Genomic DNA, 57,671 nt, shown 5'->3' on the forward strand with positions numbered 1-57,671 from the left:
TTGCCCGCTTTAGTGGCCTTTGATGCCCTCCAGCCCTAAAAAAGCCTGAAAGACACGCCACTTTTAAAATCTGTAAATTTACAATCACGGTCAACGATTAGTCCAGATGGTGTCTCGTTGGAGGATCGCTGTGCTCAGCAAATTTCCTCCAATGGCATCTGGACAGTGTTGGTCGAGGTTGTTTTCCCCTTTTCTACCGATACTGTGTGTGTTATTTATTTAAGGAAAACAACCTGAATGGTTGGGTTATTTTCTCCTCTTATATTCCATTATCAAGTGGCGCTTTAGCCGGCGGCAATACAGTTAATAGTGAAGTATTAGCAATGTTGCCAGAGGCGTCAGGCTCGGGGCTGGCCACAGTCCATAGAAAGACTAACTTATCACTGGCCTTTCTATCACCGCAAGCAGCAGAAAAAGAGCCAATCAGCCGAAGCTAGCCCCTTGACTTTGTCAATTCCCAACGCTAACTTCGCCCCACCAAAGTCTTGCCTGGACGCCCCCGTCCGAAAGCGCTGGCTTTCTTCCGGCATCGCCGAGCAAGACTTCGGGTCAGAAACACCATTTCTTACTTTGGCTCTTTTTCTGCAGCTTGCTCGCTTTAGTGGCCTTTGATGCCCTCCAGCCATAAAAAGCCTGAAAGACACGCCACTTTAAAATCAGAAAATAATCCCAATCACGGCCAACTAGAGTATAGTAGGAGTACCTACTCCTACTATCTGCACTATGTGTGGAGTACTGCTGATACCTTTTTTATTGGTTTCAAACCTCAGGCAGCTTTTCAGATCCACTACTTCCATAGCGCAACACTAATATAGTTCTTTTCTACAGATTGTCAAGTGGGCTCACGATTTTATCCAGCGCGTAGGTGGTCACGTGCGCGTACACTTCCGTGGTCTTGCTGCTTCTGTGCCCGAGCAAGGTCTGGATGTAGCGGAGATCCGTGCCCTGCTCCAGCAAATGCGTGGCAAAGGAGTGCCTGAGTGTATGCGGGGTGGCGCTCGTCTTTACACCGGCCTTTTTGCGGCAGGCCTGAAACACGTTGCGCAGGCTGTCTGCCGTGTACTGACCGCCAAACTGGCCCTCAAACAGCCATTCTTTCGGTTTGTATTCCTTATAGTATTGCCTTAGGCTTTCCAGCAGCTTCTGTGAGAGCACGGTGGTGCGGTCTTTTTTACCCTTGCCACCCCGAATCAACACAAGATTGCGGTCAGACTTCACGTCGGTGAGCTTCAAGTTTATTACCTCGCCGATACGCAGGCCTCCCGCGTAGAGCAACTGAAGCATGCAGCGGTGCTTGAGGTTGTCGGTGGCCGAGAGTATCTTCTTCACCTCTTCCTTGCTGAGCACAGTGGGCAGCCTGTCGGGCTTCTCCGGGCGCTCCACATTGCGCAGCAGCACCTCGTGCCGGCCCAGCACCCGCTGGAAGTAGAACTTGACGGCGTTGATCGACTGGTTGATGAAAGAGCAGGAGTAGGCTCCGGCCTGCACCATCTGCCGGTGGTAGTGGTTGATTTCCTCCTCGGTGAAGGCGTTAATCTGTTCCATCTTCCTGTCTTTGTGGCTGTTAAGAAATCGCAGCAAAAGCGAGTGGTAGGTGCGAATCGTGTTCATGGAGTAGTTGAGCAGGAAGAGCTTCTCCAGGTAGTCGATCGAGCAGGTGATATAGTCCGGGCCTTTGCTGTAGGTCTGCTCCCAGAGCCGGCGCAGCAGCACCACGTCGCGCACCACGAGCTCCTGGCTCAGCCACAGCCAGCCCACGCCCTCCAGCTCCTCGGCCAGTTGCTGAATGTGCTGCCCGCCCTCAGGTATGACGAAGCATTGCTGCTCCCGCTGCCAGGTGGCCAGACTGCTGTATCTAAGTGTCTCGTACACCTGCTGGCTGTAGCGGAAAGTGACGCTTATCACCGTCTTGTTGTCATCCACCAGCATCGGCTGGAGTTTTACCACCGGCATGTCAGGCAGCTTCTCAAGCGGCTCTCCCTGCTGCCCTCCGGCCAGTACAGGTACCAGCTTGCCGGGTTTCAGCCTTTTGGGCCGGTACAGGTACTGTGTGCTCACTTTCGCCAGTCCCTGAAAGTGCGTGAAGGTCATTTCCAGGCTCTGTGGCCGGTGGTGCATCACAAAGCACTTGTAGGTCTTGCTGTACTTGATCCAGCCGGCTTCCTTTAGCCGCTTGACAATAAAAGGATTGGGCTTGTGCCACAAACGGATGTATTTGACGCCTTCATGCTCCAGGGAGTTGAGGTAAATAACAGGCTGATTAGATGAATAGTGCATGATGGATAGAATTTACAACCGCAAATAAGCACCTAAATCAAAGACAGACGTAAAATACCCGGGTAAGTCCGGCTATACTCGGGTATGCCGCACTTACCCGGGTATAGCCGGACTAAGAACGATGAGATATGCTGGAGAGAACATGTGAAAACTGCCAGGTGAAGCTCACAGGCAGAATAGACAAGCGGTACTGCAGCGACCAGTGCAGGTCGATAGCCAAAAACAGCCGAAAGACCCAGAACGCGGGCGAACGCCTGATGAAGGAGATCAACACCAAACTTCGCCACAACCGATTTGTGCTGCAACGCCACAGTCCTGAGGGCAAAACCACCCTCAGGCGGGAGGTGCTCCAAGCGGCCGGTTTCGAATTTCGGCACTTCACCCACCTCTATCGCACCCAGCAGGGTAACACCTATTATTTCTGCTACGACTACGGGTATTTACTACTCGAAGACGAAAAGGTGCTCATCGTAAACTGGCAGCCTTACATGGAGAAGGGGCAGGGCAAAATTCAATAAAAAAAGCCGCTCCATAACGGAGCGGCTTTGCTGATTTCATACCTGTAAGCTACACCTTACGGAATCCACTTAATGTCCTTGAAGTCCGGCTTGCGCTTCTCCAGGAAAGCATTACGGCCTTCTTTGGCTTCGTCGGTCATGTAGGCGAGGCGGGTGGCTTCGCCGGCGAACACCTGCTGGCCCACCATACCATCGTCGGTGAGGTTGAAGGCGAACTTAAGCATTTTGATGGAGGTTGGGGACTTGGCCAAAATTTCCTGCGCCCATTCGTATGCTGTGTCTTCTAACTCATCATGCGGAATCACGGCGTTCACCATACCCATGTCGTAAGCATCCTGTGCAGAGTAGTTGCGGCCCAGGAAGAAGATCTCGCGGGCCCGTTTCTGACCCACCATTTTGGCCAGGTAAGCAGAACCGTAGCCACCGTCAAAGCTGGTCACGTCGGCATCCGTTTGCTTGAAGATCGCGTGTTCTTTGCTTGCCAATGTGAGGTCGCACACCACGTGCAGCGAGTGACCGCCACCCACGGCCCAGCCCGGCACTACGGCTATCACTACTTTCGGCATGAAGCGGATCAGGCGCTGCACCTCCAGGATGTTCAGGCGCGGCATACCGGCATCGTCCACATAACCCTGGTGGCCGCGGGCGTTCTGATCGCCGCCGCTGCAGAAGGAGTAAACCCCGTCTTTGGTCGAAGGTCCCTCTGCAGAGAATAGCACTACCCCAATGGAAGTGTCTTCGCGAGCATCCAGGAAAGCCTCAAAAAGTTCGCCCACTGTTTTCGGGCGGAAGGCGTTGCGCACGTTTGGCCGGTTAAAGGCGATGCGGGCCACGCCGTTGCATTTCTTGTAGGTGATGTCTTCGTATTCCTTTACGGTCACCCAATTCGCTTTGCTCATATCGAATGTTTTTAGAAGCTGAGTATCTAATCGTACGGGCAAAGATAGCAAAAGACGACATGTTTTGGCAGAAGCTTGCAGATGCCAGGAGACAGGTATATACCTGCCCTACGAAGAACCGACAATTTGTCGGCTGCTATACCTTTGGCTTTTTGTTTGCAGATGCCCTAGCTTTAGCAAGTGCTTTTAAAGGTATAACCGTATACCTTCACATAAACCAAAACACAGCAATGGCAAAAATAAGATCGACTACAGTAGTAGGTATATACCACAACGGTGAAGTATGCGTGGGCGCTGACGGACAGGCCACCATGGACAAGCACATCGCCAAGAGCAACGTCAAAAAGATCCGCAAGCTGCTCGACGGCAAGATCGTGACGGGCTTTGCCGGCTCCACGGCCGATGCCTTCACGTTGCTCGAACGCTTCGAGGAGAAACTGAACGCCTACCAGAGCAACATGAAGCGCGCCGCCATCGAGCTGGCCAAAGACTGGCGCAAAGACCAGTACCTGCGCAAGCTCGAGGCCATGATGGTGGTGGCCAACAAAGAGGAGCTGCTGATCATCTCCGGAACCGGCGATGTGCTGGAGCCAGACAACCAGATTGCCGCTATTGGGTCGGGCAGCATGTTTGCCCATGCGGCGGCACTTGCACTCAAAAAGCACGCCCCGCACCTCACGGCAGAAGAAATGGTACGCGAAGCCCTTACCATTGCTGCCGACATCTGCATCTACACCAACCACAACCTGGTGCTGGAGAAACCAGCGAAATAACCACAGGGCAGCAACCACATGGTGCAGACCATCGAACAGGCCATCCGGCAACTATACCCTATTTCAGATAGAACCTTTGGACAGCTCACGGCGCTCATGCAGCGCCAGGAGTTGCCCAAAGGCCATATCCTTTTCCGGGAGGGGGAGGTGAGCAACAAAGTGTTCTTTATTGAACGGGGCATCGCGCGTGCCTTCTGCTATCGTAACGATCAGGAGGTGACCTTCTGGTTCGGTGCTGAGAACGATCTCATCTTCTCCTACTACAGCTATGTGGCTAACAAGCCAGGATACGAAACTGTGGAGCTGCTCGAAAACTCGATTGTGTATGCCATCGATCTGGCTCGTCTGCAGGACCTATACCTGACTAACATTGAGCTGGCTAACTGGGGTCGCAAGCTGGCTGAATACGAGCTCATCAAGACAGAGGAGCGGTTCATGGTCTTTCAGTTTCAGTCGGCCACCGAGCGCTACCAGGCTCTGCTCCAGCAGAACCCCGGCCTGATCCAGCGTGTGCCCCTTAATCAAATTGCCTCCTACCTGGGCGTGACGCAAGTTACCCTCAGCCGCATCCGGGCAGAGGTCCGGTGATTTTTTAACATTTGTTAAATTTCTTCTGCTCCCGAGTCCCGACCTTTGTAAAAAAAGGAAAAAAATGGGCTGGCTATACTTAATCATTGCGGGTATGTTTGAGATCGGGTTTACCACCTGCCTCAAGCTCTCAAACAACTTTAGTGTGCTAAAGTGGTCAATCGGCTTCTTTCTGTGCATCTCCCTGAGCTTTTTCCTGCTCAACAAAGCCATCCAAACCATTCCTATGGGCACCGCCTACGCCGTCTGGACAGGTATAGGCGCGGTAGGTACGGTGATCGTCGGCATGATCCTCTACAAGGAGCCGGCTGATTTCTGGCGCCTGTTCTTCATTTTCCTGCTCATTGGCTCCATCATCGGCCTGAAGCTGGTGTCGAAGTAGGCGGGCAGGGATGTCATTTTAAAGCTTATCTTTGCCGGAGTAGATCTTTTATTAACTCATACTGAGTTACAGGAGTATAAACACGAATCAGTAAAAAGCATAAACACAAGGAAATGGAAGTATCTAATTTTTTAAAGAAGCACTACAAGCACTTCAACGCTGCTTCGCTTATCGACGCTGCCGAAGGATATAAGACGCACCTCAACAACGGGGGCAAAATGATGATCACGCTGGCAGGCGCTATGTCTACTGCTGAGCTGGGCATTATCCTGGCCGAGATGATCCGTCAGGACAAGGTGCACGCGATCTCTTGTACCGGTGCTAACCTCGAAGAGGATATCTTCAACCTGGTGGCGCACGATTTCTATGAGCGCGTGCCGCATTACCGCGAGCTTTCAGCTGCCGACGAGGAAGAACTGCTGAGCCGCCACATGAACCGCGTGACAGATACCTGTATACCTGAAGAAGAGGCGATGCGCCGTATCGAGCATACCGTGCTGAAGTTCTGGGAAAAAGCAGACCAGGAAGGTAAGTCATACTTTCCGCACGAGTTCTTCTACCAGATCCTGTTGTCAGGCGAACTGGAGCAGTACTACCAGATCGACCCGAAAAACAGCTGGATGCTGGAGGCTGCCAAGAAGAACCTGCCGATCATCTGCCCGGGCTGGGAAGACTCTACATTGGGTAACATCTATGCCGGCCACGTGATCAGCGGCGACATTAAAAATGTGCATACGATGCGCACAGGTATACAGTACATGATGTTCCTGGCTGACTGGTATACCCAGAATGCACAGGAAGAATCGACAGTAGGTTTCTTCCAGATTGGCGGCGGTATAGCCGGCGACTTCCCGATCTGTGTGGTACCGATGCTGCACCAGGATCTGCAGCGCACAGGTGTTCCGCTTTGGGGCTACTTCGCACAGATCTCCGACTCTACAACCAGCTACGGTTCTTACTCGGGCGCTGTACCGAACGAGAAGATCACCTGGGGTAAGCTCGGCAAAGACACACCAAAGTACATGATCGAGTCTGACGCCACCATCGTGGCACCGCTCATCTTCGCGATTGTGCTGGATATGTAATTTTTAGAATCAAGGAATTTTTGACAAAAGACCTTTGAAATAATGAAGAAGCCCGCTGCGTGAGCAGTGGGCTTCCTTTTTTTGTCTGAATCAGGATTTACAGGATTTTATAATTTTCAGGATTTCCACATAGAGGATTTTATCTAAGTCATTTGATGACAAATTCCGAATCCTGTAAATCCTTTAATTCTGTAAATCCTGATTCAGACAATTTATTCCTGTGCACGATCCGGACAAGTCGCGACCGGTCCCTACAGTGGAAGGATAATGCTACGTAGCACCACGACGTTACACTGTAAAGCCGCTACGAGCTAACTCCCAAACTCTTAACTTTTCAACTCCTAAACTCCTAAACTTTCCAACCTTATTTCACCAGTTTCTCCGCCCTAAACACATGGTCCGCAGCCTGCAGGATCTTGCCTTTCAACTTTGGGTTGTAGTCTGGGTGCTCAGCCAGGAACGTGCGGACGGTGGCAGCTGCGGTAGGAGTCTGGTAGTAGCCGAAGGTGGATTGCAGCCAGTTGGTCGGGAAGAAGATGTCACCGGTTAGCTGGATTTCCTCTACCAGTTCCAGGCTCTCGCGCAGGTATTTTTCTGACGAGGCGGCACGCAACGGATGATGAAGATAGGAGAGGGCGGAGCCTACCCAAGCCTCCTTGTCGCGGTTGCTGCGGTCTTTAAGCGAGACGAAGAAAGCGTCACGCACCTGTTCATCGCCCGACAGGGCCGGCATCAGAAACTGCAGTCGCTTTTGCCGATCCGGATTTTTGATACGAGCTAGTTGCTGCTGCAATATACCTGTGGCATTCGGGTAGTCACGCACGGCCAGCGATTGGGCCAGCGAGGTATAGTCCTCCTCATTGAGATTAACGCCCGCCGGGGCCTTCTGGGTTTCCCATACCTGGTGTAGCCGATCCTGTGCCTCTTTGGTCATGGCAATGTTTTGGTAAGCTTTGAAGAAGAGTTTTTTATTGTTGCCAGACTTTTGCTTCTCCATCGCGTCCCACAGATTTTTTTCGAAGGCCGGTGCTATTTTAGTTCTTTGCTCCGGACTGGTAAATTTCCAAAAGGTGTCACTTAAGTAGCCCGTCAGTAGCTTCAGGTTAAGCTCTTCCTGCTCGTTAGCCGATTGCAGGAGTGCAACGTAGCGCATCATGTCGGGGGTAATATCTACTCCGTTGAGCATGTTTTCATACAGATTAATGTAGGTCGAGGCCCGCATCACAGGGTTCTGCAGTTTGTTGAGGTAGCTAATGCCGCGTGCATCAACAGGGAAAGTTCCATAGCCCTGCCCGGAGGAATTAAACAGAACATAGAGCGGCCACTGCTTACCAATCACCTCCTGAAATTCAATGGAAGGCTGGTTCATGTTCACGGTGTACTCTTCCACACGGTCGTCATAAACCAGGGCTACTTCAAAAAGCTGAGGCCACAAACGGTCGGATCCGTCTTCGCCTTTCTGCGAGATAGAAAAAACGCTGATTTTCCCATCTTCTACATCCAGCTTACAATCGAACACCGGACGGCCCGGCTCGTTCACCCATACCTGGTTCCAGGCCTGCAGGTCGGCAGGTGTTCGGGCGTCCAGAATTTCGATCAGCTGCGGCCAGGTGGCGTTGCCGTTGGCATAGGTTTTCAGGTATACCTGCAGGCCTTCTTGAAAAGCTTTTTCACCCATCAGGCGCTCGAGCTGCCGCATCATGACAGGGGCCTTGTGGTAGATGATGTGCCCGTAGAGCGATCCTGCATCCTGCAAATTGGCCAGGTCCTGACGGATCGGGTTGGCACCAGCGGTACGGTCCACGCTGTATGCGGTCGGGAAGTGGTCGATCAGAAACTTGAGGTCGTAATTGCTGTTCTTTACCGTCGTTTTGGAAATCTTGTCGGCCATGAAGTTGGCAAACACCTCTTTCATCCACACGTCATTAAACCAGCGCATTGTCACCAGGTCACCAAACCACATGTGTGCCGTTTCATGGGCGATCAGGTTGGACCGTGCCACCAACTGGTCTTTGGTTGCGCCCTCGTCCAGAAATAGCGTAGATGCCTTGTAATCGATGGCTCCCACGTGCTCCATGCCGCCGTACTGGAAGTCAGGTATAGCCACGAAGTCGAATTTCTGGAAGGGGTAGGGGATCTGGGTATAGTCTTCCATAAAGGCCAGCGCGTCGCGGTGTATGCTGAAGATCGGGGCGATGCTCTTGAGCTTGTCCTGATCTGTTTCGCGGTGGTAGAAATGCATGGTGCGGCCCCGGTCGCTGTTGCTCACTTTGCTGAAGTCGCCGGCTACAAAAGAAAAGAGATAGGTCGGGATGGTATCAGAAGGCAGGTAGGTATAGGTCTTGGTAGCGCCCGTTATAACCGAGTCCTGCAGGGGGGCATTGGCCAGGGCTTTCCAATCCTGCGGGATGGTGAGCGTGAGCTTAAACACCGCCTTCATGTCCGGCTGGTCGAAGCAGGGGAACACGGTGCGGGCGCGATCCGGCACGAGTAAGGTATACAGGTAATCTTCGTTGCGGTTGAGCGAGAGGTTGCCGGCCGTGAAGTCGATCTGCACCTGGTTATGGCCTGTCTTCAGATGCTTGGGAGAGATTACAATGTGCTCGTTCTCAAAGACCAGTGGAACCTCCCTGCCGTTCACCTTTACAAGCTGCACATGCTCCTGTTTTTCCTTGAAGTCGATCTGCAGTGCCTGGCTGAGGTCTTGTATGTCGAACGTGATCATTTCAGAGGCAGGTATAGGAGCGTTTTTGCCTTTCGGAATCTGCAGCCTGATGTCATATTGCACGTTGCGCAGCGTCTGGTTGCGGTGTTCCGCCAGTTCGCGCGACACGCCGGTATCAACGGGTAAGGTATAGGCGCTGGTCGCAGGTCCTTTGCTGCAACCGCTCAGTAAAGCCAGAGACAAAGCCAGGGAGGCGGCTTTAAAGGTATAGCTGTGTTTTGACATGATTGGTGTTGAGGGTGTTTGTAAAGATAATGGATTTTGGGAATTGGTGTAGTGAAGGAGGGGTGTTGAACCTGATGGCGCGAGCGTCCTCGCTCGTGTCTACTATCGTGAGGCCTCTGGCCTAGGTATAGCTTGCTTTGTAGCGACTGCTGTTGCAGGTATAGTAACCACGTTGCTTTGTAGATTCGCCTGTGCGGCGGGCACCTACTTTTTTTCTTGACAAAAAAAGTAGGCAAAAAAGTCAAGACTATCCAAATCGAGGGCCCCTACCCCCACTCGCTGAACGCTCAAACAGTGGATAGTCGCAAAGTTGCACCTTGCCAAAGCGATCTGTTCCATAGCTTCCGGGGCAAGTTAGCCTTGCTATACCTGCCAGCGGTGTGTGCTACAAAGCTTATAACTTCGAACTGGTAGTAGCAGAAGCTCCCCGCCTGGGGGTAGGGGCCCTCTTAAAGGACAAGGAGGGGCAGGGGTGGTTCGACACGGTGTTGTAAAGCAACTGCTACAGCTACGAAACTTATACCTCCAATTGGTAGCGGCAGAAATTCCCCTCCGGGGGTAGGGGCCCTCTATTTCTACCAAGATCCTTCCAGGATGACAGTCAGGAAATCAGTAGCTCAAAGTCCCCCTTTGAAGGGGGCAGGGGGATGACAATCGTGCACCAGAATCCTGCTTCAGACAAACCTTACCACCCCATAAAAAGCAAAAGCCGCGAAACTCGCGGCTTTTGCCCAAACAAACAATCAATAACAAACATTTAAACTCTTAAGCTGGTGTCATGGACTTTTCGCGGTCCCAGTGGCGGTGCTTCTTAATGGCCTCTATAAACTTATCGGCAAAATCACCCGCGTCCGCGTCGGCGCCTGCCGTTACCACACCGGAATGGGACAACACCTTGCCCGATTCCTTGTCAGCGAAGTTTACGCCTACTACAAAGGCTTTCTCCAGCAAGTTAATGCCGAAGCCTGAGGTCGCGATCGCTTTGCAGTGCTTGAACGCCTCGCTCACAAAGTGAAGCGCATCACCCATCCCCATCATCTTGCGCACACTCTTCTCGCCGTCCGGAATGTAAACGGCATCATACATAATGGAAGCAGTCGTTACATGGCTTTTGTCCACTTCAATCTCCTGACCGGTGCTGGACAGGCGCTTACCCTGAAACTTAGATACAATCTCGATTGTAACGCCGGCTGCCTCCAGTGCCTCTTTCACCTGCATCACTTCGTTGTAATCATAACCTTCCTCCAGCAGAATCGCGACTCTTCTGGACTTGGATACTTCCTTCTTGTTTCTGTCAATACTTACAGCCGGAGAGTCTTTCACAGATTGACCGTTCGCCATCTTTTTAGAAGCAGCATCTTCTACATAGTTTCCGGTTGAAATGGAGTCCTCGCCAATTGGCACCTCAACCCCAATACCTGCGGCTACCATGGCGGCAAACTGTGGGTCTACTCTATGGAAGTTGGCCAGCTGTCTTGCACGTACGGCTTTGGTTTTCACCTTGCCTAGTTCAAATCGGGCAGCATCAACCAAATGGGTTTTCTCATCTTCGGTGAGTGAGTTCCAGAACAAGGTTGACTGCGAATAATGATCATCAAAACTCTTGCTACGTGCTCTGATTTTATGACCGTCTACTTTCTCGGCGTAATGCACATAGCCACCCATGTTTTCCGGAGCCATCATAGGGCAGCCACTGGCCAGGGAATTAGGCCAATAGTTTACCTTGCCTTTGTTGATGGTCTGACGCATAAAGCCGTCCTGCTGGAAATTATGCACCGGGCAAACCGGTCGGTTAATCGGAATCTCAGAGAAGTTGGTGCTGTTGAAACGGTTCAGTTGAGTGTCGAGGTAAGAGAACAGACGCGCCTGCAAAAGCGGGTCGTTGGTCACATCGATGCCTGGTACTAAGTTGCCGGGGTGGAAGGCTACCTGTTCGGTTTCTGCAAAGAAATTATCCGGGTTGCGGTTCAGCACCATCTTGCCGATAGGCTTTAAAGGAACCAGTTCTTCCGGAATAATTTTGGTAGCATCAAGCAGATCGAAATCAAACTTGAACTCATCCGCTTCGTCTACCATTTGCACGCATAGCTCAAACTCCGGATAGTTGCCCTGCTCAATGGCGTCCCAAAGGTCGCGACGCAGCCAGTCCGGATCCTTGCCGGCTAATTTCTGCGCTTCGTCCCACACAAGTGAGTGCGTACCAAGCACCGGTCGCCAATGGAATTTGACAAAGCGGGCCTTGCCAGCCTCGTTTATAAAGCGGAAGGTGTGCACACCAAAGCCTTCCATCATTCTAAAGCTTCGGGGAATAGCTCTGTCCGACAGCAGCCACATGATCATGTGTGTGGACTCAGGCATCAGGGAAATGAAGTCCCAGAAACTGTCCTGGGCGGCTGATGCCTGCGGTATTTCATTGTCCGGGTCTGGCTTCACGGCGTGTACCAGGTCCGGGAATTTGATGCCGTCGTGGATAAAGAACACAGGTATATTATTGCCAACCAGGTCGTAATTTCCTTCCTGGGTATAGAATTTAGTGGCAAAACCTCTTGCATCGCGCACCGTGTCAGCCGATCCGCGAGAACCAGCCACCGTGGAGAAACGCACAAAAACCGGCGTTTTTATACTCGGGTCGCTCAGGAACTTTGCTTTGGTATAGGCTGCCATCGACTCGTAAGGCTGGAAGTAGCCGTGGGCGCCTGCTCCGCGAGCGTGCACAGCGCGTTCCGGCATACGCTCATGGTCGAAGTGGGTCATCTTCTCCCGGAAGTGAAAGTCTTCCATTAACGTTGGTCCTCGTTGACCAGCTTTCAGAGAGTCATCCGTATGGTTCACCCTTACCCCCTGATCAGTTGTCATATATTGGTCTTTGCCGTCTTCCCGGAACTGTTCTAACTGTTTGTTTTTGCTGTTTTCGTCGACGTGGTTTGTTTGAGGTTTATTCTGATCTTTCTCTTCCATGGTTTTGTTTGTTTTGTTGGATGTAGGTGAGGTATAACTTTTAAAAATCGTGTGCGGAATTCTCTCCAACAATACGGTTTAGTATTTTAAGTGGTTAAGAAAAAGTGAAACAATACAAGATTAAAATGGAGTTAAAATAAGACTTTAGGTATAGCGCGAACAGGTATAACCATGCTGCTGGGAAACAGCACAGGTATAGCGCAGGGGTAAGTAGGAAAATTCGAAGAAGTGGAATAGTTGCCTGAGATTGGGCTTTTACAAACTCAGCTCTTTACGCCCAAAGCTGTACTCGTCTTCCTTCAGGTAGTAGTCGCCGCATTTTTGCAGAATCGTCAGGTTGTCGATCGTGATCTCCCAGTTAAAGTTGTAATTGAAAAGGAAAGTGAGCACCGGGCCCAGCAAGTCAGGGGAGGTATCGCCGAGTGCCAGCGAAATGTGAGGGAGCCACATGTTGGGGTTGTAGTAAATGCCCATTTCGCTGCTCATCTCTGAAATGTCGCGGTGCAGGCGGGCATGCAACTGGTTGAGAGGGGCTGTGCGCAAGACGGGTATGTAGATGACCGGCTTCTCGCCCGGGAACACACCCAGGCCCGTAGTGCGGATCGTAAAGGGCTCGGTCTCACGGCTGGTTTCCAGCAGGTATTGCTGCAGCTCTTCCATATCCGGGATTTCGGCCGTCAGCAGGGTCAGGTGCGGGTAGGGCGTCATCTTCACCTCATTTAGTCCAAATTGCGAGTCGAGTAACTCGGTCAGTTCAGACACACGTGCAGAATGGGAAGGGTCGAGCAGGGATGTAACTGCGATCATAAAAGGTTATTTTTTATTGCTGTTCTCAACGTCTCGCGCACACATTTTTCAAAAGCATAAAGCTATAGAACGAGGCACATGTGATAATGTTTACCAGTATAGGGCTTTTTGCAGTAGGCAACGTTTTATTCTACGTACGAGGCGACTTTTGGTCTGTGGGCCTTTACGCTGGGGATGTTTCCCAAAATAAGTACCTTTGTAGCTCAGCTTTCCGAATCTATGATCTCAATTAATAACCTTAGCTTTCATTTTGGCAGCCGCCCCATGTACGAGGATGCCAACCTGCACATCAAACCCAAAGACAAGATAGCCCTGATCGGATTGAACGGTACGGGCAAGTCCACGCTGCTGCGCATCATCGTAGGTGAATATAAGCCCGACGGCGGAAGCATCCAAATGAGCCGGGACACCACCATCGGTTTCCTGAACCAGGACCTGCTCAGCTACGAAACGCACGAGAGCATCCTGTCGGTGGCCATGCAGGCCTTTGACGAGGCCATCTCACTGCAGAAGGAGATCGACCAGGTGCTGGTAGAGTTTGAGCATAACTTCCACGACAAGCTGGTGGACAAGCTGGCATCGCTGCAGGAGCGTTTTGAGGCGCTTGGCGGCTATACCATGCAGGCCGAAGCCGAGTCGATCCTGGAGGGCCTTGGCTTCACAACCGAGGAACTGAAACAGCCGCTGGCCTCTTTCTCGGGTGGCTGGCGCATGCGCGTGATGCTGGCCAAGATCCTTTTGCAGAAACCCTCGCTACTGCTGCTCGACGAACCAACCAACCACCTGGACCTGCCTTCTATTAAATGGCTCGAGTCTTACCTGGATCGCTTTGAGGGAGCCGTGGTGATTGTGTCGCACGACAGGGAGTTCCTGGACAAGACGACCAATATCACGGTGGAAGTGTCGGGCGCAAAACTGAACTTATACCCGGGCAACTACAGCTTCTATGTAGAAGAAAAAGCCCTGCGTAACGAGATACAGAAAGGCGCTTACGAAAACCAGCAGGCCCAGATCCGGCAGACAGAGCGCTTTATTGAGCGCTTTAAAGCCAAGGCGACGAAAGCCAAGCAGGCCCAAAGCCGCATGAAGCAGCTCGAGCGCATGGAGCGCATCGAGGAGGTGGCAGGGGAAGCGGCGAAGGTGAACTTCAGCTTCCGCTTCAATGTGCAGCCGGGCCGTCACATCTTCCGGCTGGAGCACATGAGCAAAAGCTTCGGCAGCAAGCTGATTTTCCGCGACACCAACGTGCACATCGAGCGGGGCGACAAAATTGCGCTCATCGGTGCCAACGGCAAAGGTAAGTCCACGCTGCTGCGCATCATTGCCGGCACTGAGCCCATACAGGGCAAGCGCGAAATGGGGCATAACGTGATCATGTCTTTTTATGCGCAGCACCAGCTCGAAGCCCTGAACGTGGAAAATGAAATTCTGCAGGAGTTGCAGCAGGCCGGCTCCGGTAAAACAGAGGTAGAGCTGCGCACACTGCTGGGCTCTTTCCTGTTCACCGGCGATGATGTGTTTAAAAAGATCAAGGTGCTGTCGGGAGGGGAGAAGAGCCGGGTGGCGCTGGCCAAAACGCTGATCTCGGAGGCCAACTTCCTCATGCTCGACGAACCGACCAACCACCTGGACATGCAGTCGGTTAATATCCTGATTCAGGCGCTGGAGCAGTACGAGGGTACGTTCATCATCATCTCGCACGACCGCTATTTTGTGGAGAATGTGGCCACCAAGATCTGGTACATCGAAGACTACCAGCTCAAGGAGTACCCCGGCACTTACCACGAATTTGAGACGTTTCAGGAGAAGCGCGAGAAGGAGTCAAAACGTGAAGCCGCTGCTGCGCCAGCCCCAAAGAAGGACGAACCAAAGCCGAAGCGTGACAACAGCGAATTCAACGTGCTGAACAACCAGCTGAAGCAGGTTAACCGCCAGATAAGCGAACTCGAAAAGCAGGTGCAACAAATGGAACAAGAGCTCGCCAAATACGAAACCGAGCTGGCGGACCCGAAGGTATACGGCAACCCTAGCCTCTTGCAGGAAACCTCCCAGAAGTTTGAATCTGTGCAAAAAGAACTGGACACCGTTAACCAGAAATGGGAGAACCTGATGCTGGAGGCCGAGGAGTTAGAGGGACAGCTGGGAAGTTAGAAAGGAAAGTACGTGGGTAGTATTAGATTAAAATACAAAGGAGAGTTGTCATTCTGGAAGAAACCTGGCAGAAGGGAGGTTACGCCGATGCGGCTTGCCCACAAGATCCTTCCAGGATGACAAAACAGGGTGAGCTAACACTGCTCTTCTGCTTATAAGTGTTACCATTCAAATTAGGGAAGTCTGGTTAGGGCCAGATGATGTGATTTATAATTGAAGCAGCAAGCCATGGGTTTGCTGCTTTTTTTTGTGCTACATGGGGTTTATTCAGCTGATTGCCAATGTGGAACCTGTGGAATTACCCTATACTTTAATGCAATAATATGCGTATATAAAAATTGTACTTTGAGATAAAGTGCTTTTTTGCTATTTTGTTCCTCATACGCACCTTATACCTATGAAAGCTTCCTTACTCCTGTTGCTGCTTGGTTTGAGCAGTGTACTGAATGTCTCCTTTGCGCAGCACGGCGGCGAAATTATTGTACAGAAAAAAGGCCTTGGTTTTGCCTACTACCAGCAAGGCAGTCAAATCAGCAAAAAGCAGTTATTGCACATCCTGGATCAACATCCGGAAGCGCGCAAAGAGCTTCAGAAGGGCCATCGCAATACGCTTCCGGCTTCTGTGCTCACCTATGCGGGGGGCCTCCTGATCAGCTACCCGATGAGCAAACAGCTGGTAGGCACCCAACCCAACTGGCTGGTCTCAGGAGCAGGGGCAAGCATGCTGACCTTCAGCATCCCATTCGCCGGCGCCAAAATGAAACGGGAGCACCAGGCCATTCAGGTATACAACCAAGGACTGCAGTCAGCCAAACGCCAGCATACGGATCTTCGCGTTGGCTACGCCTATAACCGTGCTTCGTTCGTCTTTACCTTCTGATCAGTTAATCTCCCTGTACTTCAGGGCTGCACTTCCCGCCGCCAGTCCAGGGTATGAAACAACCACACAACCAGGGTATGGTTGCTTGTAAATCGGCCAGGCGTCGCCGTCTGTACATAGCGGTTCATATAACCTGTCTGCAGCATCAGTCCCCGGTAGCGGGCGGCAGCCATCAGCGAAATGCGGTTCTGGTCAAAAGGGGTCGCGGCTCGCTCTCCCAAGTTCATCAACAGTTCGTTGCCCAAGGCCAGACTGGGTAGTATACCTTTAAAGGTCAGGGTCGGGAAGTTGCGTCGCAGCACCGTTTGCAGGCGGGCCCGGTGGTTAAAGGTATAGTCCTCCGACAGCTCGCCGGCCACTATGCGCTGGCGGTAGCGCAGGTCCCAGCGCAGGCGATGCTGTAGCTTAAAGTTTCCACCAATCGGGGTCGGTATAACGACTTGTGCCCAGGGTCTGTGCTCCCGGCGCCGAAGTTGGCCGCCTACCGGCAGACGCGCATGCGCATAACCTGCTGTTAGGTCAATGCGGTGTGGAAGGTGCGTCGTAAGGCCGGTGCGTGCTATGCCAAAGCCCCCCGGAATGTAGTGGATATCATTCCAGATAGAAAATCCCTCCGAAATCCGAGCCGCTGTCATGTAACCGAACCAGAGCTGTTCATCGTGCTCTACCTCTTTCTGCTGAGCGGCTGTGTTTAGGGGCAAGAGCAACAACAGCATGAAGCTGCAGACCAGGCAGGGTGCTCCCCGCATCAGGTTGTTAGATAAATTTTTACGTCCTGGCATAGCATACACGAAGATAGTGGAAAATACATAAGCACAGCGGGCTCTTAACATCCCGCCCGCTGCCCCGTATTTACGAAGATGCTAACGCCCCCAATTTATGAACAAACTAGACATACTTCACCAGATAGGAGAACAGAGCTCAAAAGTCTTATTTCAATATAATCTCAGGCAACATAAATTCGACTATCTATCGCCAGCTGTGTACGACATCTGGGAGATAGCGGAATCGCAGTTGCAGGAGCTGCCCCAGCTACTGCTTGACTCCGTTATCGAAGAGGACCGCTCGGCCATTGAGCGCTGCTGGCACAAACTATTGAAGGGAGATCATGTGGACGAGATCGTACGTATCGAGCGGCACGGACGCAAACGTTATATACGCTACATCGCACACCCGATTCAGGATAGTGCCCGGCATGTGATCGCTTTGGCAGGTATGGCCGAGAACGTGACCCGGCAGCAGGATTTTATCAATTACCTGACGGAGTTCGGACAACGAAAGAACAGCGCACTCGAAATGGTAGTGCACGACCTGCGTGGCCCTTTAGCCGTCGTTAAAAGTGTGGCCTCCCTGCTTCGTAGGGAGCATAATGATAAAAATCAGGAGATAATGCAGTTTACAGACATTATCGAAACTGCTTGCACCCAGTGCACGGACCTGATCCAAGATCTGCTGAGCGAAGAGCACCTGCAGTCGCCGGAGGTATATGTGCACAAAACCCGCGTGGACATGAGCGAGCAGATCCGGAATGTGGTGGAATTTTACAAAAAAGGCCAGATGGTGCAGCAGCAGTTTGTGTTGCAGCTGCCGGAAGAGCCCCTGATGGTGTCACTGGATCAGATCAAGTTCTCACAGATACTGAATAACCTGATCTCCAATTCCATCAAGTTCACGCCTCAGGATGGCACCATCACCATTCGTGCTTTCCAGGATGGGGGAGAGGCTGTTGTAGAGCACAGCGACACCGGTATCGGTATACCGGAGCACTTGCTCCCTGCCTTATTTGAGCGGCGGAGCAGCGCCTCCAGAACGGGCCTGAACGGAGAGGAATCGCGCGGGCTCGGGTTGTCCATCGTGTATGAACTGGTGAGGCTGCAGGGGGGTAGCATCAGCGTGCAGAGTAGGGAGCAGGCAGGAACACGCTTCACGGTCAGGTTGCCCATGTATGATGCCTAGGAGCGCCCCTTGCGTGAGCGTTTGATGTAATCCAGGCTTTCTTCGTTGAACGGTTTGTGCAGGAATCCGCGCACAAGCGGATAATCACGGGACTGATCCTTGTCGCTGGTAGCAATGGAGGAGGTCAGGATGAACACATCCAGCTTTCCCTGAAGCGCGCCTTCATAAGGGCGCAGGATGTCCAGAAAATCCCATCCGCTTTTAACCGGCATGTTCAGATCAATTAGGATGACGTCCGGCAGGGGGGCAGAAACAGGTAAACCTAAATCGGCCAGTGCATCATCTGCCGAGGTATACGTGCAGATCTCCCTGGCAAAGCCCGCTTGCTCCAGTACCAGAGAGGTTAGGTAAATACTGATGTCATCATCATCAATTATGTATACCTTGCTGACCATAGGCGGCGTGCTTAAAATGTAAAGTGAAGGTAGTTCCCAATTCCGGCTCACTGTCTACCTCGATTTCTCCCCCGATGGCGTTCATTTGCATTTTCACCAGGTAAAGCCCGATGCCTTTGCCCTCAGGCCCTGTGTGAAAGCGCTTATAAAGCTGAAACAGATGCGGCCTTACCAGTGCCAGGTCCATTCCTCTGCCATTATCCTTTACATGTAGTTGCAGACTGTCTTCTTCCCTTACGCTATTTAACGCAATAAGTAAGTCGCGTTGCGAAGATTTATACTTGATCGCGTTGGATATGAGGTTGTGCAGGATGCTGTACACGTAGGCGCGGTTGGCCCAGAGCAGGTCATCTGCCTGCAGGTTGAGCACAATACGTCCTTCGGTCTGGCTGAGCAAATGCTGCAGGCTCTGCACCACTTCGCCCGCCACTTCGCTCAGGCTGACCATTTCGTGGGCCGCCTGCAGGTTAGAGGAGCGCACGGCCAGTATCTTGTTCAGGTCGCTGATCACATCGTCGAGTCGGCGGGCGGATGTCTCCAGGTTCTGCAGGCCCTGCATAAAGCGGTTGCTGTTGCGGTCGAGCTTTTGCAGCACCGTTGAGAGGCCGACCAGGTTAGCAACTGGCGCGCGCAGGTTGTGCGACACAATGTAGTTGAACTGCTGCAGATCCTGATTCTGATGGTACAGGTGCTCCGTGGTTTTGAGTAGCCGCTCCTGATCGAGCTTGCGCTCGGTGATATCGGTGTGGATGTAAACGTGCTTTTCGATCTGGCCCTGCTCATTTGCGATCGGCGAAATGGTGACGTCGGCCCAGATCATCTCTCCGTTTTTCTTGTAGCTGCGCATTTCCTTCCGCATGGGCACACCCAGAGCCAACTGCTCCCTTACCCAGGCAATCTCACGCGGGTCTGCGTCAGTGGAGGTGAGGATGGTGCTGGGGCGCTTGCCGGCAACCTCCTCCAGCGTATAGCCGGTGACGTTGCAGAAAGCCTCGTTCACCCACTCTATTTCGAGGTTGCTGTTGGTGATGATGACGCCATTGGTGGTCTTGCTGGCCACCAACGAAAGTTTACGCCGCTCTTCCTGCGCAGCAACCTGCTCTGTTATGTCTACAAACGAGACCAGAATGCCGTCTGCAAACGGACTCAGCGTAAAGCGCAGCACGGCACTTATACTACTGAAATGCTCTTCGAACTGAACGGGTTTTCTGTTCTTGGCCACCTCTAAGCATTTCAGCTGAAACTGAGAACCCACCAGGAAAGGATATTCTTCCCAGATGTGGCGGTTCATCAGATCGTCGAGGGAGCGACCCAGAAAATTGGCGAAAACCGTATTACCAAAGCTGTAGCGCCATGCCGTATCCAGTGCAAAAAAGCCTTCTACCATCCCCTCCAGTATGTTGTGCAGTTTCTGTGCCTGCGCTTTTACAAGTAGGTTTGCTTCTTTTTCGTTTGTGCTGTCTTTGGCGATGCACTGTATGGCAAGCACACGACCCTCCAGCACTACCGGTAACAGGTTAGCAGACAGGTAACGTTTTGTACCATTGCGGTGCCTGATGCAGGTTTCGAAATTGAGGGACTGCCCGGCAAGCGCTTTGTAAAAAGCCTCAAATGCTTCCTGGCGGTATGCTGGCAATAGAAAGTCAGCAAAGTTACTTTCCGGGAAATCCTCACGGGTATAGCCGGTCAGGTTGACCACAGCATCGTTGCAGGCTTCCACACGACCGTTTGTGGCAATCGTGAACACCAGATCGGGGTTGTTGAAGAAGAGCGCTTTGTAGTAGGCCTGGCTTTCTTTTTTCTGCCGCAGCGCCTCCATTTTAGTTGTAATATCACGGGAGTTGGTGACAAGGCCCCGCACATGCGGGTTGTCCAGCATGTTGGTGGACACGCAGCTGAGCCAGCGCCAGTCCCCGTTTTTAGCCATGAAGCGGAAAGGAGAAAGCGCCACCTGTTTGACGCCACCGTACGTCAGATTGTAAAGCTCTTTACGGATGTCGTCGGCATCGTCGGGGTGGATGAGGTTGAGCACATTGGTGCCCAGTAGATCTTTAGAGGTATAGCCCAACTCAGTATGAATAGAGTCCGATACGTACTGGTAGTCACCTTCCCAGTTAAGCACCGTGATGAGCTCGGATCCGTGGCGTACAATAGAACTATAGAAATCTGGGGTTAGTACCAGTTCTTCAGGTGGCGTAAAATTTACCTTCATAGAGGTGCATTAGCTAAAAACTTCCTGAATGTAATTGTAATTAGGCAATATGGGTTCAAATGTTCGTCAATATTTATCAGATTATTCTAAATGTAGAAAACTGGCTGTTTTATATCCTATATCTGGTATAAAAGCATGAAACCCGATACAGAACTGACTCTTGCTTAAGGTATAGGATTTAGGTTTGTATTTGGATAATTAGGTTAATGGGTTGTGACCATGGTTTACTGCCGCAGCGCCTGTATAAAAAACAACGGCCGGACAGTATTTCTACAGTCCGGCCGTTGTTATGAGCGTGTGTCTACTTATTCTGTTACGGCACGGTGCGCATTCAGACGACCATAACCATAATAAGGATCGCGGCCTGGTTTGCCCAGATCGTCGGCAGTGGCGCGCATTTTGGCCAGCACACGGGCCGGGTCCATATCCCCACCGTTCTGACCAATGATGAGCGCCGCTACGCCTGCCGCATGCGGAGCCGCCATACTGGTGCCTACGGACCAGTAGTAAGAAGCAATTGACGGGTCCAGGTTGCTGCCTGAGCTAAATACATAGTCAAAAACATAGGCAGGCCGGGTTAGTGTTCCTATAGTAGCGGACTGTAGTCCCAACTGTTCATAATAAAATATAAAGTCACCACCTGGCGCTGCAAAATGGATGTCGTTTGTTCCGTAGTTAGAGTACGAAGCCAGGTTATCCATAAAGGTAGTGGAAGGGGCCAATGCCCATCCACGCGGCGCTGTGGCCGAAATGGAGATCACATTGGATGAAGCAGACGGTATGTGCATGAGCGACTTGTCCGCATTGCCATTGTTAGCGGCGTTGCCAGCCGAAGCGATGACGGTTACACCATTCCTGGTTGCATAGCGTGTTACCCGGTCTATGGCCAGCAGCAACTCCTGTACTGCCCTGGTGTCGTTCTCATAGAAATCGTCAGAAGGGTCATCCGGCGTGCCGTTGTCGTTGAGGAAGCGACCATTGCGAGGAAGAGAAGCCCCCAGGCTCATGTTGATCACATCAGCGCCCTGCTGCGTAGCATGCACAATGCCTTCCATCATCCAGCCAAAAGTACCGGATCCACCATCGCGCAGCACTTTTACTAGGATGAGTTCCACCTCTGGCGCCACACCTATGATGCCGAAGTCATTGTCTGCTGCGCCAATTGTGCCTGCTGTGTGAGTACCGTGGCTACCTACGCCCGGCAGGGCATAAGACAATTGTTCACCCACTACAAAATTTCTACTTGCGCTTAAATCTATGTTTGGGGCAAGATCGGGATGGTCCAGGTCAAAGCCACTGTCCAGAACAGCTACACGCACACCCTGGCCGCGGGCTCCGGCATTCCAGGCGGCGGGTGCGTGGATAGCCGCATGGCCCCATTGCAGATCAAAGTAGAGGTCCTTATCACCACTGGAAGGCGGGTTCCCATACGCTTCGAGTTCAATGACCTTCATGTCGTCCGGATTGTACCATTGTATATGGAGGTCGCGCACCACGGAGCGCACACCGCTTATCCGGGACGCCTTTCTGATAAAATCAGGGTCTTCGGAATAGACGGCAGCTACACCAGCTCCACCCAACAGAGAAGTTACCCGGCCATTAGCAGCTGCCACATTACCCTCCAGGCCTGCAGGCAACTGGTCGGTTGTCGAGAGCACAAGATAGTGGTTGGTGCGAACGGACACCTTGTTGGGGTTGTCGGTGGACTGAGCCAGCATATCGCTCTGTGAGTTTAGCTCATTTGCCGGTCCCATGTCTTCTTCTGGGTTACAGCCCGTTAAGCCTATAAAGGCAAAAGCCGCTGAGACGAGCAAGTTGTTGCGGGTAAAAAGTCTGTTAGTCATGTTAAAGGTTTTATAGTTAGTAATAGTTAAAAACACAATCTGATGACCTGTACAGACAGACCCGCTCTGCATGGCAGTAAATTCCCCTTCTCAGAACCGTGCCGAGCCCAGATAAGCAGTTGCGCGGTACGGAAGTAGCAATATGCCAATGATTTGTTAACTGTTATTGTAAACGAGATTTTAACAATACGCAGGCTGCTATACTATTGTTATATTAATTTTAAATTTAATTATATTAATAATGATCTATATAGAATAATTGTATTTTACTGTAAGTCAGTATCCTTTTACGGTGGATATGAAATTAACACATGGGCAAGAGCAGATTGGTGGCGAACAGGTTGTACGAGAGTGCATTTAAGTGGCTGTTTGAGTTTGTGATATGCTCGGCGAAGCAGGCAATTACCTTGGCTTCGATGTTGTGATCGGCAATCCGCCGTACGACCAGTAGAAAATGCTCTGCGACTTTAAGCTATATCTGAAAAAACTTTGCAACGTATACCTGGACCGCCGACTTGCGTGTATACTTTGTAAATTGCTTAATAGAGATGCTGGTAGAAGGCGGTCAGTTCAGTTGCATTGGGGGCATTAAATGGATTGGGTATAGACGGGAACTCTGTGTCTATACCTGTTCTTTTGAAGAAGGTGGATCATTCAGACAAATGCGATTTAGGAAGACACTGTCAGTAATGGCCGGATCTGGAAGCACTCCCGAAAAATAATTTAAAAAAGATTACAACTTTTTAATATAGACGAGCGTATATATAGAAAGCTTAGCGAAAGCTCATTTTGTGAAAGTATAAGCGGCTCCGGGGGTGAACGACCGGGGCCGCTTTTTTTTGTGCCTGTATTATTCTTTTAACCAGTCGAGGGCCGCGGCAGGTGTCGTGAACGTTGCCACTTCGTAGGATAATGCGCCAGCCTTGCGTGCCGCTTCGATGTTGCGCTGGGCACGCGCCTCATGTTCCGGGTCAAACGGCTGCACGCGGGCTACCTTCACCAACCTCGTCTGCGACAGCATGGCTGCCAGGTCCAGGGTCAGCTGCCGGTTCTCTTCATCATCAATCTCTATGGAAGTCGTGCGGGCATCGAGCAACAACTTGCGCACATCGTAGTTTCGGATCGTCTGCACCATAACCTGCAGACTGTGTTTGATCTCTGACAGATGATAGCGCTGCAGGTCGGGGTAGCGCACCTGCAGGATATCGGTAGCAGGTTCGTACTCTAATCGCAGTATGCTGTTTTGCAAAAGAATCATGGGCTGAGACGCGTTCTGGAGAGTTTCGGAAATGAAACGGTGTAAGATACAAAGCAGCAGCTAAGCGGTCAAGCCAAAGTGCGACCTAGTCATTAATTTATGCTAAAATTACAAAGAGGTTTTGATTTTAAAACGGGAAACCCTTAATTGCAAACCCTTGTCGAAATAGCTAGGTGGAGCACGCTGGCGATAAATTTGTGGAAACGATACTGTCGCTATGCAACAAGCTATACCTGCCCTACAGACCGTATTGCAATGATAATATACAAAAAGGACTATATAAGCATTGCCTACTACAAGCCGGAGCAACTGCTCGAGATCACCTGGCTGGCCTATGCTTCCAGCGCGGCGTACCGCGAGGCAATGCTACATTACATTGAAGCGCTGCAAAAGTACGAAGTAAAACGCTGGTTGGGAGATTACCGGCAGGCCCGGGTGGTGCGCCTGTCAGACCAGCAGTGGACAATAGAAGAGTGGGCTCCCTTGTTCTTCGAGCAAGCGAATCAACTGGAGAAAATGGCCCGCGTCAGGTCAACTGACATCTCAGCCCGGATCAGTTCAGAAAACATGTACAAGTCCCTCGATTACACACAGCTCCCATACCCTTACATGGAGTTCGAGCTGTATGGCAATGCCCGCAACTGGCTGCTCGCCTAGGTACCAAACAGTTGCACAGTACTTTCAAAAACGCACCACACCCTGTAAACCCAGATGATCATTCCCAACAAATTCCTGAAGCTTGATTACAATCCCACCCACGATATCCTGTTTGTGGAATGGCCCAATATGCATGATTATACCATGCCAGAGGTAGCCTATATCATAGATGAGGTGGTAGGAGCTGTGCGCAGCTATGACATCAAGCGCATCCTGACCGATACGACGCAGTCGAAGATTACGGTGCCGATGGAGGAGTACGCCAAAATTATAAACCAACTGGCGCTACAACTGGCTACCACACGGCTGAGCAAATTTGCCAAGTTAAACACTGCTGATGCTGACCGGGAAGCGATTTCCTCTAATGCAGCCGCCCTGGTGGTTGGATCCATCGCTTACCGCAGTTTTGCCAATACAGAAGAGGCCATCGCCTGGCTTGTTGAAAGTTAGAGAGTTTAGAAGTTTAGGAGTTTGAGGCTCAGGACTAATTTTAAAAAGTGAAGATATCTGGGATAAACAGATATTCACTATAAACTAACTCAACTACTTCGTATACGGTAGCCTTCCTAACTTCACTCGTTCCCAAATTCTATCTCACAAACTTTTTAAATCACTAACTCTTAAACTCCCAAACTTAAATTATGCGTCCCTACATCCTTGCCGAATCGAACTGGAAAGCCATTAAAGAACAGCAGGTTGAGGTGGCTATACTGCCCTGGGGCGCCACCGAAGCCCACAACTACCACTTGCCCTACGGCACCGACAACTACGAAGCCGAAGCGGTGGCCGCAGAAGCAGCGCGACTGGCCTGGGAGGCAGGCGCAAAGGTAACCGTGCTTCCGGTTATCCCTTTTGGCGTGAACACCGGCCAGGCCGACATCACCCTCGACATCAACCTGAACCCCAGCACGCAGCTGGCCATTCTGCGCGACATCGTAGAAGTGCTCGACCGGCAGGGCATCCGTAAGCTGCTGGTGCTCAACAGCCACGGCGGCAACGATTTTAAACCGATGCTGCGCGAACTGGGCCTGAAGTTTCCGGAGATGTTCCTGCTCACCTGCAACTGGTTCCTGGCTGCCGACCGCAAAGCCTTTTTCGACAGCCCCGGCGACCATGCCGATGAGATGGAAACCAGCATCATGCAGCACCTGCGCCCCGACCTGGTGCTACCACTCAGCGAAGCAGGAGAGGGCAAAGAGCACAAGTCCAGGCTGACAGGTATACGCGAAGGCTGGGCCTGGTCGGAGCGCCTGTGGTCGCAAGTTAGCGACGACACCGGCATTGGCAGCCCCGCCGCCGCCACACCTGCCAAAGGCAAAGCCTTTTTTGAAGCCACCACCCGAAACATAGCGCAGCTCCTGCAGGAACTGGCTGCGGTTGAACCGAAAGACAGGTATAAGAGAGTTTAGGAGTTTGAGAGGTTAGGAGTTAGAGAATTTGATTGTAGCGACGTTACAATGTAACGTCGTTCGTGTGCAGAGATGTTGCACTGTTCCTCTTTCGCCTTCACTCACGTCCCGCGAGTTTGGGTCATCAGGCAGACTCCGGCCGCTTTTTCAAATGCTCTTTTAGACACCAAATGCTCTTTCGGACATGGATGTCTGAAAGAGCGCTAAAACCTATACATGGGGATTAGGAAATCCCCGACAGTTGGGGGTAGGGGCTCTCTATAAAGCATCGGGATTGGTAAGTCCCGAAGAGCATTATAGTAGTACATTTTCAGAACGTGACCGACTGTAGGGACAGGTCGCGACCTGTCCGAATCATGCACCAACCATTCAACCATTCAACAAAAAACCATGCTATACTCAGGCAGATCCGCCCTCGTACAGCATGGTTTTTTTATGTAAAAGAGTAAAGTTATTTCGAAGCGATGGTTCGCAGGGCGTCGCGCATTTCTGTGAGGAGCACTTCTTCTTTGGTCGGAGCTGGCGGCACGGCAGGGGCAGCGGCTTTTTTGCGCATCATGCGGTTCATGGCTTTTACGATCATGAAAATGATGAAGGCCAGGATCAGGAAGTTAAGCAAGATCGTGATAAAGTTACCCCAGGCAAATACGGCGCCCAGTTTGCGTGCTTCTTCCAAAGCCAGACCTTCTGGTACGGCCTCAGAGAGCGGTACATAGAGATTCGAGAAGTCCATGTCGCCCAGGGCTGCACCCACCAACGGCATGATCAAGTCGTTTACGACGGAGTTTACTAATCCGCTGAACGCCGCACCAATGATGATACCGATGGCCAGGTCCATTACGTTGCCACGCATGGCAAATTCTTTAAATTCTTTCATCATGCTCATAAGCGCTGATTTTTAATAAGTGAGTGGGTTAAATAGTTTTAGATATGTAAATATATTCATTTGAAAGTATAAAGCAAGTAGCTTATACCTAAATATTTGTTGAGCAAGCCTGCTCGGAAAAGCTATAAAGTAGACAGTGACAGCCTGAGTGATCAAACTCTCTTAGAAATTCAGGTACTTACAAAGAGATCAGGAGTGTTTGGCCGTAACTGGAGACGAAAAAAATGAGGCCATTGGCTGCGGTATGTGGTATACCAGCAGCCAATGGCCCTGCCAAATTAGGTGACTTGGGTTTTAATTAAGTTCAATGGCTCACGCCTTCACTTTGTAGCCGCAGTTTTGATCTGTGCTATACTCTATTTTTTCATCCGACATAAGTCCTTCGATCAGCTCGTCAGTATACTCCTTGCTGAAGCCAAGGCTTTCGCCCAGGGCCCTTTCATCCAGCTTACCCTTATTCTGGCGCAGTGCTTCGAGGTATTTTTTTTTATCTTCTTCCATAGTCATCCGTTTTAACTTAGCGGCGGTTTAGCATCACTGTTTTATTAACTTACATTCAGCTTGCGTTGTTGTCCCTGTGCTGTTTGTTGCTTGCTTTTCTTCTCGGCCCGGATCAGGTCCACCAGTTCCGCGAGGTCTACTTTCAGGTTCTCATGCTGCCCTTGCATCGCATCTTTCACCAGGCTGTCGCTCTTACAGATAATGTAGCTGTAGTCCATCCCCATTTTAGTGGCGATGTCATAAAAGGGCTCAATCACAAAACCCTCGTGAAACAGCTCGATTACTTGTGTACCCGGCTTGCAGAACATCATGCTCACCAAACCGGCGCCCGTGGCTGATACCACCGAGCTGGCCCTGGAGAATAACTTGATACGCTCGAGCACAGACAGTTGGCTAAGTACCACCGATCGGTAACCGTAGGGCTTGAGTGCCTCCACCAGTTCCGCCTCGTTCTCTACCTGCCGCAGCTTCGAGTCGCTTCGGCTGACGTATAGTTTCACGTTTTCCTGCTGGCCGTTTGAGTCCGGCCCGGCAAGTGGCACAAAGGATTGTTGGATGTAGTCGCAGAGCCAGTGCGGCACCAGGGTGTGGTTCCCGCGCGGTGCCGTAGAGGCGATAATGCAGTCGGCAGTCAGGTGCGGACACTTGTCGCTGGCGATTAGCCTTTCTTCAGGTATATTCAGCAGACGCAATGTTTCGCGCTGGTAGTCATAACGCAGGCTCGGTACCAGAAACCAGTCCACTTTGTCGTACAACCCGCTTGCTTTGAGAAGATGAAGGCGCGGTAGCACATCCACAAACCAATGGCTGATGTTATTGAGCCCAGCGCCGCCAGTGAGGAGCGAAAACACAGTGCCATTAAACTTAGTGGGAGTTGTAAAGTAGCGCTGCTCAAATACAGTGCTATACCCCGCCTCGGTCACTTTCCCGTCCTTTAAACTCAACGACACATGCTCGATGAGATGGTTGTATTTGCTGATGATGGCCACGCAACTCTCATTGTCGGTATAGATTCTGCCATGCGGGGCTTCTACCACCACATAGTCAGTAGTGACTTCCCGCTGCGGCTTCCAGTAAGACGAACAGGCTTCAAACAGCTCTTCTGAAATATCCAAAGTGGTTCTGAGAGCCGGGTAAATTGGGTATAGAATTACCTCGTTCTGGCTCGTGGCCTTTGCAAGGTTATCGTTAAGCTTGTAGATACTCTGCGGCCTATACCTGATTTTATGTGTTATAAATCTGCCTGCAATTTTCCCCAGGCGCTTTTTGATCTTTTGGTATATAAGCTTCATACGGGTCTTAATTTGGGTGAGCAATAGGCAGCTGGTATAGCCATTAGGTATAGCTACTTCTCGAAGCGGCTTATTGCCTGTATACAATAGAGTAGGTAGTGAGTAAGCAGGGTGGCTTTCGCTCCAATGTTGCAGCCGGCCGATATGGAGATTGTAACAGGGATCATAAAAAAAACTCCTACTCCCCCCTAACAGGTTATGCTGCCTGTTAGGGGGGAGTAGGAGTTGAAGGTATACAGGAGAAATCCATTTATCAGCACTTAAATCAATCTGATTCTATATACTGATTATTTTATAGGATTGTTCTCAAATAAATGGGTTAAAATCAGGCTACTTTACGCTGTGCATAAAACTTGTCGAGCCCAAGTTGCTCTATCTGAATGTTCTTGTAAGCCGCTGTCGCCTTAAATTCTTCTAAAATCTCCAGCACATCGTCGTCAATATTCACCGAGCGGCTGGCATCAATCACCACCGTGGAGTTAGGGGCCACGTGGTCAAGCGTGAGCATAATGCTGGCCTTGTTGAGGAACGTAACCTCTTCTGACAGTACCAATTCAACGCGCTCACCTTCGTGGTGTGCTTGTTTGTCGATAAAGAATGGTGTGCGGTAGTTGTCACGCAGAATCATGAACACAGATACACCACCACCGATCATGATACCTGTGATCAGGTCGGTGAGCATCACAGCCACAATGGTCACGAAGAAAGGCACGAACTGGCGCTTGCCAGACTTCCACATGCGGCGGAAAAGCGAGATGGACGTCAGCTTATAACCTACCACAAACAGCACCGCAGAGAGAGAAGCCAGCGGGATCATGTTCAGGGTAAGCGGTATAGCCATTACGCAGATGAGCATTACCGTACCATGCGTAATGGTAGACAGCGGCGTGCGGCCACCTGATGTTACGTTGGCCGATGTACGCACGATGACAGCCGTCACCGGCAGACCGCCAATAAAACCTGACACGATGTTGCCTATACCTTGCGCCTTGAGCTCACGGTTGGTGGACGACTTGCGTTTGTAGGGGTCCAGTTTGTCACCGGCCTCTGTACTAAGCAAAGATTCCAGGGAGGCAATAAAGGCAATGCTCAGGGCGATGGTATACAATTCCGGATTGGTGATATGGGAGAAATCCGGGAAGGTAAAGAAAGAGAAGAACTTACCCAGGTCATCGGCCACCGGCAACTGCACCAAGCGGTTTCCACTGAGGGCCAGATTCGGGAAATAGGCCACGAAAATCTGATTCAGAATTACGCTGACGATAACCGCAATCAGGGCAGAGGGCACAAACCTAAAAAAAGTATAGCGTTTGAGCGCAGGCTGGTCCCACGAGAATATGATGACGAGCGAAACCAGGGTAATAATAGTCGCACCCAGGCTGATCTGATCCAGTATACCAACAAAAAGGTTGGTGCTAAACCCATCTTCCATGCTACCGAACAACTCCTTGCCAGCATAGCCAAAAGCGTGCGGAATCTGGTTGATGATGAGGATGAGACCGATGGAGGCCAGAATCCCTTTGATCATGGAGTTGGGAAAGAAGTAAGCGATGGTGCCCGCACGCAGGTAGCCCAGTATAATTTGGAATACACCCGCTATAATGGTGGCGGCCAGTACTGCCTGAAAGGAGCCCAGCGTCTGAATTGCCGTAAATACGATGAGTGCCACAGAGGCGGCCGGTCCGCTTACGTTAATTTTGGAGCCACTTAAAAAGCCCACCACGATACCGCCTACTATACCGGCGATGATGCCTGAGAAGAGCGGGGCACCGGAGGCAAGTGAAATACCCAGACAAAGCGGGAGCGCAATCAGGAATACCACCAGACCGGCAGGTAAGTCGGTCTTTACATGAGAGATAAACCCGTCGTTGATTCTTTTCTGATCGGGTAATGTACTTTGGTTCATAATTGTTTTTTAGTGTTGTAAAAAAAGCTAAGCTGTATAAGGTTGTATTCTGTTTTTTTTAAATCAATTTTTCATCTGGCAGAGGCTACGCTGTTTTACTTGTCTTTTCTTATAATGACTACTCTTTTGTTGTCTGTATACATGAGCTCAAAACCGCAATGCTGCGCAATCCAGTGGAAGGTACGGCTATGGTAAAAGACTACATGCGTTGGATCTTTGGCATAATACCACGTCGGGATCTTGTCAGTTTCCTGCCACTGCTCCGTCATAATGGTTAGCAGACCACCTGGTTTAAGCAGCTTATAAAGTAAGTGCAACTCCCTAGCCGGGTAGAAAAAGTGCTCAAAACACTCCGTGGCAAAGACAAAATCATATACCTGCTCCGTCTTTAGTTCCGGGAAAAAGTAAGGGTCATAGTTGTCCATCCTGTAGCCTTCTCTTTCAAGGAGGAGCGAAAGGGTAGGAGTTGGGCCGCAACCGTAGTCCAGACCATGCATACCCCTTCCCAGCAAAGGCAGGGTAGGCTGTATCGCCCTGTTGAGAAAGTTGACGTAGCCCGCGTGCTCTATGCCGTTTTCGTGGGTCAGATAGTGTTTTTCCTCTACCTCTGGTAATGGTAGAAAACGCTGCTCCGTAAATACCAGCTGGCAGTTTTCGCAGTGTAGAAAAAGGCGACTGTCTGGTCCTTTTATTTCCTTAAAATCACCAGCATACAGGCAAAGCGGACACGTCATACGATTTGCGTTTAGGCACACTTGGTGCATTTGGTGCTATGCGGCATCAGCAGGATTCTTCCCCTAGGTATAGGCATGCGATTATGTTTGTTGCCATAAGCTAATCGTTTTAAGGTATAGCATTCTGTTTATTAAACCTGCCTGGCTGCTTCGAACTTAAAGTCGGAGGTAAAGTGGAACTTGATGGCCGGGTAATGTTCCTGCACCGAGCGCAGGACCCAGGTCGTGTCTGCAAAAAACACGGGGTTTTCGTCTTTGTCGTAGGCAATGTGGCTGCCTTTGATCGAGATGAACCGTGCCAGCTCCGTCTTGTTATCCGATGTGATCCAGCAGGCTTTGTAGTAGTTCATGGGGTAAAGGTCGCAAGTGGCGCCGTACTCTTGTTTCAGGCGAAACTTGATCACATCGAACTGCAGCTCGCCCACCGTGCCGATGATCTTTCGGCTGCCCGGTTGTTGCACGAACAACTGCGCCACACCCTCATCGGTGAGCTGCCGTATACCTTTCTCCAGTTGTTTTGTCTTGAACGGATCCTTGTTCACCACCTCTTTAAAGATCTCCGGAGAGAAGCTCGGTATACCTTTGTACTGCAGCAATTCGCCCTCTGTCAGCGTGTCGCCGATCTTAAAGGAACCCGTATCGTACAGGCCCACCACATCGCCGGGCCATGCCTCCTCGAGCAGGCTCTTTTCGTTGGCCATAAAGCTGGTGGGGCTTGAGAAGCGGATGCGCTTGTCGAGGCGGGTGTGGTAGTAGAGCTTGTTACGCTCAAACTTGCCCGAGCACACACGGCAAAAGGCAATGCGGTCGCGGTGGTTCGGGTCGAGGTTGGCGTGTATCTTAAAGATGAAACCGGTGAAGGCGTTCTCTTCGGGGCGCACTTCCCGCTGCGTAGCCTCCACAACCTGCGGCGAGGGGGCGATCTTAACGAACGTGTCGAGCAGTTCGCCTACCCCGAAATTGTAAATGGCACTGCCGAAAAACACAGGAGCCAGGTAGCCTTCCTTGTAGAGGTCAAGGTCGAAATTTTCGTAAAACTCGTTCAGGAAATCGGTATCGGAGCGGAGTGTGTCAGCAGATTGCTTTCCGATGATCTCGTCCAGTTCCGTGCTCTTGATGTCCTCGATGGCGATAACGTCTTTGGTAAGCTGTTGTTTGTTGGCCGTGAAAAGGCGGAGGTCCTTGTCATACAAATTGTACACGCCTTTAAAGGTGGAGCCCATGCCAATTGGCCAGCTAAGTGGGCGCACGTGAATGTTCAGCTCCCGCTCCAGCTCGTCGAGCAGTTCATAAGGGTCGCGTCCCTCGCGGTCCATCTTGTTGATGAAAACGATCACGGGTGTGTTGCGCATGCGGCATACCTGCATCAGGTTGCGGGTCTGTTCCTCCACACCTTTCACGCAGTCCACCACCAGGATCACACTGTCCACGGCAGAAAGCGTACGGTAGGTGTCTTCGGCAAAATCCTTGTGACCGGGCGTATCCAGGATGTTGATCTTGTGTCCGGCATAGTCAAAGCCCATCACCGAGGTGGCCACAGAGATACCACGCTGTTTCTCGATCTCGAGAAAGTCGGAGGTGGCGGATTTGGTGATTTTGTTGCTCTTGACAGCACCTGCCGTGTTGATCGCACCACCGAACAAAAGTAATTTCTCGGTAAGCGTTGTCTTACCGGCATCGGGGTGGCTGATAATTGCGAAGGTGCGCCTGCGCAGGATTTCTTCTGAAACCATGAAGCTGAAAGTATGAGCGGTCCCTGCGGACCATTATTGAAAAAATGATATAGTATACCTGTTTACCCGGATTGGATAAACAACAATTCAGGGGGGAGTAGGGACGCTATGTAAGTTCGGGGCGTACATTTAAGGGTGCAAAAGTACAAATATTACGTTGAAATGCAAAAATTGACGCATAAATAGTGATTGTTAAAAGGATTTGTGCAGGGTAGGGTCTAAAAAGCAATTAAGGCGGCTTTAACGAAAAAACGCGGTATTGTCATTGATGACACTTACCATTGTAGACGAGCTGACGGACACACGTGGTTGTGGTAATCAGGAATGTGTGGCGCAGGGAGCGGCCAATATGGTGAATGGATTCTTTGGAGGCATGGGCGGCTGCCGTAATGCTCCTGGTGTTCATTCTATCTCCAATATTTACCGTTTACATTTTTTAGTGCACTACCCCAGGGGTTTTGGAGTATACTTATAGTATGACTGCCAAGCTAATCCGAGAAAATAAATCATGTACCATACTCAATCATTAATTTAAAAACTATGGCAAAGATAAAAGTTGCAATCAATGGCTTTGGCCGAATTGGCAGGCTCACTTTCAGAGCCCTCCTCCGGAAGGAAAATGTAGAGGTTGTGGCCATTAATGACCTGACCGATACCAAAACACTGGCCCACCTGCTGAAGTACGATTCCGTGCACGGCCGCTTTAATGGCATTGTGGAACCTACGGATACCGGTTTAATCGTAGATGGCCAGGAGATCGGTGTAACGGCTGAGCGCGAGCCCAAAAACCTGCCCTGGGAAAAACTAGGTATAGACGTTGTGCTTGAATCCACCGGACGCTTTGTGGACGAAGCGGGAGCCTCCGGACATTTAGAGGCCGGTGCCAGAAAGGTAGTGATCTCAGCCCCCGCCAAAGGCAATATACCAACGGTCGTATTGGGAGTGAACGAGGACATATTGACGGGTGACGAAAGAATCATTTCCAATGCTTCCTGTACCTCAAACTGTCTGGCGCCCATGGCGAAAGTGCTCGACGACGCCTTTGGCATTGAGAAAGGCTACATGACCACCGTGCATGCCTACACTGCTGACCAGAACCTGCAGGACGCGCCACACAAGGATCTGCGAAGGGCCCGCGCTGCCGCCTACTCCATCATCCCCACCACAACAGGCGCAGCCAAAGCGATCGGTTTGGTCATGCCCCACCTGAAAGGCAAACTGGACGGCGTGGCCATACGGGTGCCTATACCTGCCGGCTCGCTCACGGATCTGACCTGCATTCTGAAAAAGCCCGCTACCAAAGAGGAAGTGAACGCCGCTATGAAAAACGCAGCCGACAGCTCTTTAAAGGGCATCTTAGAGTACACCGAAGACCCGATCGTGTCCATCGATATAGTGGGCAACAAACACTCCTGCATTCTCGACGGTGAGATGACCTCGGCAAACGGAACGCTTGTGAAAGTGGTCGGCTGGTACGACAACGAGGTAGGCTACTCCAACAGGTCTGCCGACCTGATCTCTAAAATCGGTTGACCTTCTCCGGTGCAGGAAGCCTTTAGCTACCTGCACCGGTTTATTTGCCTTCCATGGCTTTTCTATGAAAAGGCCTGGTAAATTGTCAAGGTATAGCGAGATGTATTTTGGAAAACAAACTACTACCTATACCTCATATAAGAAGAAAGGCTTTTCGTATTCGGACTTCTGCAGCACGGGTTTCGATACGTTGAATACCTTAACCCCCGTACTCGTCTCGCCTGCCAGTGTGCCTACGTGCGCGTGACCGTGAAAGGCAGCCTCCACGTTGCGTCGGTTCAGCGGCTCCTCGAGGCGGGAGCAGCCCAGAAAGGGGTGAATGGCATCCGGCTCGCCTTCTATCGTGGCTTGGATAGGAGAGTAATGCAGGATCGCGATTTTCTTCAGGTCACTTTGTTCGCTGTCGATCTGCGCAAGGGCCGCGTCCAGCTTCAGGGCTTCGGTTACAGCTTCCTGCACAAAGTCTTTGTTGAGTTGCTCGCCGAACATGCCCAGCATATACCTGTCGAAACCACCACCAAAACCTTTTACGCCGGCAAAGCCCACATGCCCGATCACCGTAAAGTCGCCGTCGAGAAGTTTGAGGTTTGTCGGGGCAAAGATTTTGCGCAGCTTTTTCACCTGGTCATGGTCGTAGTCGTGATTGCCCAGCACAGCCAGCACAGGTATAGAGCAAGCCTTAAGTTCCTCGGCCAGCACCTCCGCTTCGCTTTCGCGGCCTGTGTCTGTCAGATCACCGCAAAGCAGCAGCACATCAGCCTCTTCCGACACCTGCTTGAAAAAGTCAACCCATTTGCCTGCATCCTGCTCACTCACATGTATGTCTCCTACGGCTGCTATGCGTAGTTTCTTAGGTTCAGTATTCGCTTCTTGCATCGTGTTTCGTTTTATTGAATGTAATACTACGTGCCAAGTGCGCATCAGGATAGGGGAGGGCGGCTATACCTGTTTTAAAATAAACAGCCCCCACACGTTGAGTGCGGGGGCTGAGTAAGCTAACAAGTGTTACTATTCTAGTTTCCGGTTCTGTTGATCTCGTCGAGGTTGATGTTACGCTTCTTCGCTTCAAAGTCTTTGCCCTTGGCGAAGTTGTAGCGCAGGTTGATGCGGATACTCTGGCTGCCCTGGTACTGGTCGATGGCGTTGAGGTTGCCATCCAGCATGGTTTTCACTTTCAGCAAGCGCGTTTGGAAAATGTCGGTCGCGTTAAGAGCCAGTGTCAGGCGGTCGTCCATAAACGTGCGCTTCAGGCCGGCATCGAGCCACCACTGGCTTTTAATCTCGTACAGGCCATACACGGCTGGTCCCTGGAAACCGGCGTTCAGCTCCATCCGGATGTCCTTTGGCAACTGGATGCTCTGGTTAGACTGCAGATAGAACAGCACCTGGTCATTGATAACATCCTCAGCGTTCACTTCTTTGGTATAGCGCTGGTAGGCCAGGGTGGCTGTGTTGTTCATCTCCCATTTGCCTGAGATCTGCACGGGGGCTACCAGCGTGGAATACAGGTTCTTGTAGCTCTCGATGTTGCGCTGGCCGAACACGGTGGTATTGTCCTCGCTGTTGTAGGTTGGTATCTCACCTATAAAGTCTGTGGTGATAGAATAACCGGCCATCAGGTTGTAGCGCTCTTTCAGGGTCTGTGTGATCTCAAACGAGTTGGTATACTGTGGCTTCAGGTTCGGGTAACCCTGTGACCAGGTATAAGGATCGAGGTAAAAGATGAACGGATTCAGCTGGCCGTAGTAAGGACGGTTGATGCGGCGGCTGTACTTGTAGCTCACCTGGTAGTCGTCACTCACTTTCTGCTGCAGGAACAGGCTGGGGAACAGGTCCAGGTAGTTGCGCTTGGTGATATCCTGCAGGGTGATGGAGTTGCCCTCGGAAGAGGTATGCTCGGCACGAAGACCAGCCATGATCTTCCAGGTATCGCTTAGTTTAGTAGAGTAGTTTGCATACCCTGCAAAAATGTTCTCGGTGTACACAAAGTGGCTGGTGCGGCGTGGGTCCAGTACCTGTCGGCCGTCGGTTATTTCATAGAAAAGAAGTTCGTTGTCTGATACCACATGGCTGGCCTTCGCGCCCAGTTCCAGTTTGCCATCCTTGCCCAGTTTCTTTCCGAAGTCCACTTTGCCAGCCAGAATGTCGTAGCCGGTTGGGTTAAAGCTGGTGAGGTGCTCCTGGCTGACCAGTTCGTCCGTGCCGAGCACATACTGTCTGTTTTTGAACACAAAGTTTGTCTCATCCGAAATGCGGGCATAGTCCACGTCAGCTGACAGGGTGGTGCCGACTGTGTCGAGCTTGCCGTTGTAGTGCAGGTTAAAAGTGCCGTTGCGGTAAGTGCTCTCATGCTCGTTGGTGGCAGATATCTGGCGGCTATTAGCGGCCACAGGCCGTTGCAGGTCAGACTCCGTGTTGAAGATGCCTTCGTTGCTGTTGTAGAACAGGTTGCTCATAAAGCCCACGCTGTGGCGATCGTTGATCTCGTAATCAGTGCCCAGGCGAAGGGTAGGGCTGATGCGCTCACGCTCTTCTATACCTACCTGGTCGAAAAAGCTGCGACCCGCCGGGTCATTGAAAATGCGCTCCATCTCCATGTCGCGGAAGTTTCTGCGGCGTGCAAAATCCAAACCCGCTGTGGTGTTCCACTTCCCGCTCTTGTGGTTCAGGTCGAAGCCAGTGTTGTACGAGCTCATGCGGTTGTACTGGTAGCCTGCATACACATTGCCGTTCATACCAAAGGCTTCGTTCTTTTTCAGGTTGATGTTGATGATGCCGGAAGCACCCTCGGCATCGTAACGGGCGGATGGGTTGGTGATAATCTCGAGGTCTTTCAGGTTTTCAGCCGACATGCCCTGCAGCAGGTTCTGCAACTGCTTACCCGAGAGGTAAGACTGCTTGCCATTGATCATGACCTGCACGCCGGGCTTGCCGTTAAGGGTGATGTTGCCATCCTGGTCAATCCACACGCCCGGTGATTTCTCCAGCACCTCGTAGGCCGTGCTGCCTTGTGCCAGTCCGGTTCCTTCCACGCTCACTACCATCTTCTCCGCATCATTCGTGATGGTAGGTCGCATGGTCTGAATGGTCACCTCCTTCAGGGTTTTCACATCCGGTTTCACCTGCAGTTTGCCGAAATCGCGGCTAAAGTCAGGGCCCGTTACCTCGAACAGCTCTGTTACCAGAGGCAGGTAGCCCAGGCCGCTTAACTTCAATTTATAGCTTCCCTTTGCCGGCGATTTAATGCGGAAGGTACCATCCATCTCTGCAATGGCACCTGTCACTACTGCTTCAGTGGTAGAGGAAATTACGGCGACATTCACAAATCCCAGGTCTTCCCCTTTTTCATCCAGTACTTTACCTGTCAGCCAGCCTTCGTTTTGGGCTAAACCCTTGTGTGACAGAATAGTTAGTGAGATAAGCGCAATTAAACAGAAGAGCTTTTTCATAGTATTATTTTGTTAGCGTGTATTGTAATGTGATGATGCAAAGCTAGTCTATAGTACTTTGTAATGCAAGGTACTGTTTACTTTATTATATGAATCGCCTCAAATTATCCGTTAACTGCACCAGAATTCCGACGAACGGACATTTGAATTCAGATCATTCGATGAAAGCGGGGTGGGGTCTAACTGCTTCCGAATCCGTATTGGCTGAAAGATGAGTAGCAGTAAGCAAAGGTTGCTTGATCTCTTATTTATTTTAGCAATAACACAAAAAAAGCCTCGGATTTACCTGATAGGCAAATCCGAGGCTTGTGCATTAAGCAGGCGTGAGTCTGTTTCCTGCTATACCTTAGCCGGGTAGCGGACAAAGATGTTTATACTGTTTGGGGTGCTTGCTTTTAAGAAGACGGAGCATGTATCGGAAAACAAAATAGCGTTCGCGCTTACGTTCTTCCTGGTCCAGGGAGCTTCGGTAATCCAGGGTTTCAAACAGGCTGGCAGTATCCTGGTAAAGGAGGTAGCTGTATACCTTCCAGAAACATTTCCTGACAGTTCTCTTTTCTACTTTTTTTCCAGTCTCCTCGACAAAGGCACGTCTCAGATTTTTCATTCTCTCCCGCCTTTAAAGTGTGATAATGCTATTTTTTACTGCATATTTTTATGAAGGAAGCATAAAAGTAATACGGGGAAGCATTATATAAAATGATCTATATCACTTTGTACGCCAACGTATTATAAAAATTCGTGAGCATCTGCTATGTAAGATAAAATATTTATTTCAAGTTCCGTTTGCATTCAAATCAGGTAGCTTGGGACATGAAAATCATGGATTTCACATAAAAGACACAACAGCCGTATAGTTTGAACGTTATGTGATTATAACAGTAAATAATTGACTGTTATTAGGATATGAAATCACTACCTTACTTTCAGGTAAGCTATAACGCACAACAGGGACTCATTTCGAGTCAGTGGTTGCGGGTAGTAAACAGTTATGAGTACCGGCAGGCGCTCGTAAACGTATGTAAGCAGTTGCAAAACAGCAATGCCATGTGCTGGCTGGTGGACTTCAGCCGCGTAAGTACTCCCAACATGAGCGATCAAAGCTGGACAATAGAACTGCTGGGCCATAGTTTGCCGCATACCAAGCTTCGCAAATTAGCACTCGTACTGCCCGACGACCTATTCCTGGAGGTTGTTGTAGAGAAAGTGAGTGACAGTTTACTCAGCATGACCAATAATAAAGTCCAGATTGCTCATTTTGCCGATTCGGGTGCTGCGCAACAGTGGCTCGTATCCTGCAGCGATCCTGATGAGGGTTTGTTCCGAAACGCCTCCTAAAAACTATCTCAGTGTCTTCTCGCCAAAGCCAAAAATCTGTTTCCTGGTTATACAGCCACTTATGAGGCCTCCAAGACTTACTTCCTGCTTGATTTTCGTATTAAATTGAAAAAAATCACGATAAACCTGAAATATTCATGAACTTTTTGTGAATAGTTCATGTAATTAACTTGCTATTAAGTTATAATCTTTTGCACAAACACATGACTATGAAAGAGCTAGAGAGAATCCAGAAAGCGCTCCGGCACAGCAACACCCTTCTATTGAAAGACCGAGAGAAGAAGGTGGAATGTTCTTTTATAAAAGAAGGACTTGTTTACGATAACTTTCCGATTGAAAACAACGTGCTGGCAACTGCACTGCAGGAGGCAAGCGTGAATGGTATTGTAGAAGGACTGCACTTTGAGCGACTTAAAAATACATATGAATGGTTTGCGCTGCGCGTTAAATCGAGGATGCTCCTGGACACATTGAAATAGTCTATTCCCATAGCTATAGAAAAAGCCCTCCGCTAAACAAAGCGAAGGGCTTTTTTATGTTCGGGGAGCCAGCAACCTATACCTTGCTGATGCAGTATCCTGCTTATGACTTTATCTTTTGCGATCCATATCATACTGCACATGGCAGTGCCCGTACTGGTAGCGGCGCTGTTTTACAGAGATCAACTGCGCTATGCTTCGCTTATGATGTTGGCAGGCTGGCTGATTGATTTAGACCATTTGCTGGTAACCCCCATCATCGATCAAGACCGATGCAGCGTCGGTTTTCACTTATTACACCGCTACTGGATCGTGCCACTTTATACCGTACTCGCGCTTATCCCTAAAACCCGACTAATTGGTCTGGGCCTGCTCATACACATCGTACTGGATTGGACAGATTGTTATTTTTGATTTAGTGAGTTGGTGATGGAGTGAAAGAGTGAGTCAGTGATTGAGTGGATGTAAATGAAAATGGGTAATGAACTTCGCCCAAATCAATAATAAAAAAGAGCTGATCGAGGAATTGATCAGCTCTTTTTTATTAGAGTATTGCAAAATCACTCAATCACTCATTCGCTAAATCACTTACTAATTAAACACCTCTTCATTGCTGCCGCACTTCAGCATGCTGCTTCCAAAGTAAGGGTTACGGATTTCAGAGTTGGTGCTTACCCAGTAGGCGCCCTGGTTGTTGTTCACCATCGGGCAGTGCTGGTAATATACTTTCTGGTCGGTGGCGCCAAAAGCTTTTGTCAACGAAAACACGGCCTCTGACAGGTCTTCCAACTGGTTGCGCTGCTCGCCCAGGTCGTTGGTGGCGGCAATGGCAGCGGCTGATTTACGTACTTTTTCTACCTGCTCTTCGGCGAATGTCTTTTGCTCTGGTACCTGCAGGGTAGCTACCGGCATTGCGTTAGCCGAGTTGAGTACCGTACTGGCGGCCTCTTTTGCGGTTTCAGCGTCAGACTCCACCATGGCGTCTTTCAGGGCGATGTATTCGTCCAGTAGCTGCGACAGGTTTCGTTTCATGGGCTCTGCCACCGAATCAAAAGTTGGTGTTTCTACTACCACGGTGCCGGCAGCGGGCACGTTATCACCGTGCGCCATGCCATCGTGGTGCTCGTGGTCGTGCTCTTCTGTGGCATCAGCCTGCTGCTGGTTGCTATCTGATGAACAGGACGTGAAAGCAAACATCGCTACCAGGGCTGCAAAAAATGTTGTCTTTTTCATAATGGTTTATTAGGAAATAGAGGGTTTGTTACGATTTTTTTCTAAAAACAGATTCCCTTCCGGGCAATCACTTTTGCAAAGTTAAGCTTTTTAACGAAATGGGCGGTATAGCGACAGCCATAGCCTATCGGCTGATTTTACGTATCTTTGGGTAAATCAAGTTTTAGCAATGGTTACGATCTATCATAACAACAGATGCAGTAAAAGTCGGCAGACGCTGGAGTTGCTGCGTGAAAAAGGAGAGGAGCTACAGGTGGTGGAATACCTGAAAGACACGCCCTCTGCCGAAGAGCTAAAAGACGTGCTACACAAACTGGGCCTGAAACCGGAACAGGTGCTGCGAAAAGGCGAGCAGGTATACAAAGACACCTATGCAGACAAAGGCTACACCGACGAGGAGTGGCTGCAGATCATGGCCGAAAACCCTATCCTGATCGAGCGCCCCATTGTGGTAAAGGGCGACAAAGCCGTCATCGGAAGGCCACCAGAGAGGGTGCTCGATATCTTGTAACCAGGTATAGATGGGTATAAGGTATAGCCGTGTTATGCTAAAGGCTGTACCTTATACCTGTTTTAGAAGTAGGGCCGTTTCATTCTACTTTTTTTGTCATCCTGAAAGGATCTTGGTAAAGAGGGCCCCTACCCCCGCAAGTAGGATCGGCTTAACCTCCCGGGGGTAGGGGCCCTCTATTTCAACCAAGTTTCTTAACAGAATGACAATAAATTTGAGCGTGTTTTCTTAGAAAGAAACGACCTGGTATTAAAAGGGGTAGCCGATGGCTATGTTCAGCACCATGCCGTGTTCCCCAGGTTTGGGGTTAAAGCCGAAGCGGAAATCATTAAGGACGAAGCGGTCGCCTTCGGGCAGGTAGGGTACACGCACAGGTATACCCAGATCGAATCGGATCACGAAGAATTCAATGTCCACCCGCAGGCCAAAACCTGTGCCCACTGCCAGTTCCTGAAACAGATTGCCGGCTTTGAACTTGGGCTTCTCCAGGTTTCCGTTGCGGTCGTAGGTCTCGTTTATCAGCCAGATGTTACCGGCATCCACGAAAACAGCTCCCCTGAAAAATCCGAAAATCGGGAAACGGTACTCGGCGTTCGCCTCTAGCTTAATATCGCCTACCTGGTCAAAAAAGGAGAAGGCCAGGGTGTCCGGCACATTGTAGGTACCCGGCCCGATGCTGCGCGCCCGAAAGGCCCTGATGCTGTTTGGACCCCCAATCGAGAACTGCTTCACATAAGGCATGGTCATAGAGTTGCCATAAGGATATCCCACCCCCGCGATCAGGCGTGTTGCCAGCTGACTTGTTTTAGAAAAATTGAAATAATAGCGGAAGTCGTTTTCGAGGCGGGTGTACTGCGAGTAAGGCTGGTTAAAGATAGTGCGCGGCGGTACCGGCGGCTCCGAGGCATCATCGCGTTTGTCATTGCCCATCAGCGACTGCACCGCACTCACCAGGTTACCCGACACGTCAAGCGTGGTGGCGTTGAAAAATTGGTGTGTTTTGTTCTCCAAACCCAGGGTGCTGAGAGTATGCTGGTAAATGGAACCGATAATGAACTGCTCTTCAAAACTGCTTCTCAAAAACGGGTTTGCAGCGAGCAGATTGCTAAACTCATCTGTCTGTTTTCCCAGGCGCACGTACTGCAGGTTGATCGGGGTGAAATCGTGCGTGATCGTTTGCTTCGGTCGCCAGTTATACCCGTAGGAGGCATTAAAGGAGTTCATCTGAAAGAACTGTACCCGGTTCAGGAAGTTGTAGCCCAGCGAAATGCGCGTCGTTGGCACAAAGGCGGACCGCAGATTGGGCAGGTTAAAGGGCGCCACCAGTCTCGGGAAGGTGAGACTAGTCTGCACGCCAAGCTCATAGGAGCTAAGCCCGACCGGGTTTTCAGATGCCGACTCTCCGCTGCTGACGACCCGCTGGCCGCCTACCTGGTTTTCAAAGCGCCCCGTAAAGTTCACCGTGAGCATCTCAGAACCCTTAAAAGCATTGCGGTTTCGGAACGATACCGAGATGCCGGGCCCCGCCAGGTTATTGGACTTGCTCACCATCTGCGTTTCCGCCCGCAGCGATTTCTTTAAGTCGGGTGTCATATAAATGAAGGCATCCAAACGATCTTCTTTCAGGGTATCGCGCTCGTACTGCAGGTTCACGAACTTATAGGCACTCAGCCCCGACAGCCTGCTGACTGTGAGGAGATGGTTGCGGCGGCTGTACACGCTGTCCTTTGCTACAAAAAGGCCGGGCACTATATGCTTTGCCCGTACATAGTTTTCGTTCGGAATGTAGTTGTAACCTTCAAAGCGCAACGTATCGCTTACAGACAGGCTATCGTTCAGAACAAAGTTTGCGTTGATGAAGATGTCGTCAATTTTATAGGAGCGCAGAGCGTGCGCTGGCATGTCTCTTTTCAGGCGCAGCAGCACATCTACTTCCTTGTTGCCCACGGTGGTGTCGGCACTGAAAATGAGCATAGCGGGCGCAAAGAAAAAATAGCCCCTGTTTTTGAGGGCCTGGTCTATGCGGGCTCTTTCCAGGATCATGTTGTCCAGATCGTATGGTTCTCCTTGCTTCAGAAGCGAGTTGGCCTCCAACTGCCTGATCTCGGCATGAATGGGCAGTGAGTCACTGAGAGTGTAGGAAATGTTGCGTATACGGTAAGGTTCATGCACCGTAGCGGTCCAGGCGATGGTGGCCATCTTTTTTTTGATAGTAGTATCGCTCTGCACGCTGTTGTAAAAGTACCCCCGGTTGTGCAGGCGGGCGTGCATCACTTCATTAATGCTGGAGGTATCCACTTCGGACAATAGCACAGGGGGCTCACCCAGTTTATTCTGGATCCAGTTCTTCAGGCCCTTTTCCTTCTCCGTATAAAAAGTGTTGTAGATCCATAACTTGGGGCGCATACCAAGTATAGAGGCGTTGGGCTTCGGGCGAACTGTGTTGCTCAGTTCAGTTTCAAGCGCAGTGCCCCGCTTACTGCTGTCTTTTTCATCGTTTACCTTCACGTCAAATCCTGCAAACAGGGCATCGCCCTCCGGCACAGTTTTCGTACTGCTGCAACCGGGCAGCACCCAGCTCAGCGCCAGACATAAAACAAACAGGGTATAGCGTAACGCTTTGGTCATAGGGTACTTATTCTTGATCTTCTTTTACGACTTCTTCTACTTTCTCTTCGGCTTCCTGCTCTTCCTTGCGCTTCTCCCGTTCGTTGAACTTAATGGCTTCCTCCAGGCGGCGCTCTTCTCTGCGGGCTTCACGACTCTCCAGGCTGCGGAACAGGTCAGAGAAATTGTCATAGTCGCGCACAAAGATCAGAGCAAGGCCGGTGGCCCGTACGTCACCTTCCAGAAAGCCCTCGTACTGGTTGCGCTGGAAACCACGCACGCGCAGTCTGCCGTCCTTTGTGAGCGAGTACTCTACCGACACGTCGCCGCCAAAGCCGCTCATGGCTCGCTGCTGTTCATTCTGACCTTCCAGGCCGATATCAGTACCAACCCGCACGGTCAGGCGATCATCCAGAAACTGCTGGCGCAACGCCACATTCAGGTCAGTTCGGCCCTCGGCTGAGCCAGTGGAGTAGTCTTCATAGGAACTCACGCCCAGCTCCAGTCCAAGCCCGCCGGCATAGCGGTTCGTCAACTGGTTGAGCTGGTCCGTCATCACCTGGCTTAAGCTGTTGCGGGCTGTGGAGCCCAGACCACCGCCACCTGAACTGGACAGTGGGTCCTGTGCCAGAAAGCGGCCCAGTACCAGCAGAGAAAACACCTGCTTGTTGAGCTCCGAATCATTCTGACGCAAGGCGGCCAGTCTACTTTCCACAGTGCCATCCAGGGCTCCGCGGCGCTGCTCTTCCAGCTGAATGTCAAACCCGATCTCAGGCTTGAGAAGCTCGCCATCCAGGTTCACGAATACTTCGAAAGGTAGTTGCGTGCGATAGCGGTTAAGTGCGGCCTGCTCCATGTCCACCTGGTCGACCACCAGCTCCATGGGGGCTGCCTGTAGCCTGTAGATGGCAGAAATTTGCATGTTGGCCTGCATCGGATCACCGGTCCAGTTAATGTAACTGCCTTTGGCAATATCAAGTTGCCGTGATACCAGGTCATAGAAGTCCATGCTATACCTACCTTCTGTGATCTCATAGCGGCCGCTCATGCTGATCTGCCCGCTTGGCGTAATACCGATGTACAAGGGAGAGGCACTGCCGCGCACAACCAGGTTATCACCCGTGGTCGGGTCTATCACAATGGTGACGGTGGTGGCGTCCGTAACGATGATCTGCGCGTCGATGTTGGCGCCAATAAATCCAGCAGTTGTGCTTTCTTCGACCGCCCTGGCAAGAATGGCATTGAGAGAATCGTTGAGCGTGACAAATTCTACCACTCCTTCGCGCTCCGCGGCTGCCACACCATCGGCCGGGATCACGGTCGTGAAAGTGGAGCCATCCAGCACCGTCACAAATACTTCAATGTTCGGCTCCAGCATGCTGCCCGTTATACTGGCTTTCATGGCCATCTGAACGTTGCCATAGAACAGGTCGTTGTCGTTGGCAGTGGAGTTCATGGCCAGGAAACGGTCTGTACGGGCACGCAGGTCGAAGGTATAGTCCGTGTAGTTCTGGGTTAGAATGTTGCCGTTGATGTCAAGGGTGTTGCCCAGCGAGTCAGTCAGCGTGAATTCGCGCATGCTGATGCCCTGCTCCGTGAATTCCAGGCGCTCGTTTTGTAAGGTATAGGGCGAGTTGAGCATGGTGAGGTTGAACTTTGCCTGATTGAAATCCAGCCCACCCCGGATCGCAGGCTGTGCCAGTGTTCCTGTGATGCGCAATTTCCCGTTGGCGCTGCCAGCCAGGTCGTCTACCATACCTTGGGTGAAGCCACCGAAAGAAGCCAGGTTCAGGTTGGCAATGTTCGCATCGAGGTTGAGCAGGCTCGTTTCGGGTTGCATTTCGTAAGTCCCACTCAACAGCACCTCGTTGCCATTGCCAGTCAGTCCCAGGTTCAGGTTATAGCGGTTGGCGCCAGCTGTGTTGGCTTTCAATGCTATATCACCGATCGGTATACCTGTGTAGGCGAATTTTGACAAGGTAAGGTCTGCCGTAAAAGCCGGATTGCCGGTCAGCAGTTCTGTTAACGTAGCGGTTCCGTTCAGCACGCCCGTCATTACACTATCCTGCTGCTGAAACGACTCCATGATGTAGCCGATCTCGAAATTCCCGAACTCTACCTGTAATGGCGCATTCGGGCTCACGGGGCCGGTGCTGTTAAGCAGCACATAATTCCCGTTGCGTTCCAGCCGGATGTTCTGCGCATAGAGCAGGTTGGTGTCGAATTGCAGGTAGTTGTCCTGCGGCACCGACCAGGGCTCCCCATTGATCACGAGCTGTTCCGGGTTAAAGGCAAAACGGTATCCCGGCCCGAGGCTATTGAGCAAGCCACCGATCACAAACTGTTCCACGCTGTCCCTGTCAGCCATGGCCAGGCGCAAAGTCAGGTCGTTATCGCGGGCTGCCCCGTTCAGGCTTACATTGTTGACCAAAAGCGAAGGGGAACGAATTTCGCGCACGCCCAGATCGTAGCCCATTTGCTCCCGGTTGCCGCGCACCCGTAAGGCCACATCCTGAATGTTATACTCGGTATAGGTCAGCTTACGCACGTTCGCATCCATGGCGAACTCCTGCGTTTCCCCGTTGTAGGAAGCCGTAATCGGACCATTTACCTCTAACTCTTCCAGGTCAGGCACAAAAGAGGCGATGATATCTGGACGGCGGACAAGCATCGTAGCCTCAAAGTCGCCCAGGTTGAGATTGGCCGGGTATGGCGGATCAGGTTGCAGGTCGAAGTAAGCGGAGAAGTGCTTGGACAGAGCGGTAGGAAGTTCACCCAGGTCGTTGGCGAAATGCATATCGGCGTTGAGAATGCTGGAGTTAAGAGCGATGGCCGTGCCTGGCATTTTCTGGTTCAGTGTCAGTTGCAGCGAGTCGATCGGGTAGGAGACACCCTCCAGCCGCACGCGTACATCGTCGCCCTCCAGTGTGCCGCTGATATCACTGGCATCCTTGCCGGCAAAGTGTCCGCGCAGCTGCCCTCTCACACCCAAATCCTCTTCGTAGAAGTTAAGGGCTTTCAGGTCTACGCCTTTCAGGTCCAGATCAAACACATACTCACCCCGTTCGGCATTACGCATATTGAAATCACCTTTCAGGTCGAAGTTCAGGTTCTCGTCGCGGGCCCGGGCAGCCACCTGGTATAGGTTGCGGTCGATGCGGGCGTCTACATCTACATTGTTGTAGGCGTAATTGTTGTAGTTGGCCTCTTTGATGCGGGCCTTCACATCCGCGCGCATGGTTTCGGGGCTTAGGCCCGTGCCCTGGGCGGTTGCCTCAAAAGCCACACGGCCCATTCCATAGTCCTCTGTAAAGAGCTGTTTCAGATCAAAGCCCGATGTTCTAACCGTCGCCTTGAAAGGCTCGGCTCCGGCAGGTCCCTCGTCCATGTCCACTACGGCATTCAGGTTGCCAAATGAGCTGCTGATGGCTGCATTCAGATCGAAGTTGGTGAGGGTGCCGCTATACCTGCCGGTCATGCTCAGGTTGTTCGGGATCCGGATCTCCGGCGGTATGGTACCCGGAGGAGCCAAGGCCAGTATGTCGGTGCGGGTGGTGGCCAGGCGGTTGATGTTCAGGTTCATGGCCAGCCGGTCCGGGTCCATGGCGTTGCGCACGTTGCCTGTCACGTTTACGGTAGTGCCCTGCAGACCTGCTACCTGCAGCTGCTGTATGCTGATGTTGTCCAGCCGACCTTGCGCGCGTCCGTCGAGGCGAATGGTAGAGTTGGCAATTTTACGGAATGAAGGATTATCGGTGAGGTCAGGCGCGAACAGTAGCACATCCTGCATACCAATGCGGCTGTTGTCAATGTCGAGGTCCAGCTGCACGGCATCCAGGTTATCGGTCAGATCAGCCCATGAGGTATAGCGCAGCGCCAGGTCTTTGCTGATGCGGCTGTTGCCGGTCTGCAGATCGAGGTTGGCCAGCCTGGCATGCGTAGAGTCGAGGGTGATCTCAGATTGGAAATTGTTGACCTGAAAGCCACTTTGTTCTTTCAGCTTTAGTTGGTTGAGTTGCATGCCCATCTGGTTCAGGCTATACCTGACATCTTCGGCATCCAGTTCGATGTTAGTGAAGCGCAGGTGGTTGTAGTCCATCCCGCGAGCCTGCCGGGGCGCATCGGCATTGTCCATACCTGCTTCCAGTCCGGTCACATTCAGCTTGCCCAGGTTCAAAACCCACTTCACAGGCTGGCCCTGCGTTTTCTCTACCGATTCGTCCAGCTTACGCACCGTTTCGGCCGGGTTCACAGCCAGAGAGTCGGCTGGTTTCATTTTCTCCTGCACATACAGCACTTTGGAGTCATGCAGGTCGAAGCTGCGCAAGTCGATGCGGGCATTGGGCAGGTCAATGTCTTCAACGGTCAGCTCCGATTTGCCCAGCTTCAGCTCAATGCGCTGATCGGCAGGTATACTGACGTAGTTTAGGGCAAAGTTCTCTACTTCCACACCGTTCATGTCAAATTCGAAGGTAATGGGCTGCGGCTCTTCGTCAGGGGGTAGTTTGGACTGCACATAGCGTATACCTGTGTTGCGCAGTTCTATTTCATCAAGCCGGTAGATTTCCTCTTCCAGGTTCAGTTCTTCCATGGTGGTGGTTAGCTGGCCCACCCGCGCCCTGATGTGGTTACCACCTGCCTCGTCGTTGAAGTTGACATACACGTTCTCAAGGTTGATCAGGCCCAGGTCCAACTGCATGGCCCCGGTCGTGTCGGCAGGTTGGGCTGCGGTGGTATCGGTGGCGAAGGCCTCCATCAGAAAATCAAAATTCGAAGAAGAGTCGGGGAGGATGTGCAGGTTGAGCGTGGCCTGCTGCAGGTCTATTTTGCTGATATTGACTCCGCCACTCAGCAGCGACCATACCTTGAGGTCCAGCCCAAGGCGCTGGCTGTACCAGAGCGTATCCTGCTGCTGGTCCTCTATGTACACATCTTCCAGCACAATGGCATTGCGCCAGTCTGTTTTAAAGCGCCCTATTTCCACCCGGGTATCCAGCATGCCAGCCAGGTATGAGGCTCCCTTCTGGGCTGCGAAATTTTGTACTTTCGGGATTTGGAGCGCGATAATAATGAGCAATAACAGACCCACTACAATGGCGAGGAACCACAGTATTACCTTGGCAATGGTTTTTCCGATATGTTTAGCTGATGCGATAGGTGTCGTGTTTACTGTTTGACTTTACGCAAGATTGCTAACAAGGATAGAATTTTTTACTAATGGTAATCGTATACCTATTTGTTCACTGCCTCTGGTTAACAGGGTCTCCTTTCTAATGTTATGAACCCTAATACCTTGAAATTAAAGTTATTTAGTGAAGGGGAGGATGTAATTGATTAATAATCAAACAACTAGCACTGTGTGTAGTACACAAGATAGTTAGTTATTAATCTTTAATCATGACACAGGAAACTATACCTCCCGGGTTTAGGGATATGTTAGGTTTTGGGTTGGTGGAGGCCTTGCTGGGGCGCCGGTCCCGTCGCTTTTTTAAAGGTGCTGAAATACCGGATGGTGTCTTCGCCTACAAATCTGCACATGCTTCCATGCCTCTTTCGGAACTGGAGAAGTTACTTATTGTGACAGCCTGTGCCGGCAATACAGGTTGGCACAACATGATCTACCGCGCGCAGCGGTATGCACCACACCTTTCTAACTATGCAGCCGCAGCAGGAGGGCGCACTTTCCCTTCGGCAGCAGGCTTTCATACTTCTATGACCTTTTTCACAGATGACACTGGCGTGTATGTGGTCAACAACCGCGATGCTCCTGCCTCAGCTGATCGTAAAGAGGATGGTTCGCTGGAACTGGGTGATGTGCTGCAAGCCATGCAGAGCCATATCACCAAACTGCAGCACGGCCGGTTGAAGCTTCCTTCCGAAGTTCCGTTTGTGGAGGCGCACAATACCTGGGTGAGTAACAAACCGGGCACACTGCTGGTGATCCCGGTGGCTGATTTGGCCCAACACCTGCTATTGGCGCTCTGTTACATGCTGCAAAATGGCCTTGTGCTGTATGATGATATTAACAAACGTCCTATACCAGGTATAGCTCGTTTCAAGAACCTGGCAGATCCGGACAGTACCTGGCCGATCACTTTTGTAGAGCAACTGTGCATGGCTGAAGTTACCGTGGAAATGTCAACTTCCTGCTACGCGGGTTCGCTGATGCTGCAGGCCATGGGACTGGGAGGCTGGTTGTACGATGGCATTGATCCTTTCAGTGTGCTGGGGGCGAGTGGGGTACCGGGAGTAGAAGGGCTCGGCTTCCGTTTCGATACCGATGATCGGTGGCCATACCCCAATCCGACCGGACTGGCAGGGGTGATGGAAGCGTACTGCCCGCCACACTATGCTGATATGCGTGCTGCTGTGGACGCGGTTTGTGATCGTAAATTCAAAAAAGGAGGGCCCTTTCACCCGGCAACCCCAGGTCCCTGGAAAGATTCAGCAGGGGTGAGGCAAGCCGCCCAGGTACATGATGAAGCGTTCAGGGAGTGTGTGGCACTTCAGGCGCAGTATGTTTACGATACTTTTGGTAAATTCCCCGGCACGGTGCCCTCGGTCTTCGTTTGTCCTTACTTACAGGCACATCACCTCGATCTGGACTTTTATGATAAGTTTTACCAGCCGGGTGCCTATCTGCATACGCATGCTCACCATATGGAGCGGTGGCATCCGGATACCGCGCTAAAGGTATAGCACAATAGCTTCAATCAGGCCATCATCACGTTGTAGCGACTGTACACGCCCATCAGTTCGCCCATAGCCAGCACATGCGGACCCAGCACACGGAGCAGGGCCTGTCGGCCTGTGCCTTCTTTGATATTCAGCATCACGTCCAGGGCGTATATTCTGAAATAGTAGTGATGCAGGCCCTCTGGCGGACAGGGCCCCCCATAGTGCATTTTTCCAAAATCGTTAGTACCCTGTATCCCAGGCACCACGCCTTCATCGATCAGGTTGGAAGGCGGCACGTTCCAGACGAGCCAATGTGTCCAGATGCCACGCGGCGCATCAGGATCCTCCACAATCACCACCAGGCTCTCCGTATACTTGGGCAGGTTTCTGATTTCGAGCGGTGGACTGATGTTCTCGCCGTCACAGGTATAGCGGGTGGGAATCCGCTCGCCCTGCGAAAAGGCGGGACTTGTCAGGTATAGTTTTCCTTGTATTCTCGGCTGCATAGCGTTTCTGTTCCAATATGGTATAAGTGTGCCTGTTCGTCAGCAGGGTGTAAGGGAAAAGAGTTAAACCAGTTTCAGTTTCAATATTTATATTATAACTTCGATTTTTCATAAAGGTTGAGTTTTCAAATAAAAAAAGGTATATATTTACTAATAATTTTATCAATTATGGTGAATGATACGCTTAACCTGGCAGAATAATGCTGTAAAATCGTAGGCTGTTAAATTTTTCAGCAGTTATTTACTACAAATACTTGATATTTAGCCGGAAACTATTAAATTTCGTATATAAGGCAACTCGAATAAAAAAGCATGGGGTTATGGAGATTTTTATCATCTTAACAGTACTGGCGATTTATGCAGTAGGCTACCTGTTGTATTACATGTATGGCAAGGAAGACCGAAAAAACCGAAAGTACGACCGCTATCAAAAGTACGACCGTTACCAATTGTAGGGGGAATGATACTGTTTGTGTTTTAGATCGCTGGTTCTACCAGCAACTGTTACACCATGAAAAAAGGTGCAGGATAACCTCCTGCACCTTTTGGGCTTAAAATCAAATGGGAAATTTTCAGCTTATCTGGCCGTGCTCAACTGCAGGTAGTTTACCAGGTCATCAATCGAGTAGACGGGTACTTCGTCTGGAATCACAACATTATACCTCTTCTCCACGGCCAGTATAATATCGACTACATCAACAATATCCATTCCATTCTCCCAAAGTCCTTTGGGGCCGGAAAGTTTATGGGGGGCGATTGCTTTTAATCTGCTTACCAGATTAATTACCTCTTTGTACAGGGTAGTTCTAGGATCTGCCATATGCATAATATTAAAGGGTAATATGTAACCTCGCTTTTTCCCGAGCCTCTCCTGCCTCGTTTATAAGACAGGAGAGGGGGATTAAAACAAGATCTTAGTGTGCGAACTCATGCGCCATTTTCTTTTCTTCGAGCTCTCTGGTTTCGTGCTCCAGTTCTTCCAGCGACTTCTCTTCCAGGTGAATCACCGTTTTCTTGTCCCAGCCAAATTTAGCCAGGATGCGGTCGAAGCCGTAGTAGATGATCGGCACCACGATCAGGGTCAGGAACATCGAAGAGCTCAGACCACCGATCAAAGCCCATGCCAGACCGTTCTTGGTTGCAGCCACCGAACCACCTGCCAGCGCGATCGGCAACATACCGATCACCATCGCCAGCGTCGTCATCAGGATCGGGCGGAAACGGATTCTCACCGCTTCGATCAGGGCTTCTTTCACTTCCACACCCTCGTCTTTCAGTTTGTTCGTAAAGTCCACCACCATAATGGCATTCTTGGCCACCAGACCGATCATCATGATGATACCCAGAATGGAGAAGATGCTCAGCGACTGCTGTGCCAGCGCCAGCGCGAGCAAGGCACCAATGATCGCCAAAGGTATGGAGAAGAGTACAACCAGCGGGTACACGTACGAGTCGTACAGCGCCACCATGATCAGGTACACGAAGATGATCGAAGCCAGCAAGGCAACACCCAGCGTACCGAAGCCTTCGCTCTGGTTTTTCAGGTTACCGCCGTACTCAATGCTCACACCTGCCGGCATGTTTACTTCTTCCATCAGCAACTGAATGTCGGCACCCACGGTACCAGTCGGGCGACCGATTACCTGAGAGTTCACATTCACAGACGTCACGCGGTTGTAACGCTCGAGCTGCGACGGACCAGTAGACTGGCGTATGTCGGCAAACTGACCCAGGCGCACGAGTTGCCCCGTGTTGTTCACGAAGGACAGGTTCGCAATGTCGGTCACGCTGCGGCGGTCGAACTCGTCGAGGCGGATGTTGATGTCGTAGTCTTCGGTTCCGGAACGGAAGGTTACGTCGGAGTTACCGCTGAAGGCCAGCTGCATGCTCGCGCCCACGTTCTCCAGCGAGAGGCCTACGTTGGCCATCTTGTCGCGGTCCACCACTACTTCAATCTCCGGGTTACCACCTTCCACCGACATTTCCACGTCGGCAGTACCCGCCACGCCTTCCACCACGCGCATTACCTGCTGAGAGAAAGCCATCACACTGTCCAGGTTAGAACCTGAGATAATGAGCTGGATAGGAGCCTGTGAGTTACCCACCAGGCCTACAGGCACCGGTGTCACTTCCACGTTCGGCAGTTTGCTTTCGATGTCAGCCTTGGCCTGGCGGCTGAACTGGTCCGTGCTGAACGTACGCTCCTTCACATCCACCAACGTAACGGATACTTCCGCTTTGTAAGCCGTGTTCTGGCCCTGCTGCGCAGATGAAGTAGTGCCTACTGTGGTAAATACTTTTGAAACTTCGGGGAAAGCTTCTAAGTACTGCTCTACCTGGCGTGTGGCGAAGTTGGTCTGCTCCACGGTAGAGTTTTTAGGCAATTCCAGCTGTAAGCTAACTTCCCCACGGTCACCGGCAGGTATAAAGTCCGAGCCGATAAAGCCGAGTGGCACCAGTGCAAACGAAGCAACCAATAGCAGGATCGTTACCCCCAGTGTGATGAACTTGTGGTTAAAGGCCCACTTCAGCGCGGCCGTAAAGCCATCGATGATGTTGTCCAGGAAGCGCTCGAATGCCAGGATAAAGCGTCCGAAGATGTTCTTGTCCGAAATATGTTCCAGGCGTGAGAAACGGCTGGCCAATAGCGGAATCAGGGTGAAGGCAACGAACAGTGAGATCATCGTTGACACAGCCACCACCACGGCAAACTGACGCAGAATGTCTGATACCAGTCCCGATGAAAGGGCGATCGGTATGAACACCACCGTAATTACCAGGGTGATGGACGTTACGGTTGCCATGATCTCGCGGATACCGTCGTATGCGGCCTGCGCCGGCTTCTTGCCCATCTCCATGTGGCGGTGAATGTTCTCGATTACCACAATGGCGTCGTCCACCAGGATACCCACCACGAGAGAGAGCGCCAGCAGCGACATCAGGTTCAGCGAGTAGCCGAACAGGTACATGAAAATAAAGGTCGCCACCAAAGAGGCAGGTATAGAAACCATCACGATCACCGCGTTTCGGAACGAGTGCAGGAACAGCAGCATCACAACCGCCACCAGGATCACCGCGATCATCAAGTCATGGAGCACCGAGTCGGCAGCCTCCAGCGTAAAGTCAGAGGAGTCGTTTGCAATGTTAAAGTTCAGGCCAACGTCAGCGTAAGTTTTCTCCAGGTCAGACAGGGCTTCCTTCGTCAAACGGCTCACCTCTACGGCGTTGGCGTCCGACTGCTTCTGGATGGTGATACCTACAGATGGGTTGCTGTTCACACGGGTCAGTACTTCGATGTCTTTCTGTGTATCCTGTACCTCGGCTACATCTGCCAGGCGCACAATGCCGCTCTGGTCTTCGCGTATGATCAAACCGCGCAGCTGGTCGAGCGACGCAAACTTACCTGCCAGACGGATCTGTGTCTGTCCGCTTTCCTGCTTGATCTTTCCGGTAGGGAAGTCGAGGTTGGAGTTGCGTATCTTCTGCTGAATCTGCAGGATAGAGAGGTTGTAGGCCTCCAGTTTGTTAGCGTCGATGTTCACTTTGATCTCACGCTCCTGACCACCCAGAATTTTGATGGCAGCCATACCTGGTATGCGCGACAGTTCCGGCTTGATCTTCTTATCGATCAGGTCATAGAACTCGGTCGGCGACATGTTGGCGGTCGCTCCCATCTTGATGATCGGGAGGTCGTCAAGGTCAAATTTGTTTAGCGTTGGTGACTCCGCATCATCCGGCAGGTTAGCCAGGATGGTGTTGATCTTACGCTGCGCATCCTGCAGGGCCAGGTCCACATCTGTGCCCTGGTTCAGTTCTACCACAATGATCGAGAAACTCTCCAGGGAGGTGCCACGCATCGTTTTCACGTTCTCGAGTGCCGACAAGGCTTCCTCAATTTCTTTGGTCACCGAGTTCTCTACCTCGTTAGGCGAGGCGCCCGGGTAAATGGTGGAGATGGTGAGTACCGGCGGGTTGAACTTCGGAAGAAGCTCGTAGTTAAGCGATTGGTAGCTCGCAACGCCCAGCAGTGTGAGGACCGTGAAGACCACGACGACCAGGGTTGAGCGCTGTATCGATATTTTGGTTATGTTCATTTCTAAATGTTCTTGAGAAAGAAGTTTATCTGTATCATTTTAAGGAGTTGAATTCTCCTGGAGTGTGTAATCCCGCTCCCCCAAAAAGAGAGGGGACTTCGATCTCTCCACTTCTCTTTGTCATCCTGAAAGGATCCTGGTTGAAGAGAGGTCAAGCCTTTGCTACGAGCCACCAAGATTCTTACAGAATGACAAAAAAGTTAGAATTTAACTGCCCAACCCCTTTGAAGGAGCAGACAACATAGCCGAGTTTTACTTCAGCACCGTTACTTTCATGCCTTCGCGGAGGTTGATCTGGCCACTGCGAACCACTTGCTCACCTGGCTTTACGCCGTCCAGGATCTCTACCTGGTCCTGCGTTACCACACCCACACGTACCGGACGCTGGCTGGCCTGACCGTCTTTCACGACATACACAAGCGGGTTCTGAATGCTGCCTACGATCGCTTCACGCGGTAACAGCATGGCGTCGCGCTGATCGGCTACGTCGAAGAAGGCGGTGCCATACATACCGGCACGCAGGTTGTTGTTAGCAGCGTTCTTCACTTCCACTTCCACGTCAAACTTCAGGGTTGCATCAGCCTGGGCAGCGATGGCTGTCACAGTGCCTTCATACTCCTGACCTGCACCGGCATCGGCTTTCACTTTCACTTTGTCGCCTTTGTTGATCAACAGGACTTCACTTTCGGAAGCCTTCACTTTCAGCTTCAGCTTGTCCACGTTCACGATGTCGTACAGCTTGGTGCCTGCGTTCAGGTATGAGCCTACTTCCACATAAATTTCGTTGATTTCGCCACTGATAGGGGCAGTGATGCGGGTCTTGGTCAGGCGCTGACGGGCAGCTACCAATTGTCCTTCCGTCGCTTTTGCATTCAGGCGGGCATCTTCCAGCTGGCGCTTGGTGATCGCGTCGCCGGCTGCCAGGTTCTCGAAACGCTCCAGGTCACGCTTGGCTTTCTCGGCGTTGGTCTGCGCGGTGGCCAGGTCAGCGGCCATGGTGTTGCTTTCTACCTGCACAAGCAGTTCACCCGCTTTCACTTTGTCGCCTTTGCGCTTCAGCACGCTTTTGATCTGACCCTGTGTTTCAGAAAGAAGTGTCAGGCTTTGGATCGGGGCGAAATTGCCCTGCGCCGTAAAGGACTTGTCCAGCTTGGCGGAAGCCACTTCGGTAATGGTGACAGGTATAGCATCGCTCTTAATGGAAGCTACGGCAGCGTTTGCGGCCATTTGCTCTTTGTTGCTCATTAGCTTAAAGCCTATAGCGCCCAAAATCACGATAACGACTACGATATAAATCAGCTTTTTCATTTTGTGTTTGTGTGATGCTTATTTAATTAATGTGTTTAGGTCGCCGGTAGCTTTCAGGTAGCCGAGTTGGGCCAGCTGGTACTTCAGCATTTCGTTGTTCAAATTTGTTTTTGCTTCGCGCAGGCTTACTTCTGCCTCCAGCAGGTCAGTCAGCGGAGAGATGCCTTCCTTGTAGAGGTCGTTGGTGGTGTCGTATACCTCCTGGGCCAGGGCCACATTCTGCTCCTGTGCCGCAATGGACGACGAGCTGTTCTGCAGTTGACTGATGGAGTTTTCAAGCGCTACTTCCAGATTCTTGGTCAGCTTCTGGCGATCCGCCTCCAGCGACTTCAGTGTGTACTCTGTCTGCTTGATCTGGGAGTGCTTGCGCATACCGTCGAAGATCGGAATGTTGAGCTGAACCCCTACAATGGCCGTTTTAAACCAGGGCATGTCCGTGTCGAGGAAGTTGAACTCCTTGCGCATGGCGTTGTATTGGTAGGTACCAGTGGCAGCCAGGGTAGGGTAGTAGCCGGCCTTAATGTTCTGCATCTGCAGATCAGTCAGTTCGGTCTGTTTGTTCAATAACTCCAGTTGCGTCTGCCCCTGCACCAGGTCTTTGCTGCTGTTAAAAGCCGCTGCGCCTGTATCGAGTGTGATGGCGGCGTCAGTCAAAGCAATACCTTCCTCCAGTGGCATACCCATGAAGAACTTCAGGACATTCATTTGCTGGTCAAGCGCACTGGTCAGTGTCTGGAGTTGCGTCTCGAGGTTGGTTTTGTTTACCTTGATGCGGTTCACATCCACCTTGCGGGCCAGGTCGTTTTCGTACTGCAGCTGCAGGATCTTGTTTAGCTGGTCCAGGCGGGCCAGGTTGGCGTTGATGATCTCGAACTGCTCTTTCG

The 57,671-nt window shown here is 51.2% G+C and carries 46 protein-coding genes (1 of these 46 running past the window's edge); 19 read left to right on the forward strand and 27 right to left on the reverse strand.

What is annotated here, in order from left to right:
• Positions 1-822: 822 nt before the first annotated feature.
• The gene (locus C8E01_RS05265; RefSeq protein WP_116542325.1) at positions 823-2,277 is read right to left on the reverse strand and encodes a tyrosine-type recombinase/integrase; all 1,455 of its coding nucleotides are present in this window, start codon (positions 2,275-2,277) and stop codon (positions 823-825) included.
• Between the two features lie 128 nt (positions 2,278-2,405).
• Here C8E01_RS05265 and C8E01_RS05270 point away from each other — a divergent pair, with 128 nt between their 5' ends.
• Positions 2,406-2,795, forward strand: a complete 390-nt coding sequence (locus tag C8E01_RS05270) for a hypothetical protein (protein WP_116542326.1) — start codon at positions 2,406-2,408, stop codon at positions 2,793-2,795.
• Between the two features lie 56 nt (positions 2,796-2,851).
• Here the strand turns inward: C8E01_RS05270 and C8E01_RS05275 are convergent, their stop codons facing one another.
• On the reverse strand, positions 2,852-3,694 hold the full coding sequence (locus C8E01_RS05275; protein WP_116542327.1) for a 1,4-dihydroxy-2-naphthoyl-CoA synthase: 843 nt from the start codon (positions 3,692-3,694) through the stop codon (positions 2,852-2,854).
• A gap of 230 nt (positions 3,695-3,924) precedes the next feature.
• Between C8E01_RS05275 and hslV the strand changes: the two genes are divergently transcribed.
• The 5 genes from hslV to C8E01_RS22145 all read left to right on the forward strand — a co-directional run bounded on the left by hslV (position 3,925) and on the right by C8E01_RS22145 (position 6,837).
• Positions 3,925-4,467: an ATP-dependent protease subunit HslV gene (gene hslV, locus C8E01_RS05280; protein ID WP_116542666.1), complete on the forward strand. Its 543-nt coding sequence runs from the start codon at positions 3,925-3,927 to the stop codon at positions 4,465-4,467.
• 18 nt (positions 4,468-4,485) lie between these two features.
• The gene (locus C8E01_RS05285; RefSeq protein WP_116542328.1) at positions 4,486-5,055 is read left to right on the forward strand and encodes a Crp/Fnr family transcriptional regulator; all 570 of its coding nucleotides are present in this window, start codon (positions 4,486-4,488) and stop codon (positions 5,053-5,055) included.
• A gap of 64 nt (positions 5,056-5,119) precedes the next feature.
• Complete coding sequence (locus C8E01_RS05290; RefSeq protein WP_116542329.1) at positions 5,120-5,437, forward strand: DMT family transporter; 318 nt, start codon at positions 5,120-5,122, stop codon at positions 5,435-5,437.
• 113 nt (positions 5,438-5,550) lie between these two features.
• Positions 5,551-6,522: a deoxyhypusine synthase family protein gene (locus C8E01_RS05295; RefSeq protein ID WP_116542330.1), complete on the forward strand. Its 972-nt coding sequence runs from the start codon at positions 5,551-5,553 to the stop codon at positions 6,520-6,522.
• 210 nt (positions 6,523-6,732) lie between these two features.
• On the forward strand, positions 6,733-6,837 hold the full coding sequence (locus C8E01_RS22145) for a toxin-antitoxin system HicB family antitoxin (protein ID WP_394342105.1): 105 nt from the start codon (positions 6,733-6,735) through the stop codon (positions 6,835-6,837).
• A gap of 49 nt (positions 6,838-6,886) precedes the next feature.
• Here the strand turns inward: C8E01_RS22145 and C8E01_RS05305 are convergent, their stop codons facing one another.
• The 3 genes from C8E01_RS05305 to C8E01_RS05315 form a co-directional block, all read right to left on the reverse strand.
• The gene (locus tag C8E01_RS05305; protein ID WP_116542331.1) at positions 6,887-9,472 is read right to left on the reverse strand and encodes a M1 family metallopeptidase; all 2,586 of its coding nucleotides are present in this window, start codon (positions 9,470-9,472) and stop codon (positions 6,887-6,889) included.
• Positions 9,473-10,237: 765 nt separating this feature from the next.
• Entirely contained in the window at positions 10,238-12,430 is a 2,193-nt protein-coding gene (locus C8E01_RS05310; protein ID WP_116542668.1) for a catalase, read from the reverse strand.
• Between the two features lie 255 nt (positions 12,431-12,685).
• Positions 12,686-13,237: a 2'-5' RNA ligase family protein gene (locus C8E01_RS05315; RefSeq protein ID WP_116542332.1), complete on the reverse strand. Its 552-nt coding sequence runs from the start codon at positions 13,235-13,237 to the stop codon at positions 12,686-12,688.
• A gap of 219 nt (positions 13,238-13,456) precedes the next feature.
• Here C8E01_RS05315 and C8E01_RS05320 point away from each other — a divergent pair, with 219 nt between their 5' ends.
• Entirely contained in the window at positions 13,457-15,388 is a 1,932-nt protein-coding gene (locus C8E01_RS05320; protein ID WP_116542333.1) for an ABC-F family ATP-binding cassette domain-containing protein, read from the forward strand.
• 397 nt (positions 15,389-15,785) lie between these two features.
• The gene (locus C8E01_RS05325; protein ID WP_116542334.1) at positions 15,786-16,268 is read left to right on the forward strand and encodes a hypothetical protein; all 483 of its coding nucleotides are present in this window, start codon (positions 15,786-15,788) and stop codon (positions 16,266-16,268) included.
• Between the two features lie 20 nt (positions 16,269-16,288).
• Here the strand turns inward: C8E01_RS05325 and C8E01_RS05330 are convergent, their stop codons facing one another.
• Entirely contained in the window at positions 16,289-17,050 is a 762-nt protein-coding gene (locus C8E01_RS05330; protein WP_165820569.1) for a DUF2490 domain-containing protein, read from the reverse strand.
• 97 nt (positions 17,051-17,147) lie between these two features.
• On the opposite strand from C8E01_RS05330, the gene C8E01_RS05335 reads away from it, so the two are divergent.
• The gene (locus tag C8E01_RS05335) at positions 17,148-18,224 is read left to right on the forward strand and encodes a sensor histidine kinase (RefSeq protein WP_116542336.1); all 1,077 of its coding nucleotides are present in this window, start codon (positions 17,148-17,150) and stop codon (positions 18,222-18,224) included.
• Here C8E01_RS05335 and C8E01_RS05340 read toward each other — a convergent pair.
• The 4 genes from C8E01_RS05340 to C8E01_RS05355 form a co-directional block, all read right to left on the reverse strand.
• Positions 18,221-18,619, reverse strand: coding sequence for a response regulator (locus tag C8E01_RS05340; RefSeq protein ID WP_116542337.1), 399 nt, complete (start codon positions 18,617-18,619; stop codon positions 18,221-18,223). The genes C8E01_RS05335 and C8E01_RS05340 overlap by 4 nt on opposite strands.
• Positions 18,594-20,831 carry a PAS domain S-box protein gene (locus C8E01_RS05345; protein ID WP_116542338.1) on the reverse strand — a complete coding sequence of 746 codons (2,238 nt, stop codon included), beginning with the start codon at positions 20,829-20,831 and terminating at the stop codon, positions 18,594-18,596. The genes C8E01_RS05340 and C8E01_RS05345 overlap by 26 nt, the downstream gene beginning before the upstream one ends.
• 305 nt (positions 20,832-21,136) lie before the next feature.
• Positions 21,137-22,675, reverse strand: a complete 1,539-nt coding sequence (locus C8E01_RS05350) for a S8 family peptidase (RefSeq protein WP_116542339.1) — start codon at positions 22,673-22,675, stop codon at positions 21,137-21,139.
• Positions 22,676-23,525: 850 nt separating this feature from the next.
• Positions 23,526-23,933, reverse strand: a complete 408-nt coding sequence (locus C8E01_RS05355) for a hypothetical protein (RefSeq protein ID WP_116542340.1) — start codon at positions 23,931-23,933, stop codon at positions 23,526-23,528.
• Positions 23,934-24,188: 255 nt separating this feature from the next.
• Between C8E01_RS05355 and C8E01_RS05360 the strand changes: the two genes are divergently transcribed.
• The 3 genes from C8E01_RS05360 to C8E01_RS05370 all read left to right on the forward strand — a co-directional run bounded on the left by C8E01_RS05360 (position 24,189) and on the right by C8E01_RS05370 (position 25,999).
• Entirely contained in the window at positions 24,189-24,590 is a 402-nt protein-coding gene (locus C8E01_RS05360; RefSeq protein ID WP_116542341.1) for a hypothetical protein, read from the forward strand.
• Positions 24,591-24,644: 54 nt separating this feature from the next.
• Positions 24,645-25,040, forward strand: coding sequence for a hypothetical protein (locus tag C8E01_RS05365; protein ID WP_116542342.1), 396 nt, complete (start codon positions 24,645-24,647; stop codon positions 25,038-25,040).
• Positions 25,041-25,231: 191 nt separating this feature from the next.
• Complete coding sequence (locus C8E01_RS05370; protein ID WP_116542343.1) at positions 25,232-25,999, forward strand: creatininase family protein; 768 nt, start codon at positions 25,232-25,234, stop codon at positions 25,997-25,999.
• 451 nt (positions 26,000-26,450) lie between these two features.
• Here the strand turns inward: C8E01_RS05370 and mscL are convergent, their stop codons facing one another.
• The 6 genes from mscL to C8E01_RS05400 all read right to left on the reverse strand — a co-directional run bounded on the left by mscL (position 26,451) and on the right by C8E01_RS05400 (position 33,051).
• Complete coding sequence (gene mscL / locus C8E01_RS05375) at positions 26,451-26,879, reverse strand: large conductance mechanosensitive channel protein MscL (protein WP_116542669.1); 429 nt, start codon at positions 26,877-26,879, stop codon at positions 26,451-26,453.
• A 318-nt stretch (positions 26,880-27,197) separates the two neighbouring features.
• Entirely contained in the window at positions 27,198-27,386 is a 189-nt protein-coding gene (locus C8E01_RS05380) for a hypothetical protein (RefSeq protein WP_116542344.1), read from the reverse strand.
• Positions 27,387-27,430: 44 nt separating this feature from the next.
• Positions 27,431-28,678, reverse strand: coding sequence for a glycosyltransferase family 61 protein (locus C8E01_RS05385; protein WP_116542345.1), 1,248 nt, complete (start codon positions 28,676-28,678; stop codon positions 27,431-27,433).
• A 325-nt stretch (positions 28,679-29,003) separates the two neighbouring features.
• Positions 29,004-30,584: a SulP family inorganic anion transporter gene (locus C8E01_RS05390; RefSeq protein ID WP_116542346.1), complete on the reverse strand. Its 1,581-nt coding sequence runs from the start codon at positions 30,582-30,584 to the stop codon at positions 29,004-29,006.
• Between the two features lie 95 nt (positions 30,585-30,679).
• Positions 30,680-31,318: a class I SAM-dependent methyltransferase gene (locus tag C8E01_RS05395; RefSeq protein ID WP_165820570.1), complete on the reverse strand. Its 639-nt coding sequence runs from the start codon at positions 31,316-31,318 to the stop codon at positions 30,680-30,682.
• Between the two features lie 131 nt (positions 31,319-31,449).
• Positions 31,450-33,051, reverse strand: a complete 1,602-nt coding sequence (locus C8E01_RS05400) for a peptide chain release factor 3 (RefSeq protein ID WP_116542348.1) — start codon at positions 33,049-33,051, stop codon at positions 31,450-31,452.
• A gap of 540 nt (positions 33,052-33,591) precedes the next feature.
• Between C8E01_RS05400 and gap the strand changes: the two genes are divergently transcribed.
• Positions 33,592-34,584, forward strand: a complete 993-nt coding sequence (gap, locus tag C8E01_RS05410) for a type I glyceraldehyde-3-phosphate dehydrogenase (RefSeq protein WP_116542350.1) — start codon at positions 33,592-33,594, stop codon at positions 34,582-34,584.
• A gap of 126 nt (positions 34,585-34,710) precedes the next feature.
• Here gap and C8E01_RS05415 read toward each other — a convergent pair whose 3' ends face one another.
• The 3 genes from C8E01_RS05415 to C8E01_RS05425 all read right to left on the reverse strand — a co-directional run bounded on the left by C8E01_RS05415 (position 34,711) and on the right by C8E01_RS05425 (position 38,640).
• Entirely contained in the window at positions 34,711-35,460 is a 750-nt protein-coding gene (locus tag C8E01_RS05415; protein ID WP_116542351.1) for a metallophosphoesterase family protein, read from the reverse strand.
• A 137-nt stretch (positions 35,461-35,597) separates the two neighbouring features.
• Positions 35,598-38,033 (reverse strand): outer membrane beta-barrel family protein, encoded by a 2,436-nt coding sequence (locus C8E01_RS05420; RefSeq protein ID WP_116542352.1) that lies wholly within the window; start codon positions 38,031-38,033, stop codon positions 35,598-35,600.
• 346 nt (positions 38,034-38,379) lie between these two features.
• Complete coding sequence (locus tag C8E01_RS05425) at positions 38,380-38,640, reverse strand: hypothetical protein (protein ID WP_116542353.1); 261 nt, start codon at positions 38,638-38,640, stop codon at positions 38,380-38,382.
• Between the two features lie 299 nt (positions 38,641-38,939).
• Between C8E01_RS05425 and C8E01_RS05430 the strand changes: the two genes are divergently transcribed.
• From C8E01_RS05430 to C8E01_RS05440, 3 genes are all read left to right on the forward strand, one after another.
• On the forward strand, positions 38,940-39,371 hold the full coding sequence (locus C8E01_RS05430; protein WP_116542354.1) for an STAS/SEC14 domain-containing protein: 432 nt from the start codon (positions 38,940-38,942) through the stop codon (positions 39,369-39,371).
• Positions 39,372-39,580: 209 nt separating this feature from the next.
• Complete coding sequence (locus tag C8E01_RS05435) at positions 39,581-39,850, forward strand: hypothetical protein (RefSeq protein WP_116542670.1); 270 nt, start codon at positions 39,581-39,583, stop codon at positions 39,848-39,850.
• A gap of 105 nt (positions 39,851-39,955) precedes the next feature.
• Positions 39,956-40,264, forward strand: a complete 309-nt coding sequence (locus C8E01_RS05440; protein ID WP_116542355.1) for a DUF6122 family protein — start codon at positions 39,956-39,958, stop codon at positions 40,262-40,264.
• Positions 40,265-40,441: 177 nt separating this feature from the next.
• Here C8E01_RS05440 and C8E01_RS05445 read toward each other — a convergent pair whose 3' ends face one another.
• Positions 40,442-41,083, reverse strand: coding sequence for a DUF3347 domain-containing protein (locus C8E01_RS05445; protein WP_116542356.1), 642 nt, complete (start codon positions 41,081-41,083; stop codon positions 40,442-40,444).
• Positions 41,084-41,252: 169 nt separating this feature from the next.
• Between C8E01_RS05445 and arsC the strand changes: the two genes are divergently transcribed.
• The gene (gene arsC / locus C8E01_RS05450; RefSeq protein WP_116542357.1) at positions 41,253-41,594 is read left to right on the forward strand and encodes an arsenate reductase (glutaredoxin); all 342 of its coding nucleotides are present in this window, start codon (positions 41,253-41,255) and stop codon (positions 41,592-41,594) included.
• Positions 41,595-41,843: 249 nt separating this feature from the next.
• On the opposite strand, the gene tamL is transcribed toward arsC, so the two are convergent.
• Positions 41,844-44,222: a translocation and assembly module lipoprotein TamL gene (gene tamL / locus C8E01_RS05455; protein ID WP_116542358.1), complete on the reverse strand. Its 2,379-nt coding sequence runs from the start codon at positions 44,220-44,222 to the stop codon at positions 41,844-41,846.
• A gap of 7 nt (positions 44,223-44,229) precedes the next feature.
• Entirely contained in the window at positions 44,230-49,356 is a 5,127-nt protein-coding gene (locus C8E01_RS05460; RefSeq protein ID WP_317046897.1) for a translocation/assembly module TamB domain-containing protein, read from the reverse strand.
• Between the two features lie 242 nt (positions 49,357-49,598).
• Here C8E01_RS05460 and C8E01_RS05465 point away from each other — a divergent pair, with 242 nt between their 5' ends.
• Positions 49,599-50,900, forward strand: a complete 1,302-nt coding sequence (locus tag C8E01_RS05465; protein ID WP_116542360.1) for a hypothetical protein — start codon at positions 49,599-49,601, stop codon at positions 50,898-50,900.
• Positions 50,901-50,914: 14 nt separating this feature from the next.
• Here C8E01_RS05465 and C8E01_RS05470 read toward each other — a convergent pair whose 3' ends face one another.
• The gene (locus C8E01_RS05470) at positions 50,915-51,385 is read right to left on the reverse strand and encodes a YbhB/YbcL family Raf kinase inhibitor-like protein (protein WP_116542361.1); all 471 of its coding nucleotides are present in this window, start codon (positions 51,383-51,385) and stop codon (positions 50,915-50,917) included.
• Between the two features lie 320 nt (positions 51,386-51,705).
• On the opposite strand from C8E01_RS05470, the gene C8E01_RS22050 reads away from it, so the two are divergent.
• Positions 51,706-51,840: a hypothetical protein gene (locus tag C8E01_RS22050; protein WP_262509637.1), complete on the forward strand. Its 135-nt coding sequence runs from the start codon at positions 51,706-51,708 to the stop codon at positions 51,838-51,840.
• Between the two features lie 122 nt (positions 51,841-51,962).
• Here the strand turns inward: C8E01_RS22050 and C8E01_RS05475 are convergent, their stop codons facing one another.
• The 4 genes from C8E01_RS05475 to C8E01_RS05490 all read right to left on the reverse strand — a co-directional run.
• Positions 51,963-52,205: an acyl carrier protein gene (locus C8E01_RS05475; RefSeq protein WP_116542671.1), complete on the reverse strand. Its 243-nt coding sequence runs from the start codon at positions 52,203-52,205 to the stop codon at positions 51,963-51,965.
• Positions 52,206-52,299: 94 nt separating this feature from the next.
• Positions 52,300-55,479 carry an efflux RND transporter permease subunit gene (locus C8E01_RS05480; protein ID WP_116542362.1) on the reverse strand — a complete coding sequence of 1,060 codons (3,180 nt, stop codon included), beginning with the start codon at positions 55,477-55,479 and terminating at the stop codon, positions 52,300-52,302.
• Positions 55,480-55,731: 252 nt separating this feature from the next.
• A complete protein-coding gene (locus C8E01_RS05485; RefSeq protein WP_116542363.1) occupies positions 55,732-56,787 on the reverse strand; it encodes an efflux RND transporter periplasmic adaptor subunit in 1,056 nt (351 codons plus the stop codon).
• A gap of 18 nt (positions 56,788-56,805) precedes the next feature.
• Positions 56,806-57,671, reverse strand: partial view of a TolC family protein gene (locus C8E01_RS05490; protein WP_243409441.1) — the 3' portion only. 487 nt of this gene lie beyond the right edge of the window; the window shows 866 of its 1,353 coding nt (coding positions 488-1,353); the start codon falls outside the window, past its right edge; it ends in the stop codon at positions 56,806-56,808.

It is taken from the genome of Pontibacter virosus, assembly GCF_003096355.1.
Lineage (GTDB): Bacteria > Bacteroidota > Bacteroidia > Cytophagales > Hymenobacteraceae > Pontibacter > Pontibacter virosus.

What these genes read in the sequence shown, in the direction of transcription:
- C8E01_RS05265 (WP_116542325.1), bottom strand. Translation starts at nt 2,277, where the DNA reads ATGCACTATTCATCTAATCAGCCTGTTATTTACCTCAACTCCCTGGAG.
- C8E01_RS05270 (WP_116542326.1), top strand. Translation starts at nt 2,406, where the DNA reads ATGCTGGAGAGAACATGTGAAAACTGCCAGGTGAAGCTCACAGGCAGA.
- C8E01_RS05275 (WP_116542327.1), bottom strand. Translation starts at nt 3,694, where the DNA reads ATGAGCAAAGCGAATTGGGTGACCGTAAAGGAATACGAAGACATCACC.
- hslV (WP_116542666.1), top strand. Translation starts at nt 3,925, where the DNA reads ATGGCAAAAATAAGATCGACTACAGTAGTAGGTATATACCACAACGGT.
- C8E01_RS05285 (WP_116542328.1), top strand. Translation starts at nt 4,486, where the DNA reads ATGGTGCAGACCATCGAACAGGCCATCCGGCAACTATACCCTATTTCA.
- C8E01_RS05290 (WP_116542329.1), top strand. Translation starts at nt 5,120, where the DNA reads ATGGGCTGGCTATACTTAATCATTGCGGGTATGTTTGAGATCGGGTTT.
- C8E01_RS05295 (WP_116542330.1), top strand. Translation starts at nt 5,551, where the DNA reads ATGGAAGTATCTAATTTTTTAAAGAAGCACTACAAGCACTTCAACGCT.
- C8E01_RS05305 (WP_116542331.1), bottom strand. Translation starts at nt 9,472, where the DNA reads ATGTCAAAACACAGCTATACCTTTAAAGCCGCCTCCCTGGCTTTGTCT.
- C8E01_RS05310 (WP_116542668.1), bottom strand. Translation starts at nt 12,430, where the DNA reads ATGGAAGAGAAAGATCAGAATAAACCTCAAACAAACCACGTCGACGAA.
- C8E01_RS05315 (WP_116542332.1), bottom strand. Translation starts at nt 13,237, where the DNA reads ATGATCGCAGTTACATCCCTGCTCGACCCTTCCCATTCTGCACGTGTG.
- C8E01_RS05320 (WP_116542333.1), top strand. Translation starts at nt 13,457, where the DNA reads ATGATCTCAATTAATAACCTTAGCTTTCATTTTGGCAGCCGCCCCATG.
- C8E01_RS05325 (WP_116542334.1), top strand. Translation starts at nt 15,786, where the DNA reads ATGAAAGCTTCCTTACTCCTGTTGCTGCTTGGTTTGAGCAGTGTACTG.
- C8E01_RS05330 (WP_165820569.1), bottom strand. Translation starts at nt 17,050, where the DNA reads ATGCCAGGACGTAAAAATTTATCTAACAACCTGATGCGGGGAGCACCC.
- C8E01_RS05335 (WP_116542336.1), top strand. Translation starts at nt 17,148, where the DNA reads ATGAACAAACTAGACATACTTCACCAGATAGGAGAACAGAGCTCAAAA.
- C8E01_RS05340 (WP_116542337.1), bottom strand. Translation starts at nt 18,619, where the DNA reads ATGGTCAGCAAGGTATACATAATTGATGATGATGACATCAGTATTTAC.
- C8E01_RS05345 (WP_116542338.1), bottom strand. Translation starts at nt 20,831, where the DNA reads ATGAAGGTAAATTTTACGCCACCTGAAGAACTGGTACTAACCCCAGAT.
- C8E01_RS05350 (WP_116542339.1), bottom strand. Translation starts at nt 22,675, where the DNA reads ATGACTAACAGACTTTTTACCCGCAACAACTTGCTCGTCTCAGCGGCT.
- C8E01_RS05355 (WP_116542340.1), bottom strand. Translation starts at nt 23,933, where the DNA reads ATGATTCTTTTGCAAAACAGCATACTGCGATTAGAGTACGAACCTGCT.
- C8E01_RS05360 (WP_116542341.1), top strand. Translation starts at nt 24,189, where the DNA reads ATGATAATATACAAAAAGGACTATATAAGCATTGCCTACTACAAGCCG.
- C8E01_RS05365 (WP_116542342.1), top strand. Translation starts at nt 24,645, where the DNA reads ATGATCATTCCCAACAAATTCCTGAAGCTTGATTACAATCCCACCCAC.
- C8E01_RS05370 (WP_116542343.1), top strand. Translation starts at nt 25,232, where the DNA reads ATGCGTCCCTACATCCTTGCCGAATCGAACTGGAAAGCCATTAAAGAA.
- mscL (WP_116542669.1), bottom strand. Translation starts at nt 26,879, where the DNA reads ATGATGAAAGAATTTAAAGAATTTGCCATGCGTGGCAACGTAATGGAC.
- C8E01_RS05380 (WP_116542344.1), bottom strand. Translation starts at nt 27,386, where the DNA reads ATGGAAGAAGATAAAAAAAAATACCTCGAAGCACTGCGCCAGAATAAG.
- C8E01_RS05385 (WP_116542345.1), bottom strand. Translation starts at nt 28,678, where the DNA reads ATGAAGCTTATATACCAAAAGATCAAAAAGCGCCTGGGGAAAATTGCA.
- C8E01_RS05390 (WP_116542346.1), bottom strand. Translation starts at nt 30,584, where the DNA reads ATGAACCAAAGTACATTACCCGATCAGAAAAGAATCAACGACGGGTTT.
- C8E01_RS05395 (WP_165820570.1), bottom strand. Translation starts at nt 31,318, where the DNA reads ATGACGTGTCCGCTTTGCCTGTATGCTGGTGATTTTAAGGAAATAAAA.
- C8E01_RS05400 (WP_116542348.1), bottom strand. Translation starts at nt 33,051, where the DNA reads ATGGTTTCAGAAGAAATCCTGCGCAGGCGCACCTTCGCAATTATCAGC.
- gap (WP_116542350.1), top strand. Translation starts at nt 33,592, where the DNA reads ATGGCAAAGATAAAAGTTGCAATCAATGGCTTTGGCCGAATTGGCAGG.
- C8E01_RS05415 (WP_116542351.1), bottom strand. Translation starts at nt 35,460, where the DNA reads ATGCAAGAAGCGAATACTGAACCTAAGAAACTACGCATAGCAGCCGTA.
- C8E01_RS05420 (WP_116542352.1), bottom strand. Translation starts at nt 38,033, where the DNA reads ATGAAAAAGCTCTTCTGTTTAATTGCGCTTATCTCACTAACTATTCTG.
- C8E01_RS05425 (WP_116542353.1), bottom strand. Translation starts at nt 38,640, where the DNA reads ATGAAAAATCTGAGACGTGCCTTTGTCGAGGAGACTGGAAAAAAAGTA.
- C8E01_RS05430 (WP_116542354.1), top strand. Translation starts at nt 38,940, where the DNA reads ATGAAATCACTACCTTACTTTCAGGTAAGCTATAACGCACAACAGGGA.
- C8E01_RS05435 (WP_116542670.1), top strand. Translation starts at nt 39,581, where the DNA reads ATGAAAGAGCTAGAGAGAATCCAGAAAGCGCTCCGGCACAGCAACACC.
- C8E01_RS05440 (WP_116542355.1), top strand. Translation starts at nt 39,956, where the DNA reads ATGACTTTATCTTTTGCGATCCATATCATACTGCACATGGCAGTGCCC.
- C8E01_RS05445 (WP_116542356.1), bottom strand. Translation starts at nt 41,083, where the DNA reads ATGAAAAAGACAACATTTTTTGCAGCCCTGGTAGCGATGTTTGCTTTC.
- arsC (WP_116542357.1), top strand. Translation starts at nt 41,253, where the DNA reads ATGGTTACGATCTATCATAACAACAGATGCAGTAAAAGTCGGCAGACG.
- tamL (WP_116542358.1), bottom strand. Translation starts at nt 44,222, where the DNA reads ATGACCAAAGCGTTACGCTATACCCTGTTTGTTTTATGTCTGGCGCTG.
- C8E01_RS05465 (WP_116542360.1), top strand. Translation starts at nt 49,599, where the DNA reads ATGACACAGGAAACTATACCTCCCGGGTTTAGGGATATGTTAGGTTTT.
- C8E01_RS05470 (WP_116542361.1), bottom strand. Translation starts at nt 51,385, where the DNA reads ATGCAGCCGAGAATACAAGGAAAACTATACCTGACAAGTCCCGCCTTT.
- C8E01_RS22050 (WP_262509637.1), top strand. Translation starts at nt 51,706, where the DNA reads ATGGAGATTTTTATCATCTTAACAGTACTGGCGATTTATGCAGTAGGC.
- C8E01_RS05475 (WP_116542671.1), bottom strand. Translation starts at nt 52,205, where the DNA reads ATGGCAGATCCTAGAACTACCCTGTACAAAGAGGTAATTAATCTGGTA.
- C8E01_RS05480 (WP_116542362.1), bottom strand. Translation starts at nt 55,479, where the DNA reads ATGAACATAACCAAAATATCGATACAGCGCTCAACCCTGGTCGTCGTG.
- C8E01_RS05485 (WP_116542363.1), bottom strand. Translation starts at nt 56,787, where the DNA reads ATGAAAAAGCTGATTTATATCGTAGTCGTTATCGTGATTTTGGGCGCT.